Consider the following 57,671-nt stretch of genomic DNA (forward strand, 5'->3'; position numbering starts at 1 on the left):
GTTCTTCGATTTCATGATGCAGCTCTATCTGCTCACGACCAAATTTGCGCAGGAGCTTGTGCGCGAAGCCGAGGGCCTCGATCCGCAGACCCGCCGCAAGGCCGAGTTCTACGTCCAGCAGGTCACCAACGCGATATCGCCCTCCAACTTCGTGCTGACCAATCCGGAAGTGCTGCGCGCGACGGTGGCCAGCAGCGGCGAAAATCTCGCGCGCGGCCTGAAGATGCTGGCCGAGGACATCGCCGCCGGCAAGGGCACGCTGAAGATCCGTCAGTCCGATCCGGACAATCTCGTCGTCGGCGTGAACATGGCGACGACGCCGGGCAAGGTGATCTACCAGAACGAGATGATGCAGCTGATCCAGTATGCGCCGGCGACGGAGAAGGTGCTGCGCACGCCGCTCCTGATCATCCCGCCCTGGATCAACAAATTCTACATCCTCGATCTCAAGCCGGAGAAATCCTACATCAAATGGTGCGTCGATCAGGGCATCACCGTGTTCGTGATCTCATGGGTCAATCCCGACAAACGCCTCGGAGCCAAGAGCTGGGAAGACTATATGAAGGAAGGCCCGCTCACGGCGATGGACGTGATCGAGAAGGTCACCGGCGAGATGAAGGTGCACACCGCGGGCTATTGCGTCGGCGGCACCATGCTCGCGACCACGCTGGCCTGGCTCGCCGAGAAGCGCCGCCAGCGCGTGGCGTCCGCGACGTTCTTCGCGGCACAGGTCGACTTCACCCATGCCGGTGATTTGCTCGTGTTCGTCGACGAGGAGCAGATCGCATCCCTCGAGCAGGACATGAAGGCGGCGGGCGTGCTCGAAGGCTCGAAGATGGCGATGGCCTTCAACATGCTGCGCTCCAACGATTTGATCTGGTCCTATGTCGTCAGCAATTACCTCAAAGGCCAGCAGCCGAGCGCGTTCGACCTGCTGCACTGGAATTCGGACGCGACCCGCATGACCGCGTCGAACCATTCGTACTACCTGCGCAATTGCTACCTTGAGAACCGGCTCTCGACCGGCACGTTGGTGCTGGACAACACCTTGCTCGATCTCTCCAAGGTCATGGTGCCGATCTACAATCTCGCAACCCGCGAGGACCATATCGCGCCGGCTGAATCGGTGCTGTACGGCTCCCAGTTCTTCGGCGGCCCGGTGAAATACGTGCTGTCCGGCTCGGGCCACATCGCCGGCGTGGTCAATCCGCCCGCCTCGAACAAATACCAGTACTGGACCAACGACAACGTGAAGTCCGCCAACGTCGCCGAGTGGATGAAGGGCGCGGTCGAGCACAAGGGCTCGTGGTGGCCGGACTGGCGGCAATGGCTGGGCGCACTCGATCCCGAGGAAGTCCGGGCCCGCACGGTCGGCAGCGAGGCGTTTCCCCCGATCGAGGACGCGCCCGGCAGCTATGTCAGGGTTCGCGCATAGCAGAATCTTCCGCGCTTTCGTATAAGCTCCATGCCTGCAGCAGAAATTGATGAGGGGACCGGGTTATGACGCGTGAATTGTTCTGGCTGACACTGACGGTGGTCCTGACCGGAATCCTCTGGATTCCCTACACCATCAACCGCTGCCAGATTCGCGGTCTTGGTGGCGCGATGGCCAATCCCTCGCGCACCGACAAGCCGCAGTCGGAATGGGCGAACCGCCTGATGTTCGCGCATGACAACGCCGTCGAGAACCTCGTGCTGTTCGCGCCGCTGGTGCTGATCCTGAACGCGATCGACTACTCCTCGAAGTGGACGGTGCTTGCCTGCGCCGTCTATTTCTGGTCGCGCGTTGCGCATCTGATCGTCTATGCGATGGGTATTCCCGTCTTCCGCACCCTCGCCTTCACCGTCGGCTTTCTCGCCCAAGCCGTGCTGGCGCTAGCGATCTTCAAGGTACTCTGATCGGCCCCGGATGGGTTGGCGCCCGCAACGAACGGGTGAAATCTCAAAGGCCTATCGCGGCTGCCGGTGTTGCCGAATGACGACAGTGCGTAAAAAAGCAGCAATGCCCTCTTGGGCTGACGCGATGGATCGCACATCCAGAGGTATATTCGCCCATCGCAATTGATTGATTCGGGGCAGACATGAATTGGAAGATTGCATCCGCGCTCGCCGGCCTCTCGCTCGCCGCCGTCGCGACCCAGGCTAACGCCGCAGATCTCGCCGCCCGTCCTTACACCAAGGCGCCGCCGATGATCGCCGCGATCTATGATTGGAGCGGCTTCTACATCGGCGCCAACGGCGGCTATGGCTCGTCACGCAATTGCTGGGACCAGACGGTTGGTTTCGCGGCCGGCGTTGCGGAAGGCTGCCATGACGCGACGGGCGGCGTCGCCGGCGGCCAGATCGGTTATCGCTGGCAGAGCAGCGCCTTCGTATTCGGCCTCGAAGCGCAGGGCGACTGGGCGGACCTCTCCGGCCGGAACGCCAGCACCGTGCTCGGCGTCGCGAACCGCACCCGTGTCGATGCTTTCGGCCTGTTCACCGGCCAGATCGGCTACGCCTGGAACAGCGCACTGCTTTACGCAAAGGGCGGCGCCGCCGTCACCCGCAATCGCTACCGCGGCATCGGAACCGGCGGTCTGGCCGGAGCCGAGTTCGACGGTGCCGACGACACCCGCTGGGGCGGCACGGTCGGCGTCGGCATCGAATACGGCTTTGCGCCGAACTGGTCGGTCGGCCTCGAATACGACCATCTGTTCATGGGCCGGCGCGACGTTACCCTCACGGCAAACGGCGTGCTGGCACCCGTCGGCACGTTCTCACGTACCGACCGCATTGGCCAGGACGTCGACTTGATCACGGCCCGCATCAACTACAGGTTCGGCGGCCCGATCATCGCGAAGTACTGAGAAGCGCCCCTCGCGGCCGTCATGCCCGGGACAAGCCCGGTCATGACGAGCAGCGAATGTTGCTCCTACGCCTCCGGCAATCCCAGCATTAGTCGCATGTTCTGCACGGCCGCGCCGGACGCGCCCTTGCCGAGATTGTCGAGCCGCGCGACCAGCACCGCCTGATGGTACTTGTCGCTGGCGAAGACGTAGAGTTCGAGCGTGTTGGTCTCGTTGAGCCCTTCCGGCTCGAGCTTGCCACCCTTGGTCGTCTCGTTCTGCAGCGGCATCACCGAGACGTATTTCGAGCCGGCGTAACGCTTTGCCAGCGCGGCCTGGAGATCGGCGCCGCTGGGCTTGCCGGGCAGCGTGTCGAGCTGGAGCGGCACCGACACCAGCATGCCCTGCCGGTAGTTGCCGACCGACGGGATGAAGATCGGCCGCCGCGTCAGGTTCGAATAGAGCTGCATCTCCGGCAGATGCTTGTGCTCGAAGCCGAGGCCGTAGAGTTCGAAGGACGGCGCGCTGCCGTCCTCGAAACTCGCGATCATCGACTTGCCGCCGCCGGAATAGCCGCTCACCGCATTGATGGTGACGGGATAGTCGCGCGGCAGCAGGCCGGCATCGACGATCGGTCGCAGCAGCGCGATCGCGCCGGTCGGATAGCAGCCGGGATTGGACACCTTCTTCGCAGCCTTGATCTTGCCAGCCTGATCCGGCGTCAGTTCCGGAAAGCCATAGGCCCAGTCGGGCGCGACCCGGTACGCGGTCGAGGCATCCAGCACCTTCGGGCCCGACGGCCCCATGCTGTCGATGAGCGCAACCGTTTCCCTGGCAGCATCGTCGGGCAGACAGAGGATGACCAGATCAACCTTCTCCATCAGCGCCTTCTTGGCCGCGGGATCCTTGCGCTTGTCGTCGGCAATCGTCTTCACGACCACGTCGCTCTGCAGCTTCAGCCGCTCGTTGATGCCAAGCCCGGTGGTGCCGGAGCCGCCGTCGACGAAGACGGTGGCCGGCTTTGTCGCAGCGCCAGTGGTCGGTGCTTTCGTCGTTTCAGTGAGGCTCATGGCGCGCTCCTTTCGAGCATGTTGGTTTCGGATGCGAAGGCATCCGGCCTTACGTCCTGCATCAGTTGCGCGATCTCCCTGGCGTCGGCATGGGCTTGCGCGCCAAGCGCATTGGCGATCGCCGCATAATCGGCGTCGGACTTGTGCTGGTTGAGCTTGAAGCTGGCTTCGACCTCCTCAACCGTCATGACCAGACCCACGATCGCCTTCTTCATCGCCTCGAGCCGCCCGGCCGTCATCTTGCCCGACGTCCACGGCTTCTTCGGCAACAGCCAGTTCTCGAACTTGTTGCTGAGCGTATCGATTTGCACGGCCAGTTCACCATCCGACAACAACCGCACCGGCCCGGTCAGATGGACCGACTGGTACAGCCAGGTCGGCACCTGATCCGGCGAGACGTACCAGTCCGGCGACACGTAGGCATCGGGGCCGTTGACCGCGAGGAGCCAGGAGGTCGTCCCGTCCGCAAGCTTTAGCAGCGGATTGTGACGGGCGACATGAAACGCGGCCTGCGGCGTGCCGTCCGCGGCATAGGTCAAATAGAACGGCAGCGGCGAGGCGATCGGCTTGTGGCCGTCGAAGGCGCACATGGTGCCGAAGCCGCGCGTGTCGGCGAATTTCAGGCTCGCGGCGCGGTCCTGCTTGAAAAAGGGTGGCGTGTACATCGTAGTCTCCTGCTGGCCTCCTTGGTGGCCGCCGGATCAGATCGCACTGACAGGAGAGAGAATGCCGCGGATCGGATCCAGCGGCAAAGACGATGATCTCAAACGCGATCGACCGCCCAAACCGCAAAGCTGCGGCGGCGGCGACGGGCGAACAGGATGGTCGCGGCGTTGATCATGGCGCGGTGCTATAAGGCCAGTTGCGGTCGCCGTCAAGGTTCCGACGTCACACCACGCCCCAGATCCATTCCATGATCTTGGCGATCACATCTCCGAACAGCAGCAGCGCCGCCGACCAGATCAGTGCCGAGACGAAATTGGCGGCCTGGAAGCTCCAATAGGGCATCTCGAAAATGCCGGCTGCAAGCGGCACGGAGGCACGCAAGGGGCCGAAGAAGCGGCCGATGAAGATGCTCGGCACGCCCCAGCTGCGCACGAAGGCCTCGCCTCTGGGCAGGAGTTCCGGATAACGCGAGAGCGGCCACATCTGCGCGACCTGCTCCTTGTAGCGATAGCCGAACCAGTAAGAGACCCAGTCGCCCAGCGCCGCCCCGATGCCACCGGCGATCCAGACCGGATAGAAGCTGATGCCACTCGCGCCGATCAGCGCGCCGATAGCGACCAACGCGCCCCAAGCCGGGATCAGCAGCGAGATGAAGGCCAGCGACTCCCCGAAGGCGAGCACGAACACGATGGGAGCTGCCCACGTCTGGTGAGCGCGCACGAAATCGGCGAGCCCGTGCGCAAACTGCTCCATTCAAAAATAGCCTTTCCGTCCTGCCCGAAGGTGCTGCTCGATGAAAAGGACTGGTAAGCCAATGACTTGTGTGACATCAAGTCACAAAGCCAGGTCCAGCCGGACCGGACCGTCACATTGCCGGGAATTGATGGGGATGCGGCGTAAAATCGCCGGGATTGGCTCCCAACCACACCGCCCGGCCCGCCCCGCGATAACCTTTCCAGGCGAGAAGTGGCATAGTCGGCCCAACCGATTCGCCGCTCATGCGGCCCTCAAAACGCATAAAGATATATGTCCAAGCAGTTGAAGCCCAAAGCAAAAGACGATTTTTTCGGCGGCGATGAGCCCAAGCCCCGCGCCGCCAAGGCCGCCCCGCGCGCGGGCGGTGCCGAGGCCGACTACACCGCAGCCGACATCGAGGTCCTCGAAGGTCTGGAACCGGTGCGCCGCCGGCCCGGCATGTATATCGGCGGCACCGACGAGAAGGCGCTGCATCACCTCTTCGCCGAAGTCATCGACAACTCGATGGACGAGGCGCTCGCGGGGCATGCGACCTTCATCGGAGTCGAATTGAGCGCGGACGGCTTTTTGACCGTCACGGACAACGGCCGCGGCATCCCGGTCGATCCGCATCCAAAATTCCCGAAGAAGTCGGCGCTCGAAGTCATCATGTGCACGCTGCACTCGGGCGGCAAGTTCGACTCCAAGGTCTACGAGACCTCGGGCGGCCTGCACGGCGTCGGCATCTCCGTGGTGAACGCCCTCTCCTCGCTGCTCGAGGTCGAGGTCGCGCGCAGCCAGAAACTCTATCGCATGACGTTCGAGCGCGGCCACCCAAAGGGCAAGCTCGAGGATCTCGGCAAGATCAACAACCGCCGCGGAACCCGCGTGCGCTTCAAGCCGGACACCGACATCTTCGGTGCCAAGGCAGCGTTCAAGCCGCAGCGCCTGTTCAAGATGACGCGTTCGAAGGCGTATCTGTTCGGCGGCGTCGAGATCCGCTGGAATTGCGCGCCCGAACTGCTTAAGGGCGTCGACGACGTGCCGGCGGAAGCGACGTTCCACTTCCCCGGTGGCCTCAAGGACTATCTGGCCGCCGCGATCCACGCCGACACGCTGGTGCATCCCGACATCTTCTCCGGCAAGTCGGGCCGCAACGGCGCGCATGGCGCCTGCGAATGGGCGGTGGCCTGGACCGCGGATGCCGACGGCTTCCTGTCTTCCTACACCAACACTGTGCCGACGCCCGACGGCGGCACGCACGAATCCGGGCTGCGCAGCGCGCTGCTGCGCGGCCTCAAGGACCACGCCGAACGCGTCGGCCAGGGCAAGCGCGCGTCGTCCATTACGTCAGAAGACGTGATGGTGGGTGCAGCCGTGATGCTCTCGGTGTTCGTGCGCGAGCCTGAATTCCAGGGCCAGACCAAGGACCGTCTCGCCACCGCCGAAGCGCAGCGCATCGTCGAACAGGCGATGAAGGATCCGTTCGACCATTGGCTGTCGGGCAATCCGAACCAGGCCAACAGGCTGCTCGACTTCGTGGTCGACCGCGCCGAGGAGCGGCTGCGCCGCCGCCAGGAGAAGGAGACCGCGCGCAAGACCGCCGGCAAGAAGCTGCGCCTCCCCGGCAAGCTCGCCGATTGCAGCGATGCAGGGTTGGAAGGCTCAGAACTCTTCATCGTCGAGGGTGACTCGGCCGGCGGCAGCGCCAAGCAGGCGCGCGACCGCAAGACCCAGGCCGTGTTGCCGCTGCGCGGCAAGATCCTCAACGTCGCGTCCGCCGGCAAGGACAAGCTGACGGCGAACACGCAGCTCGCCGACCTCGTGCAGGCGATCGGCTGCGGCATGCTCGCGCAGTATCGCGAAGAGGATCTGCGCTACCAGCGCATCATCATCATGACCGACGCCGATGTCGACGGTGCCCACATCGCGTCGCTGCTGATCACCTTCTTCTACCGGCAGATGCCGCGGCTGATCGATGAAGGCCATCTCTTCCTCGCCGTGCCGCCGCTCTACAAGCTGACCAACGGCACGAAGTCGGTCTACGCCCGCGATGACGCGCACAAGGCAGCGCTGATCAAGAGCGAGTTCAACGCCAACGCCAAGGTCGAGGTCAATCGCTTCAAAGGCCTCGGCGAAATGATGCCGGCGCAGCTCAAGGAAACCACCATGGATCCGGCAAAGCGGACCATGTTGAAAGTGGTTCTGCTCGCCGACGACCGCGACACCACGGCGGATTCGGTGGAGCGCCTGATGGGCACCAAGGCCGAAGCGCGCTTCGCGTTCATCTCGGACAAGGCCGAATTCGCCAACGACGACCTGCTGGACGTCTGATCCGCAGGCGCTGCCCGGTCGTATCCATCCAGAGCCCCGGCATGATGCCCGGGGCTCTTTTGTTTTTGGAAGATGACAACCGCTCTTTCCCGCCAATCCCGCCAACGTCCGCCTCGATTTCGTTGATTCCCGGCCTCATCGCGCCGCGACTCGGCCAACGACTCACCGAGCCATGACTGATGCAGGACTGCCTCCATTTCGCACAAAGCCGGATTCGCTAACGAGAAGCTACCAAAACGCAAATCGCAAAATTCGACGTACTGCATTGATAATGCGTACTTATTTCACATTTCCACGACGGCACCCAGAATCCCTGCCGTGCGGCGTTTCCCGGCGACTGTGCCTGCTCTGCAACAGCATTTCGGAGAGAAGCAGGTATAGTCCGGGACATCAGATCACACGGACTTCAGTGCGCTCGCGCCTGCCAGACAGACCAAAGCTTGGGGATTTTTAAGATGAAGAAGATTTTGCTCGCACTGACCGCGGTTGCTGCCATGACCGCTTCGGCTTCGGCCGCTGACCTTGGCGCCCGTCCCTACGCGAAGGCCCCGATGGCGGCTCCCGTCGCCAACTGGACCGGCTTCTACATCTTCGGCGGCGCCGGCGGCGGCCTCTCGGCCTCTGACCAGCGCGTCCAGACCACGGTTGGCGCAGTTCCCCTGACGATCGATCAGCGCCAGGGTGGCTCGGGCTGGTTCGGCACCGTCGGTCTCGGCTACGACTGGCAGTTCAGTGGCACCTGGGTCGCCGGCGTGTTCGCTGACGGTCAGTTCGGCAGCATCCGTGCTACCATTCAAGATCCCCTGCTCGGCATCACCGGCAACCAGAAGCTGGAAGACTCCTGGGCCGCTGGTGTGCGCCTCGGCTGGCTGGTCGCTCCGAACGTTCTCTCCTACGTCAACGGCGGTTACTCCGGCGCCCACTTCGGCAGCACCAACTTCATGACCTTGGCTGGCGCTCCGGCCGGCGTTCACCTCAACGGCTACAACCGCAATGGCTGGTTCATCGGCGGCGGCGTTGAGAACAACCTGAACATCTTCGGCATCCAGTCGCCTGGCTGGTTCATGAAGACCGAGTACCGTTCGGCCTTCTACAATGCCAAGACCCAGGACATCCTGTTCGATGCCGGTAACCTCCCGGTCGGTCAGAGCATTCGCGCCAACAGCTGGAACCAGACGATCTCGACTTCGCTGGTTTACCGCTTCAACTGGACCGGTCCGGTCGTCGCGAAGTACTGATCCGAACGCAAGTTCAGACGTCAAAGCCCCGGCATCGTCCGGGGCTTTTTCGTTGTACGGTGCTTCAGCGGACCTTGCGTATGGACATGCATCCGCCCTGCGGCCTGCATCAGCGGCCATTGTATCCGAACCACGGCTACGGCTAGTCTCCTGCTAAGTTTTCGGGCCGCGGCTATCGTCATGCCGCGTCACGACAGAAGCGGACTAATGGGGAGGAATGCATGCGCAGATTTCTGCTTGTAGCAGGCCTGTTTGCCCTTGCCGTCGGGCTGCTCTGGATCGGACAGGGTACGGGCACCGTCGCGTGGCCGCGATCGAGCTTCATGGTCAACCAGCTGCAATGGGCCGGCTATGGCGCAGCCATGGCCGGCTTCGGGCTGGTGCTGATCTGGCAGAGCAACCAATAGAAGAACCAGGGAATAGCAGCATGACAACCAGTCGGTTCGATCTCCGCGGCAAAGTCGCGATCGTCACGGGAGGCAATGGCGGCATCGGGCTCGGAATGGCCCGTGGCCTCGCCGATGCCGGCGCCAACATCGCCGTGGTCGGACGCAACGAAACCAAATCCGCCGCCGCCGTCGCCGACCTCAGCCAACGCGGCGTGAAGGCGATCAGTGTTGCCACCGACGTCACTGACAAGGCGGCCATCGCCGCGATGATCGATCGCGTCGTCAGGGATTTCGGCCGCATCGACATCCTCATCAACAATGCCGGCATGAGCATCCGCAAGCCGCCGCACGAGCTCGAGCTCGACGAGTGGAACACGGTGATCAACACCAATCTCACCAGCGCCTTCCTGTGCTCGAAGCTGGCTTATCCGGCGCTGAAGGCGTCCGGCAACGGCAAGGTGATCAACATCGGCTCGATGATGTCGATCTTCGGCGCGAGCTTCGCAACGGCCTATGCGGCGAGCAAGGGCGGCATCGTTCAGTACACGCGCGCCTGCGCCAATGCGTGGGCGCCCGACAACATCCAGGTCAATGCCATCCTGCCGGGCTGGATCGACACCGACCTGACCCGCGGTGCGCGGCAGCAGGTATCGGGATTGCACGAGCGGGTGCTGGCACGCACGCCTGCGGGGCGGTGGGGCGACATCGACGACTTCGCCGGCATCACCGTGTTCCTCGCCTCATCCGCCTCCAACTTCGTCACCGGCACCGCGATCCCCGTCGATGGCGGGTTCTCGGTGATGGCGTAGGCCGCACCAATAAATCTGCACACAAAAAAGAAGCCCCGGACAATGCCGGGGCTTTTGAATTTGGGCAGTGATCGTCTTTTATGGCTGCTTGGTCGTTCGTTGACCCACTTAGTAGCGGGCGATGACCGGCGCGTCGAACTTGTAGCTGGCGCGCACGACGGCCCACTGCAGGTCGCGCGGCTTGGCATCGAAGCTGTAATTGCCGGAGGTGCCGCCGAGTTGATAGGTCTGGCTGGCGAAGGCTGCGTAGTTGTACTCGAGGCCGACGATCCAGTTGCGGGTGATGCCGTATTCCCAGCCGGCACCGACGGTCCAGCCGTTGGCCCAATGGGTCTGACCGCCGGAACCGGTGGCCGGACCGACCGTATCGGTGACCGACAGACGGTTGTTCACGCCGGCATAGCCGCCCTTGATGTAGAACAGGTTGTTCTGCACGGCGAAGCCCGCGCGACCGACGACGGTGGCAAGCACATTGGTGCGCCAGGAGAACACGTCGTCACCCGCGCCGAACGCGGTGTTCAAGAACGAGCCCTTGTTGTCGAGGCCCGAGATCGTGCCTTCCATACCGAACACGTAGTTGTTGGCCTGCCAATTGTAGCCGATCTGGGCGCCGCCCAGGATGCCGGAGTTGCGCTGACGGTAGCCCTGCCCCGGGGTCAGATCGCCGAACGGTGCGCCGGTCCCGTTGTTGATGAACTGCTCGTTGGTCCATGCACCGCCGATGTGGCCGCCGACATAGAAGCCGGTCCAGTTGAACATCGACTCCATATAGGCCGGCGCCTTTGTGTAGGGCCGAGCACCGAGATCGGCGGCGGAAGCGGCGCCGGTCGAAATCAGAGCGGTCGTGCAGGCGAAGGCGGCAATCAACTTGTTACGCATGGTACACCCCGTGTCCTTTGATGGGTGCACGCTCACACGCAGGTCTTACTCAAATTTGAATCAAGACAGTTAAGACGTCGGATTGGCAAGCAGCGCGCCTTCAATCCGTTTGCGCTGTTGCACGCAGGCAACGCGTCGAGCGCGATTTAACGCCGCGTTATCCCTACCGGGCCCTTGCGCTACCGTGCCGGCGCAGCCTTCGACTGCACGTGCTCGGGCCGGACGCCAAGCGCGAGCAGGCGCGCCGGAATGCCCTGGAGCCACGGCAGCGCGGTGATGAGGCGCAGGACCAGCGGCACTTTCAGCGGCCGGTCGCCGCCCTGCAAGGCGCCGCTGATGATGTTGTTCTGCACGATCATCTGCATCCGCTGCGTCATCTTCACCGGGAATTCGCGGCGACGGCGCACGGCATCGAGTTCGTCCTCCGACGGGCAGCCGCGCTGCAGCTCGTCCGCCAGCAGGTTTGCGGTCGCGACCGCATCCTGGACGGCGAGATTGACGCCGACACCGCCGACCGGCGACATCGCATGTGCGGCGTCGCCGATCAGAAGCAGGCCCGGCCGCGTCCAGCGCGGCAGGCGGTTGATCGCGACGGTGAGCAGCTTGACATCGTCGAAGTTCTTCACCTCGGCTATGCCGCTCTTCAGGACCGGCGCCATGCGAACGACGTCGTCGAGCAGCGCCTGCAATCCCCTCGCCTTCACCGCGTCGTATTGTCCCTTGGCGATGACATAGGCGCACTGCCAATAGTCGCCGCGGTCGAAGGTGATCATCATCTTGCCGGGCTCGACGCGCGCGAACAGGTTCTCGGTCTCGTTCGCCTTGCGTCCGACGCGGAACCACAGCACGTCCATTGGCGCGCCGATCTCCTCGACCTCGAGGCCGGAATGCTGGCGCACGGTCGAATGCCGGCCGTCACATGCGATGGTGAGATCAGCTTCGATGTCCACGATACCGTCAGGCGTATTCGCCCGCACGCCGGCGATGGTCTCGCCGCGGCGGATCAGATCGACGGCCTCCGTGTTCATCATCACCTGCAGCGAGGCGAAGCGCTGGCCGGCCTCGCGCAGGAAATTCAGGAAATCCCATTGCGGCATGAAGGCGATGAAGGGGTACTTGGTGCGGAGGCGGCTGAGATCGGCGATGCGAACGGGGGTACTGCCGAACAGGCCGTCCAGCTTTTGCAAGCGCTGATGCGGCAGCTTCAGGAATCCGTCGATCAGGCCGAGCTCGTCCATCACCTGGAGCGTCGAAGGATGCACGGTGTCGCCGCGGAAGTCGCGGAAGAAATCCGCATGCTTCTCCAGCACCACGACATCGATGCCGGCGCGCCCGAGGAGATAGCCGAGCATCATGCCCGCCGGTCCGCCGCCGACGATGCAACACCGCACCTTCAGCGGGGAGCCCTGGGGACGCTGCAACGTATCGGGTTTCACGGTCGGGTCCTCCTTCACGAGCCAAGCATTCTGTGCAGTGCAGCAAACAAGATTCATTTGCTGCGGTTGTGAATGGCCGTTAGCCTTGCCTCCAATTCCGACTCATTCGGGAAATTGCAGTGCAGACAATCCTCATACTGCTCGGCGTCTGGATCCTGATCAACGTGCTTTTCGTCTTGATCATGATCGCACCGCGCAGGCCGCCGCTTGCGCCGGTGCGCATCGAACAGAACGGTTATCCGCACGAGGAGTAGGTCAAGCTCCTGCCGCGCCAAGTCATCATCTCGATCGCGATGGGCGCTTTCTTCCCGCTGACCCCGTCCTTGATCGAGGCCCTCAAACGCTTCATCCGGAAGCGCCGCGAATAGCTAAGCGGCCTGCTCGACACCTCAGTTGTTGCTGCGGTTCGCGCTGCGGAAGCTCTTGATCTCCGACACGCTGCCGTCGCGATAGGTCAGCTCCACCGAGATGAACTGCGTTGCCGGCGCGAGCTTCATGGAGAGCGGCATGCCGGCGCTGATCGCACTGGGATCGCGCATGTCGCAGCCCGGCATCTTCAACACCTGGTTCGGAACGGCGGTATCGATGCCGATGCGCACCTCGCGGATGGCGCAGCGGTAGGACACTAGGTGCGTGTAGTAGACCAGCAGCCCGTTGAACTCGCGGAATGACAGCCAGCTCGTCGCGGTCATGTCCAGGATCTTGCGCTGGTCACGGATCAGCGCGGCTTCGGGATCGAACCTGATCGGGAACGGCCCCTGCATGTCACCGGATTGGTCGACATAGCGAACCTCGATGGTGCCGGCCTGCGCGTCCGGCGGCAATTCGATCGACGGGTTCGGCATCCTCTTGCGCGTGCGCGGGTCGAGCGTATCGATGAAGCCGGTTTCGCGGAAGTCGCCGTTGCCGGCCATGCGCCAGGAAACGCCGAGGGTCGGATCGGCAAAGGAGAACACCACGCTCCAGCCGCCATTGTGACGCGAGAAGCTCGCGATCGGCGCGTTGGTGGTCTCCTCCTTCGGCACGCGCGGCACCGACACCGGTGGCAGCGCCGCGAGCTTCTGCGCCGGCGGATCGGCCGGGCGCGCGGCGGCATCCTTGGCGATGCCGCTGAGGAAGACGTCATCGACCATCTGATCGAAATAGACCGGCACCTGCCTGTGCTTGACAGTGTCGGCCATCTCGCTCACGAGACGGCGCGTACGCTGCGCCACTTGCACCAGGTTCTCGCCGGGCTGGAGCAGTTCCTTGGCGAAGGTGCGCGTGAATACCGAATTGGGATTGGCGTCGTCATTGGAGAGGCGGTCGAGCGCGGTCTGGCGCGGGCCCGCCGAGAAGACCGAGAACACGCCTTCGGGCAGCTGCACCATCGGGGCAAGCCCGCCGCCACCGGAGACGGCGCGGGTACCCTTGCGCTCGAACGGGTTGTTGCGGCAGGCGTCGAACACCAGGATCGAGGTCCGCGCCTTCTTGTTCTGGAGGCGCTCGACGATGCGATCGGCCAGGATGGAGGCGTCACGCACCAGTTCTTCCTGCCCTTCCGTCGCCGCGGGCACGTCCGTCGGCAGCAGATAGTTCTGGCCTGCGATCTCGAAGCCGTGGCCGGCATAGAAGAAGAACGCGGTGTCGCCGGGCTCGATCGTCCGATCGAACGCGAGCAGCGTCTCCGAAAATTGCTGCCGGCTCTGGTTTTCGGCGAGCATCACGGAGAATCCGAGCTGCTTCAGCGTATCGCCCATGGTGCGGGCGTCGTTGACCGCCTTGAGCAGCTTCGGAACGTTCCTGTAGTCGTTGTTGCCGACGACGAGCGCAACGCGCTTCTCGGCACAGGCGGGAAGCGCGAAACCGCTGAGGCCGGCCGCAAGGCCAAGCGCTGCCAGTACTCTGAGAAGCCGACGCGTCATCGAAAATCCCTCAAGAACGGCCCACGCCGGTTCCCTCGAACAGCGGTTCATGGGAACCGCGCCTTTGATGTGATAGTCGGCCCAGCCACATCGCTGGTTCAACCGCCCTGAGGACTCAGGTCTGTTGTCCAGCCTATGGTAGATGCCACCGGAATTTGCTTTTTCTCGGTCAATTCTTGTGGGCAATTCCGCTGGAAGCGAGGGGCCGCCGTGTATCGCTGGTGCACCGACGAGGTCGAGCCGCACGACCGCTTCGACTTTTGGCGCGAGGTGCGCGCCAAGGGCCTGTTCGGCGTCACCGTCGAACTCGAGCCCGAACGCCGCGCGAACTTCTTCGGCGAATTCTCGCTGCGCCGGCTTGGCGGAGCCGGCCTCGTCGAGCTGAAGGCCTCCCATTACACGGTCGAGCGCAGCGTGACCGACATCGCTCACGCGCCGGGCGACAGCCTCTGCGTCTATCAGCAGCTCGGCAGCGGCGCGTGGTTCGGCGGCATGCGCGGCAGCGACTTCACGATCGCCAATGGCAGCTTCGCCACCAGCCATACCGACCAGACCTATCGCGCCACGCCGCTGGGCACGGGCGGCTTCCACCTGCGGATCCTGAAGATTCCCGTGAGCGGCCTCTCCATGCAGGACAAGCGCATGCGCGAGCTTGCGCCCCGGACGTTCGACGATCCCGGCTTGAAGCCCCTGCTCGACGCCTGCTTCGCCGATCTCGGTACGGTTGCCGCGGGTGATGACGGCGCCGCCGATGCCGCTTCGCTCGTCGAGGCTTTAGCCCATCTGGCGCTGATCGAGCGCGGCATGCTGCGGGCCGGCAGCCGCCTCGGGCAGGCCGCGCTGCGGACCGCCCGGCTCTCGCAGGCGCGGCGCCTGATCGCGCGGCACCTGCAAGACCCAAATCTGGCGCCGGCCATGGTGGCCGACCTGCTCGGTGTCTCCGTGCGTCACCTGCACATGCTGTTCGAAAGCGCGGCAAGGAGTTTTTCGCAAACCGTGACGGACGAACGCCTGAACCAGAGCCGCCGCTTGATGCGCGAAGCCCCGGACCGGTTGATTGCCGACATCGCGACCTCCTGCGGCTTCGAGAGCGTCGCGACCTATTACCGGGTCTTCAACGCCGCCTACGGGATCGCGCCCGGCGACTTCCGCGCGCAGGGGCCGGAGGGGCGCTAGCCGACGTTTGGGCGGAAAACCGCAGCCGCTCCCACTATTTGGGCGAAAACCTCAGGTTTTTTAGGGCCTTCCCGCGCCCGCTCCATTGACTTTGGCCGATTCCCCCCTATGTTCCGTGGCGACGCGGCTCAGATCGAAGAGCGATTCCTGAGTTTGGCGCTTTGTTCGCGTGAGTCAGCACCCCCAGCTTCTTTGAGAGCGCGCCGTTTTGGGGTGGAACGCGACAGCCTTATTACCCTCGATTCCGAACGGCGGTTTCGACCAGAGGCTCAATGTCTTTTACCCATCTCGGACTATCCGAAAAAGTCCTCGCTGCAGTGGCGGCCACCGGTTACACCACCCCCACCCCCATTCAGGAACAGGCGATCCCTCACGTCCTCGCTCGCAAGGACGTGCTCGGCATCGCCCAGACCGGCACCGGCAAGACCGCGGCCTTCGTGCTGCCGATGCTCACCATTCTCGAAAAGGGCCGCGCCCGGGCGCGCATGCCGCGCACCCTGATCCTTGAGCCAACCCGCGAACTCGCGGCGCAGGTGAAGGAAAACTTCGACCGCTACGGCGCGGGCCAGAAACTCAACGTCGCCCTCCTGATCGGCGGCGTTTCCTTCGGCGACCAGGATGCCAAGCTAACGCGCGGCGTCGACGTGCTGATCGCCACTCCCGGCCGCCTGCTCGACCACACGGAGCGCGGCGGCCTGCTGCTCACCGGCGTCGAGCTGCTCGTCATCGACGAAGCCGACCGCATGCTGGACATGGGCTTCATTCCCGACATCGAGCGCGTCTGCAAGCTCGTCCCGTTCACGCGGCAGACCCTGTTCTTCACCGCGACCATGCCGCCGGAGATCCGGCGCATCACCGAAACCTTCCTGCACAATCCGCAGAAGATCGAGGTATCGAAGCCCGCCACCACCGCTGTCACCGTTACGCAGTGTCAGGTCCCGGCCGGGCGCGAGGCGCACGAGAAGCGCGAGCTGCTTCGCCGATTGCTGCGCGAGGCGAAGGATCTCCAGAACGCGATCATCTTCTGCAATCGCAAGCGCGAGGTCGCCGTCGTTCACAAATCGCTGCAAAAGCACGGCTTCAGCGTCGGCGCGCTGCACGGCGACATGGACCAGTCGGCCCGCACGGCGGCACTCGAGCAGTTCCGCAAGGGCGAGCTGCCCCTCCTGGTCGCATCCGACGTCGCCGCCCGCGGCCTCGACATCCCCGAGGTCAGCCACGTCTTCAATTTCGACGTTCCCCACCATCCCGACGATTATGTCCACCGCGTCGGCCGCACCGGTCGCGCAGGGCGGTCCGGCATGGCGATCTCGCTCGTCACGCCGCTCGACCAGAAGTCGATGGTGGCGATCGAGAAGCTGATCGGCCAGAGCATTCCACGCGCGGAGGGCGATTTCGAAGTCCGCACCGATGCTTCCGACGCGAGCGAGCGTCCGCGCGAGCAGCGCGGCCGTGAACGTTCACGCGGCGGACGCGGCAAGCCGCAGCGCGGCCGCGATCGTGAGCGCAGCCACGAGCCGCGCGAACCGCGTGGCGAGGCACAGCCTTCGGCCGAAGCACGGTCCGCTCCCGAGACAAGGCCCGCTTCCGAAGCAAGGCCCGCGCGCGAGGCAAGGCCTCCGCGTGAAGCCAGACCTTCGCGTGAAGCCAGGCCGCCGCGCGAAGCCAAGCCATCATCCGAGCCGCGTGACGGTGCGCGCCAGCAGGCCAATCCGTCGCATGTGCCGTCGATCGGCCGTCCCGAGCCGCGCCGCCAACGCGAAGCCGACAGCGAGCCGGGTGACCACTCGCATCTGCCGGCCTTTCTGCTGCGTCCAGTTCGCTCCCCCGCCGGCGCCTGAAGCACGATGCGCGCCCGGCTTTGGTTGAAACCAAGCCGGCGCGCACTTTTTCGGATGCATTCGTGGACGTATATTTACGGGGCGTTCACGATCGTCCGTTAGCCTACGAACATAATTTAAGTATTGCTGCGGTCGTCGGCGCGCCGGTCGCTGTGGGGTATGTTCCGTGGTCAAGGTGCTCGACGAACACGAACGCACGATGGCGTTCGCCCAGGTAGCGCTCGGTCAGATCCGATCGCTACGGCAGACGGCAATTCCCCGCAATTACGAGATCTGGTACGTCTACGCCACCGGCTACAACGCCCCGCTCAACAAGATCATCAACGAGACGCTGGCGCGAAGCGGCAAGCTGACCGAAGCCGATCTCGATCAGATCTACGAGACCTACCTCTCCCACATCAAGACCACCGAGCGCATCGACAAGGTCGGCGCGCGCGTCATCGGCGAGATCGACGACGTCATAAAGGTTCTCGGCGACGCGCTCGCGATGACCGGCTCCTACGATGCGAGCCTGTCAGACGCGACCAAAAAGCTGTCATCGGCCGAAAGCCGCGAGCAGATCAAGTCGATCATCGAGACGCTGCTGCATTCGACCAGCGAGATGCGCGAGACCAACAAGGCGCTGGAAGACCGGCTGACGCTCTCGAGGAGCGAGATCAGCAACCTCCAGCAGAGCCTGGAGGCGATCCGCGCCGAGAGCCTGACCGATCCGCTGACGGGGCTCGGCAACCGCAAATATTTCGATCGCATGATCGACATGGCCGTGCAAGGCGCGCTCGCCTCCGGCGAGCCGCTGTCGCTGCTGCTGGTCGACATCGATCATTTCAAGTCGTTCAACGATTCCTACGGCCATCTCACCGGCGACCAGGTGCTGCGGCTGGTCGGCCTGTCGCTGAAGCAGACCATCAAGGGCCAGGACATCACCGCCCGCTATGGCGGCGAGGAATTCGCGGTCGTGCTGCCCAACACCGCGCTGCGCCAGGCCCTCACGGTGGCCGATCACATCCGCCGCGCGGTGATGGCGAAGGAACTAAAGAAGAAGTCCACCGGCGAAATCCTTGGCCGGGTCACCATCTCCGTCGGCGTCTCCATGCTCAAGCAGGGTGACGACACCGATGCGCTGATCGAACGCGCGGATGCCTGCCTCTACGCCGCCAAACGCAACGGCCGCAACCGCGTGATCTGCGAGGCCGATCCGGAATTCACGGTCGAGACCCATAACCGGGTGGCGTGACGCCGAAGCCGCGCACCGCCAGCGCTTGACATTCTGACCCGACGAACGACATCTCCCTCGCCGTCTTGAGGCGTCCGACTGCGAAGATCCGGAGGACTTGTCGTCTTGCCCAATCCGCATGATTTTCACTCACCGCAACCGTCCTACACCAGGGACGAGCTGCTGAGATCGAGCGAGGGCGGCTATTTCGGGCCGGGCAATGCGCAATTGCCAGCGCCGCCGATGCTGATGATGGATCGCATCACGGAGATCAGCCTGGATGGCGGCGAGTTCGGCAAGGGCCATATCGTCGGCGAACTCGACATCGCGCCGGGCCATTGGTTCTTCGATTGCCACTATCACGGCGATGCCACGATGCCAGCGTCTCTGGGTTTGGATGCCATGTGGCAGATGGTCGGCTACTGGCTGGGATGGTCGGGCTCGCCGGGCAAGGGCCGCGCCATCGGCGTCGGCGAAGTCGCGTGCACGGGCGAGGTCACACCGAACGCGCAACGCGTGCGCTACGAGGTCTCCATGAGGATGGTCCGGCGCGGCAAGCTGGTGCTCGGAATTGCCGACGGTCGCGTGCTGGCCGACGGCGTCTGCGTCTTCACCGCCAGGGACATGCGGGTTGGTCTGACCAAGGCCGTGGAGTGAAGTCCCATCGGGTGGGCAAAGGCGCTCAGCGCCATGCCCATCATCTCCCACACCAGCACCTCAGCGGAGGGCACGCTTCGCTTTGCCCGCCCTGCGCACTGTTTTCTTCTTGGTCGGCCGCTTCGTTGCAACGGGCTTCTTCGCAACCTTCTTCGCCGCCTTCTTCACCTTGGGCGGCTTCTTCACCTTGGCGCGCTGGGCAGCAGCAAGCGCGGCCCTCGCCCATTGCGCGAGTTCCGCGGAATCGTCGAACAGGCGGGCCGGCAGCTCCCAATAGGAGTTCACCACCACGGTCTTGGCGCGGGTCGAGTATTGGAACGGCTTCGAGCCTTCCGCCTCAAAATCCGGGATGGTCATCTCGTCAGCGCGGAAGAACAGGCCGGCGCGCAAGGCCAGCGCGAAGTTGACGCCGTCGGCGGAGATGCCGTAGCCGGAGAACATTTTCCGGATGGCGACGGGGCCGAAATCGGCGAACAGGTCGATCAGAAATTCGCGGTCCATGGCTGAACTATTTCCGCACGGTCGTCCTGGCGAAAGCCAGGACCCATTCCACGGGAGGGAGTTTAGCGAAGACTGCCAGTCGTGCCAGCGTCGGTATTGGCACCGACGATCACCGCGAGATCACGCGGTATGGATCCTGGCCTTCGCCAGGACGACAGCGGAGCGATTTGCGAGAAACGGACTACCCGTCGATCTGCGCCGGGCGCAGCTCGACGGACTCGCCGCAGCCGCAGGCGGAAATCTGGTTGGGGTTGTTGAAGACGAACTGGGCCTGCATCTTGTCGGCCTTGTAGTCCATCTCGGTGCCGAGCAGGAACAGCACGGCCTTCGGATCGACCAGGATCTTGACGCCCTTGTCCTCGACGACCTCGTCGGTCGGGCGGACATCATGGGCGTATTCGACGGTGTAGGACTGTCCGGCACAGCCGCCGTTCTTGACGCCGACGCGCAGGCCAACGATCTCGGAATCGGCCCGCTGGGTCAGCTCGCTGATGCGCTGGGCGGCAGCGTCCGTCAGCCGCATGACCTGCGGGCGGGGCCGCCTCGGCTTTGGAGTGGATGCTGGTGTCGAGCCCGACGATATCTGTGTCATGTCAATGATGTGGTCCGTTGCCGAGCGAATTCAATGCCAAGGATCTAACAAGGATCTAAAGCCGAGGTTACGCGTCACCACATGTTGAGCACGAGGCGGGCCTCGTCGCTCATGCGTTCCGGCGTCCATGCCGGCTCCCAGACCACCTTGACGTCGACCACGCCGACGCCGGGGACGCTGGCGACCGCGTTCTCGACCATGGTCGGCAGCTCGCCGGCGGCCGGGCAATTCGGTGTCGTCAGCGTCATTTGCACATCGACGGAACGATCGTCCTTGATCTCGACCTTGTAGATCAGGCCGAGCTCGTAGATATCAGCCGGGATTTCCGGGTCGAACACGGTCTTGAGCCCGGCGATGATCTCGGTGGTGAGACGCTCGGTCTCCTCAGGCGGCAGCGCCGACTGGGTTTCCATCGGATTGGCTTTGATTTCGGCCGTGTCACTCATGCGAACAAATCCCGCGCCTTCAACAGCGCCTGTGCCAGATGATCGACTTCTTCCCGCGTATTATACATGCCGAACGACGCCCGGCATGTGGCTGTGACGTTGAACCGCTCTAAAAGCGGCATCACGCAATGGGTGCCGGCGCGCACCGCGATGCCCTGGCGGTCGATCACGGTGGCGACGTCGTGGGCGTGCGCGCCCTTGAGTTCGAAGGAGATCACCGGGCCCTTGCCCCGCGCCGTGCCGATCAGCCGCAGCGAGTTGATCTCGCGCAGCTTATCCTGGGCGTAGGTGACGAGATCGTGCTCGTGCGCGGCGATGCGCTCCTTGCCGATCGAATTGACGTAGTCGATCGCCGCGCCGAGCCCGACGGCCTCGACGATCGCCGGCGTGCCGGCCTCGAATTTGTGCGGGGGATCGCCGTAGGTGACGATGTCGCGCGAGACCTCGCGGATCATTTCGCCGCCGCCGTTATAGGGGCGCATCGCGACCAGGTGGTCGTAGTTGGCCCAGAGCACGCCGATGCCGGTCGGCCCGTAGACCTTGTGGCCGGTGAAGACATAGAAGTCGCAGCCGAGGTCCTGGACGTCGACTGGGATATGCACCGCGCCCTGGCTGCCGTCGACCAGCACGGGAATGCCGCGGGCGTGGGCGATCTTCACGACGTCCTTGACCGGGACGATGGTGCCAAGCGCGTTCGACATCTGCGTGATCGCGACCAGCTTGGTCTTCGACGTCAGCAGCTTTTCGAATTCGTCGATGAGGAAATTGCCCTCGTCGTCGACCGGCGCCCATTTGATCACGGCACCATGGCGTTCCCTGAGGAAATGCCAGGGCACGATGTTGGAGTGGTGCTCCATGATCGAAATGACGATCTCGTCGCCTGCTTTGATGTTCGGCTCGCCCCAGGACGAGGCGACGAGGTTGATCGCCTCGGTCGCGTTGCGGGTGAAGATCACTTCCTCGGTCCGCGGCGCGTTGATGAACTGCGCCACCTTGGTGCGGCCGCCCTCATAGGCTTCGGTCGCGGCGTTGGCGAGATAATGCAGGCCGCGGTGCACGTTGGCATATTCGGAGGTGTAGGCCTGCGTCATGCGATCGAGCACGGCGCTCGGCTTCTGCGCAGATGCGGCGTTGTCGAGATAGACCAGCGGCTTGCCGTAGATCTGCATGGCCAGCGCCGGAAAATCCTGGCGCACGCGCGCAACGTCGTAAGAGCCGTTCTTGACTGCCGGATGCGTGCTCATTGGCGCCGCTCCAGCCAGCGCTCGGCAATGCCGATCACGTGCTCGCGCAGATCATCGTTGGCGATCTGCTCGATCGCCTCGCCGACGAAGGCCTGGATCAGCAGCGCCTGGGCCTGCTTCTCCGGCAGGCCGCGCGCCTTCAGATAGAACAGCAGACTGTCGTCCAGCGCACCGGCGGTGGCGCCGTGACCGCAGGAGACGTCGTCCGCAAAGATCTCGAGCTCGGGCTTGTTGTCGGCTTCCGCCTCATCCGAGAGCAGCAGCGCGCGGATCATCATCTTGCCGTCGGTCTTCTGCGCATCGGGACGAACGATGATGCGGCCCTGGAACACCGAATGGGCGCGATCGTCGATCACGGCGCGGAAAACTTCTCGGCTGACGCAGTTCGGCACGGCATGGTCGACCACCAGCGTGGTGTCGCCATGTTCGGTCTTCTGCAACAGGTTCACGCCGTTGACGGAGAGCTCGCTGCCCTCGCCTGCCAGCGTGATGAAGCCCTGCAGGCGGCTGACTGCCGCGCCGGTCGTCATGTTAAAGAAGTTCAGCTTTGTATTCGCGCCGACCGTGACGAACTGCGAGGTGATGTTCACAGCATCCGGCGAATCGTCCATCAGACGGATATGCGCGATGTCGGCATTATCGCCAACCGAGAGGATGACGGCATCGTTGACCTGGTAAGCCTTGGCGCCGGCCGCGACAAAGCTCTCGATGATCGTGGCACGAGCGCCCTTCCCGACCGCAACCTGCGAGCGGGTGAAAGCCGACGCGGAAGATGCAACCGCGATGTGAATGATCTGGATCGGCGCGGACAGCTGCGTGCCGTCGGCGATATGAAGCACGACACCGTCGGTCGCCATCGCGGCGTTCAGCGCGATCACCGCATCGGTGGCCGCGGTCTTTAACAGACCGGAATCCTTCTCCAGCGTCTCCCGCAATGTCTTAAAGCCCGCCTCGGAGGCCAGCGCCTTGACGTCGGAGAGATCGGGAGCGAACACGCCGTCGACCAGCACCAGCTTGCGGGCGCCCGTGATCGCATGCGCTTTCACCGCGTCCGCGGCGCGCTTCAACGCAGTCGCATCGGGCGCAGCCGCGAGCGGCAGTACCTCGCCGACCAGCGCGCGCAGATCGGTGTACTTCCACTCCTCGATCCGGCGGTGCGGCAGGCCGAGACGCTCATAGGTCTCGAACGCCTCGCGGCGTACCGCGATCACGGAAGGCGAACCCGGCAGCCGGCCTTCGGCGCTGGCGAAGAGATCGCTCACCGCGCGGCCGTTTCCGGTCTTTGCCACAGCAACGTTCATCTCAAAATTCCTTACGCGGCGTCCTCGAACTGGGCGTAGCCGGACGCTTCCAGCTCCAGCGCCAGTTCCTTGCCGCCGCTCTTCACGACACGGCCTTTTGACATCACGTGCACGACGTCAGGCACGATGTAGTTCAGCAGCCGCTGATAATGGGTGATGACGACCATCGCGCGCTTGGGCGAATGCAGCGCGTTGACGCCGTCGGCCGCAATCCGCAGCGCGTCGATGTCGAGGCCGGAATCCATCTCGTCGAGGATGCACAGGCTCGGCTCGAACAGCGCCATCTGCAGTACCTCGTTGCGCTTCTTCTCGCCGCCGGAGAAGCCGACATTGACACCGCGCTTGAGCATGTCCTGCGGGATGTTCAGCGACTTCGAGACTTCGCGGACTTTCTTCAAAAAGTCGGGCGTCGAATATTCGCCCTCGCCGCGCGCCTTGCGCTGCGCGTTCAGCGCGGTGCGCAGGAAATTCATGGTGGAGACGCCGGGGATCTCGACCGGATACTGGAACGCCAGGAACACGCCCTTGGCGGCCCGTTCGTTGGGCGCCATCGCGAGCAGGTCTTCGCCCTTGAACAGGATCTCGCCGTCGGTGACCTCGTAACCAGGCTTGCCGGCGATGACGTGGGACAGCGTCGATTTGCCGGAGCCGTTCGGCCCCATGATCGCGTGGATCTCGCCCTCGTTCACGGTCAGCGTCAACCCATGGAGGATCTCACGCTCCTCGACACGAACCTTGAGGTCTTTCACTTCAAGCAAAGCCATCTTGGTGTCCAGTTTATTCAAATGATGCATAGGGCGCGCGACGCGCGCCGCGAGGGCCGGCGCTAGCCGACCGATCCTTCAAGCGAGATCGAGATCAGCTTCTGCGCTTCCACCGCGAATTCCATCGGCAGTTGCTGCAGCACGTCCTTGACGAAGCCGTTGACGACGAGGCCGACCGCCTCCTCCTGCGTGAGGCCGCGCTGGATGCAGTAGAACAGCACGTCCTCGGAGATCTTGGACGTGGTGGCCTCGTGCTCGAACGTCGCCGACGAGTTCTTGGCTTCGATGTAGGGCACGGTGTGCGCGCCGCATTTGTCGCCGATCAACAGCGAATCGCAGGCGGTGAAGTTGCGCGCGCCGGTCGCCTTGCGATGCGCGGTAACGAGCCCGCGATAGGTGTTCTGCGACTTGCCGGCTGCGATTCCCTTGGAGATGATGCGGCTCGACGTATTCTTGCCGAGATGGATCATCTTGGTGCCGCTGTCGACCTGCTGATAGCCATTCGAGATCGCGATCGAGTAGAATTCACCACGCGAATTGTCGCCGCGCAGGATGCAGCTCGGATACTTCCAGGTGATCGCCGAACCAGTCTCGACCTGGGTCCAGGAGATCTTGGAATTGTTGCCGCGGCAGTCACCACGCTTGGTGACGAAATTGTAGATGCCGCCCTTGCCTTCCGAATTGCCGGGATACCAGTTCTGCACCGTCGAATATTTGATCTCGGCGTCGTCGTGCGTGACGAGCTCGACCACGGCCGCGTGCAGCTGGTTCTCGTCGCGCTGCGGCGCGGTGCAGCCCTCGAGATAAGAGACGTAGGAGCCCTTGTCGGCAATGATCAGCGTGCGCTCGAACTGGCCAGTGTTGCGCTCGTTGATGCGGAAGTAGGTGGACAGTTCCATCGGGCAGCGCACGCCCGGCGGCACGTAAACGAACGAGCCGTCCGAGAACACCGCCGAGTTCAGCGTTGCGTAGAAATTGTCCGACGTCGGCACCACGGATCCCAGATATTTCTGCACCAGCTCGGGATGCTCGCGGATCGCCTCCGAGATCGGCATGAAGATCACGCCGGCCTTCTTCAGCTCGGCCTTGAAGGTGGTCGCAACCGAGACCGAATCGAACACCGCGTCGACCGCGATCTTGCGCCTGTTGGGGTCTTCCTCGCCGGGCTTCGGCTCGACGCCTTCGAGCATGGCGACTTCCCGCAAGGGAATGCCGAGCTTCTCGTAGGTCTTGAGGATTTCGGGATCGATCTCGTCGAGCGAGGTGATCGTCTTTTTCGGCTTCGGCGCCGAATAGTAATAGAGGTCCTGGAAGTCGATCTTGGGATAGTCGACGCGGGCCCAGGTTGGCTCGGTCATGGTCAGCCAACGCCGATAGGCCTCGAGCCGCCACTGGAGCATCCAGGCGGGTTCGTTCTTCTTCTCGGAGATGAACTTGACGGTCTCTTCCGACAGCCCCTTGGGGGCCTTGTCGGACTCGATCAGGGTCTCAAACCCATAACGATACTGGTCGACGTCGATGCGCTTCACGCGCTCGACCGTCTCTTGCACGGCTGGCATTCTATCCTCCGCTCGCGGTTTCAAGGACCGCGGTGGATCATCAAACTCGGACGACTATTACGATGTTTCTTGGCGGGACGCACGCGCTTAGAACCGTTCAAGGCGTGTTTCATCGCTTATCCCTTAAGTAGGGTATTACCGAGCTTTCGCCAAGCCTCTAACGCCCTGTTGATGTCATCCGGCTCCGTGGACCAGCCCAGACTGAGACGCACCGCTCCTTGGGCGACGGTCGGATCATACCCCATTGCCGACAACACGTGGGACGGCTGCACCTTGCCCGAGGAACAGGCAGATCCCGAGGACACCGCGACACCTTCGAGGTCGAAACCGATCACCGCCGTCTCGGCTTTCAACCCGGGAGCCGTGAAAAGAACGGTGTTAGGTAACCGCCCAACATCACTTGAGAAGACCGTTGCACCCGCCATGGAGCAAATGCCATTTTCCAAGCGATCTCTTAGGCTTGCCATCCGCTCCGCATCCTCGGGCAAAGCCTGAAGGGCGACCCGCACCGCTGCGCCGAAGCCGGCAATACCGGCGACATTCTCGGTTCCGGCGCGCCGGTTCAGCTCCTGCCCGCCGCCTCGGAGCAACGGCTCAAGTCCGGCCACGCCCTCGGCCACGACCAGCGCGCCGACCCCCTTGGGGCCGCCGATCTTGTGTGCAGAAAAGGTCGCAAGGTCTGCGCCGATCACTTTGATATCAAATGAGATTTTTCCAAACGCCTGGATTGCGTCGACGTGCAGCAGGCCGCCAGCCCCGTGAACGATTCCCGCGGCCTCGGCGATGGGCTGCAGCGCGCCCGTCTCGTTGTTGGCCGCCATGATGGAGATCAGCGCCGGCGGGCCGTCGCCGAGCAGCGCCTTCAAATGGTCGAGGTCGATCACGCCGGAGCGCGTGACCCTGATCTGACCGATCTGATCGGTCGGGAACCGGCCGCCCGCCAGCACCGAAGCATGCTCGACAGCCGAGACCAGAAGCCGCTCGACAGGCCCGCCAGAGGGCCCTCGAAGACCCGGTGACAGCGCCAGCGCGTTGGCTTCGGTTCCCGTGGAGGTAAAAACCGCGTTCCGCGGCAGCGCGCCGACGGAGGTCGCAAGCAGGGCCCGCGCGTCCTCGACAAGGCGCCGCGCCTCGCGCCCCTCGGCATGAACCGAGGACGGATTGCCGATGAGCTCGGAGGCTGCGAGCATCGCGCTTCGGGCCTCGGCGCGAAGCGGCGTGGTCGCATTCCAGTCGAGATAGATGCGGCTCGGCATAGAGTATTATATTACCTGAGACTGATTGCTGCGCCAGCGCTGGTACCCGACATGGGCTCCCCTGGAGCACTTGGCAATCTCGATTCCGGATTCCCCCATCGCGCGACGACGCGGCCATGACGCTAACGCCTTGAGCTCATTGGGCGATGTTCAAGATGCTTGCTTTTTGACCCTCGGCTCATGTTAGAACGCGCGCGTCAGTTCGCCGCGCGCCGCTCGCGCATCATCCGAGGGCGCCGCTCCACCCTTCCATTCGCGGCTTGATCGGCCCAGCAGCCGATGAAATCCGCACAATCGGTTGATTGTTGAAGAGCGTCTTCAAGGGATCAATCAAGAGATCATCATGCCTGAAGTTATTTTCACCGGCCCCGCCGGCCGCCTCGAAGGCCGCTACCATCCGGCCAAGCAGAAGAACGCGCCAATCGCGATGGTCCTGCATCCGCATCCGCAGTTCCACGGCACGATGAATCATCAGATCATCTACCAGTGCTACTATGCGTTCGCGCATCGCGGCTTCTCGGTGCTGCGTTTCAATTTCCGTGGCGTCGGCCGCAGCCAGGGCTCGTTCGACCACGGCACCGGCGAATTGTCGGACGCGGCCGCGGCGCTCGACTGGGCGCAGACCATCAATCCCGAAGCGCGCGCCTGCTGGGTTGCCGGCTTCTCCTTCGGCGCCTGGATCGGCATGCAGCTGCTGATGCGCCGCCCCGAGGTCGAGGGCTTCATCTCGATCGCGCCGCCCGCCAACCTCTACGACTTCTCGTTCCTCGCACCCTGCCCGTCCTCGGGGCTGATCGTGCATGGCGAGAAGGACGCGGTGGTGCCGCCCAAGGACGTCAACACGCTGGTCGAGAAGCTGAAGACCCAGAAGGGCATCGTGATCGACCAGCAGGTCATCCCGGGCGCCAACCACTTCTTCGACGCCAAGCTCGAGCCGCTGATGGAAACCATCACCGCCTATCTCGACATGCGCCTCGCCAACGTGCGCTGAGCTTTCCGTGGGTGCGTTCATCGCATTGCTGCGTGCCGTGAATGTCGGCGGCACCGGCAAATTGCCGATGAGCGAACTCAAGGCCATGTGCGAGGAGCTCGGCTACGCCGCCGTGCGCACCTATATTGCAAGCGGCAACGTCGTCTTCACAAGCCGCAAGTCGCAATCTGCGATCAAGACCGCACTCGAAAAGCGGTTGCACGCCTATGCCGGCGCGCCGGTCGGCGTGCTCGTGCGCAGCGCCACCGAGATGGCGCAGGTCTTGGCCGATAATCCGTTTCCAAAGGCCGCCCCCAACCGTACCGTCGCGATCTTCCTCGACAAGGCGCCGCCGGCGGATGCGCTCGCCGGCATTCGCGGCCAGAACAAGGAGGAGATCCGCCTCGGCCGCCGCGAGATCTACGTGCATTACGGCGACGGCATGGGCACGTCGAAGCTGGTCATCCCCGCCGCCAAGACCGGCACCGCGCGCAACATGAAAACGATCGCGACGCTCGCGAAAATGGCCGCAGAGCTCTAGGCCAGCTTGAGCGCCGCGATCCCCGTCAGCACCAGCAGGATCCCCGCGATCTTCATCGCGCTCAGCGCCTCGCCGAACAGCACCACACCCATGACGACGGTGCCGGCGGCGCCGATGCCGGTCCAGACCGAATAGGCGACGCCGACCTCGAGCACCTTCAAAGCACGCCCGAGCAGGACAACGAAGGCTACGAGCAGCACGAGCGAAACGACGCTCCAGCCAGCGCGCGTGTAGCCTTCCGCATATTTCATCGAGATCGCCCAGCCAACATCGAGTGCGCCTGCGATCACCAGCATCAGCCAGGCCATGGATTGCGACATCGGCGTGGGCTCAGGCCGCAAGCTTGAGCAGATGCGCGTCGTGGCGCACGAGGAAGGCGCGCAGCAATTGCGGATAGTCCGCGCCCACCGCAGTACGGACGCTCGGACGCTTCGCCAGTTCGGCGCGCCATGCGCGGACCTTCGGCACATCGCGGAAAATGCCGTGGTCGGTCAGCTCGTCGAACAGATCGAAGTAGCGGAAGACGGGGGCGAATACGGCGTCGACGAGACTGAACGCTTCGCCAGCAAAATAAGGACCGGCACCGAGCGCCGCTTCGACCCGGGCGAACTTCACCATCAGCGCCTGGCGCTTGCTCTCGAACGTCGCCGCATCGGTCGTGGTCTCTAGGCCCCAGAGATCGGCGAGCACTGCTGAACCGAACTCCATCCACGCCCGGTGCTCGGCACGCTCCAAGGCATCCGCCGGATGCAGTCTCACGCCGCCTTGCGTCTCCTCGATGTACTCGCAGATCACGTTGCTCTCGAACAGCGCGACCTCGCCCTTCTCGCTCGTCACGACCAGCACCGGCACCTTGCCGAGCGGCGACAGTTTGAGAAACCAGTCGGGCTTATTGGCGAGATCGATGTCGACCCGCTCGAACGGCACGCCCTTCTCGTTGAGCGCGATCACCGCGCGCTGCACATAGGGGCAAAGCTTGTGGCTGATCAGTTTCAGTGAAGCGGTCATGGCGAGAATCCCGACGGTTAGATGCAACTGCATCAAAGATAGATGCATGTGCATCTACCTGTCAAGATCAATGCATCTGCATCATCCCGCCTATCATCTCAAGGCCGCGCGATCACCCCGCCCGTCATCGGCATCGGCACGCCCGTGGTCCCGGGATACGACAGCGGCAGGCCCTTCAGGCCGCGCGCGGCGAGGAAGCCGAAGGCCTGCGCCTCGATGGCGTCGGAGGCCCAGCCGACTGCCTCCGCGGCCTCGACAGTGGCGGACCCAACGCGCTCCCGCAGCATCTGGAGCATGGTCCGGTTGCGGGCGCCGCCGCCGCAGACGATCCAGCTCCGCGGCCTGCGTGGCAGCAGCGGGATGATGCGGGCGATGGCCGCCGCGGTGAAGGCGGTCAGGGTCGCGGCGCCGTCGGCCGGCAGGACATCGCCGAGCTTTAGTGCGGCAAAATCGTTGCGGTCGAGCGATTTCGGCGGCGGGCTTACGAAGAACGGCAGCTCCAGCGCCCGCGCGATCCAGGCTTCGTCCGCCTTGCCGAGGGCTGCGAGCTTTCCGTCCGCGTCGAACGCCTGGTTCATGGTGCGGTACATGAAATCGTCGAGCAGCGCGTTGCCGGGTCCGGTGTCGCAGGCAATCAGCGTGTCGTTGCCGTCGATATAGGTGATGTTGGAGACGCCGCCGATATTGACCACGATGATCGGCCCTTCGCGCTCCAGCGAATGGGCGAGCGCGCGGTGATAAACCGGCACAAATGGCGCGCCCTGCCCGCCGGCCTCGACGTCGGCGGCGCGAAAATCATGCATCACCGGGATATGGATCGCCCTGGCCAGCGCCGGCGCGTCGCCGATCTGCACCGTCAGCCGCTTCTCGGGGCGGTGCAGCACGGTCTGGCCGTGGAAGCCGACGATGTCGATGTCTTCCGGCTTCATCCGGTTCTGGGCGACGAAGGCGGCCACCGCCTCGGCATGCGCGAGCGTCACTGCGCGTTCGGCCTCGGCCAGAACTCCCGGCCTAGCATCGCGTTGCGCCAGGTGCACGGCCTCGCTCAGCGCCTGACGCAGCAGGTTGCGCTCCGCCGGGCTATACGGCCGGTAGCCGGACGGCCCGAATGCCTTCACCTGCTTTCCGTCGGTTTCGATCAGCGCAACATCCACCCCGTCCAGCGAGGTGCCGCTCATCAAACCGAGTGCCGTCAACATCATGGATCAGCGTCCTCAAGAGACCCTTCCGGCATGCCGATCTTGTGCCAGAGGGACACATCTTATAATGCCACAGGCCAAAGTAGCGGGCAGCAACCGAGTTCCCACGGATGACCCTTAAATTGCTCCCAAAACAGTAAACCAAGAATTGTCAGGCGCGCCGACAAATGACTGCATTCAAATCGGATTTCCTCAATACGCTGCAGGAACGTGGATTCATCCACCAATGCTCCGATTTCGAGGGGCTGGACGCCCTCGCCGCCAAGGGCGAGGCGACGGCTTATGTCGGTTACGATTGCACCGCCCGCTCGCTGCACATCGGCAACTACCTGACCATGATGATGCTGCACTGGCTGCAGCAGTCCGGCAACAAGCCGATCACGCTGATGGGCGGCGGCACAACCATGGTCGGCGATCCCTCCGGAAAGGACGAGACGCGCGCGATCCGCACCGTCGCCGAGATCGAGGCCAACAAGGAATCGATCCGCGGCGTGTTCGCAAAGGTGCTGCGCTATGGCGGGGGCAAGAGCGACGCCATCATGCTCGACAATGCCGAGTGGCTGACAAAGCTCAACTACATCGAGATGCTGCGCGACGTCGGGCGGCATTTCTCGGTCAACCGCATGCTGACGATGGACTCCGTGCGCCTGCGCCTCGAGCGCGAGCAGGAGATGAGCTTCATCGAGTTCAACTACATGATCTGCCAGGCCTACGACTTCGTCGAGCTCGCCAGGCGGACCGGCTGCAACTTGCAGATGGGCGGCTCCGACCAGTGGGGCAACATCATCATGGGCGTCGATCTCGGCCGCCGCATGGGCACGCATCAGCTGTTCGCCCTGACGACGCCGCTGCTGACGACGGCGTCGGGGGCCAAGATGGGCAAGACCGCTCAGGGCGCGGTCTGGCTCAACGCCGACCAGTTCTCGCCGTATGATTTCTGGCAGTACTGGCGCAACACCGAAGACGCCGACGTCGGCAAGTTCCTCAAGCTGTTCACGACGCTGCCAATGACCGAGATCAGGAAGCTCGAGGCGCTCGGAGGCTCCGAGATCAACGAGGCCAAGAAGGTGCTCGCCACCGAGGCGACCGCGCTCCTGCATGGCCGCGACGCAGCGAACGAGGCGGCCGAGACCGCGCGCCGCACCTTCGAGGAAGGCGCGCTGGCCGAGAGCCTGCCGACCGTGGAAATTCCGCGCGGCGAGTTCGACGCCGGCCTCGGCGTGCTCAACGCCTTCGTCAAGGCGGGCCTCGTTGCCTCCAACGGCGAAGCACGGCGCCAGATCAAGGGCGGCGGCCTGCGCGTCAATGACGAGCCCGTCACCGACGAGAAGATGGCGTTGTCGGCGGCCGACCTGACGCCGGAAGGCGTGGTCAAGCTGTCGTTCGGCAAGAAGAAGCACATCCTCCTGAGGCCTGCATAGGCGTATGAGCTTTTCGCTGCTTGTCAGGGCGCGCTGAAGCGCGCTCCCTGATCGGCAATGGACCAGAACACGCTAGAGGAACAGTCCAAGCAAGCGACCAGGGAACGCGTCACGGCGACGCCGCAGGGCGTCGTGCGCACCGCGCTGGTGGTGCTCGCGCTCTGCTTCACACTCGCCGTGCTCGGCCGCGGCCTCAGCGAAAGCTTCACCGTCTTCCTGAAGCCGATCTCGGAAAACTTTGGCTGGGATCGCGCCCAAGTGGTCTCGATCTATTCGCTGACGTGGCTCGTCAGCGGACTGACGGCGCCGTTGGTCGGGCGCCTGTTCGATCATTCCGGACCGCGCATCGTCTATGCACTGGGCCTTTTGCTGCTCGGCTCGGCCTTCCTGATCGCAAGCCACGCGCAGTCACTCTGGCAGTTCCAGCTCTCGATCGGACTCTGCGTCGGCATTGGCGTCGCCTTCATCGGCAATGTGCCGAACTCGATCCTGCTGGGCCGCTGGTTCGGCCCAAAACTCCCGACCGCGATGGCGGTGGTCTACTCGGCCATGGGTGGCGGCGTGCTGGCGCTGCTGCCGGCCTCGCAGCTTTTGATCGATCATCTGGGGTGGCGCGAAACCTACCAGCTGTTCGGCTTCGCCGCGCTCGGCCTGCTGGTGCCGCTCATGCTGCTGCCATGGCGGCTGTTCGCCTCGGGCTCGCCGCAGATCGCGAAGAAGACCGATCCGGATTTCGTCGATCACGGCTGGACCCTTCCGAGCGCGATGCGCCATCACGCCTTCTGGGCGCTGTTCTCGACATTCTTCTTCACCGCGGTCGGCATGTATGCGATCGCCGCCCAGATCGTGGCCTATTTGATCGATGCCGGCTTTCCACCGCTGCAGGCCGCCACGGCCTGGGGCTTCTCCGGCATCGTGCTGGTGTTTGGCATGCTAGGCGTGTCCGCGCTCGACGGCCTGATCGGTCGCCGGCCGTCGGTGCTGCTCAGCTACGCGATCTCGATCCTCGGCATCTTCCTGCTGTGGCTGTTGCAATACTCCGCCAATTTCCTCCTGCTCACCGGATTCGTGGTCTGCTTCGGCAGCATGATGGGCTCACGTGGACCGCTGATCACGGCGACCGCGATGAAGATCTTTGGGGGCAAGCGCGTCGGCACCATCTACGGCACCATCTCGATCGGCAGCGGGCTCGGCTCGGCTTTCGGCTCCTGGAGCGGCGGCCTGATCCATGACGCGACCCATGGCTACAACGCGCTGCTCGCCTTCGCACTCGCGAGCGTGGTGCTCGGGATGATCCCGTTCCTGGTCGTGCCCGCCTTGCGGCGGTAGGTCTCCTGAAGGTAACTTGAGCGCATTCGCGTCACCGGGAAATTACGGATGGGCACGACGCGAACAGCTACGAAGATGTGGATCGCACGCGGCTGAAAGTCCTTCCTGCGGTGTTTTGTCCGACATGACAAAAATGTCAGCGCAAATTGCCCTTGGGCGGCTTGCAGGGCGGAACTGAATGCGGTCCTAGTCGCAGCATTGGATGGAGGGCACAAACCAATGAACTTTCCCTATCTCGTTCGCTTTCAACCGGTTCTCTTGAGCCTGTTTCGCTTCATCACCGGCCTGCTGCTGTTCCAGTACGGTGTCGCCAAGCTGTTCAAGTTTCCGGTGCTTCCCTACTTCGCAAACATCCCGCCGATCATCTACGCAGCCGGTACGCTTGAGCTCGTGCTTGGCGCGTTGCTGATGATCGGCCTGTTCACCCGCCTCGCGGCATTCATCCTCTCGGGTGAGATGGCCTTCGCCTATTTCATGGGGCACATGTTCAAGGGCGAAACGCCGGTGTTCCTGCCGCTGCTCAATGGTGGCACCGCGGCGATCCTGTTCTGCTTCGCCTGCCTCTACCTCTCGGCAGCCGGCGGCGGCTCGGTCAGCGCCGATGCGGCGATGGGCAAGGACTAGCGGCGCGTTCGCGCGGCGCTGAGGCGTCAGCGATTGATTCGCGAATGAAGAGATGGCATCCGTATGTTCACGGGTGCCATCTCAGCGCGAGCCCAGCACGTTCCAGACCAGGACGAGGACCGCGACCAGCAGCATCGACATGATGAGGCGGTGAACGAATCGGTTCATTGCCGCTCCCAACGGATTAGGTCGCGACTAAAGACCCACACGATTTTTCTCCGAGTTGACGCGCCATGCGCCCGAGAAGCGCATGACGACCTGCATGTTTGCGCACGCCGCTTGCGCGGCAGCCGTCGCACGCGTCCATTCATGATTGGTAAGAATTTCATGCTACCGACGCGAGCAACAATAACCATTCCGTCGAGGCCGTGATGAAGCTGCTGAGTCACCTCAAGATCCGCACCAAGCTCGCCAGCATGGTCTGTCTTTCGGCACTCACGGTCACGGCCATCATCGGGGTGTCGTCCGTGCTCAGCAAGAGCCGCATGCTGGAGGATCGCGTTCAGCAGATGCGGACCGCGGTCGACATGCTCCACAACCTCGCCCAATCACTCGAAGAGGAGGTCGGCGCCGGCAAGCTGACGCAGGCCGAAGCGAAAATCCAGTTCCATCTGCGCGGCCGCCGCATGAGCTTCAATGGCGGCCAAGGCTATCCGGTGGTCTATAACGCCGATACCTCGATCCTGATCAATGGCGCGAACCAGCAGCTCGAAGGCAAGATCACGGGCGCCAAGGACTCCAACGGTGTCCTCATCGCAGATGCGATCGTAACGGCCGGCAACCAGGCTGCTCAGGGCGGCGTAACCTCATATCTCTACCCCCGCCCCGGCCAGACGGAGCCCGTCCGCAAGACCGTTTTCGCGCGCAAATTCGCGCCCTGGAACGCGACGATCAGCTACGGCCTCTATGTCGACGACATCGACGCCGACGTGCGAGCCTTGACGCTGGAGCTGGGGGCGATTGGCATCGGCTTGATGCTGCTGATGGCGACACTGTCCTGGCTGATCGCCCGCGACGTGCTCGGCGCGCTCGATCGCCAGAAGAACCGCATGCAGGCCATTTCCGAAGGCGCCATCGACACGGCGGTCGAGGAGACCGGTCGCGGCGACGAGATCGGCCGCATGGCCGAGACCCTCGAAGTGCTCAGGCAGACCGCGCTGACGGCCCGCAAGCTGGAGGCGGAGCAGGTCGCCACCAAGACCCGCAGCGAACAGGAGAAGCGCGACGCGCTGATCTCGCTTGCCGACCGGTTCGATGCCTCCGTCGGCCAGCTCGTCGGCCTGATGGCCTCGGGCTCCGGCGAGCTGGAGGTCACCGCCAAGTCGATGTCGTCGACCGCGGAAGGCACCAACCGCCGCGCCGCCGTCGTCGGCTCGGCCGCCACCGAAGCCAGCCAGCGCGTCCAGACGGTCGCGGCCGCCGCCGAGGAGCTCTCCTCCTCCATCACCGAGATCAGCCGTCAGGTCGCGCAGTCCGCCGTGGTCACCGGCCGCGCCGTGGACAGCGCACGCCGCACCGACACCATCGTGCGCGCTCTCTCGGACGGCGCCCAGCAGATCGAGCACGTCGCCGAGCTGATTTCCAGCATCGCGGCGCAGACCAATCTGCTCGCGCTCAATGCCACCATCGAGGCGGCACGCGCCGGTGAAGCCGGCCGCGGCTTTGCTGTCGTCGCTTCGGAGGTGAAATCGTTGGCGAGCCAGACTGCCGAAGCCACCCGCGAGATCGGCGACAAGATCGCCCAGATCCAGGGCGCGACCAAGGAAGCGGTGGACGCCATCGGCGGCATCACCGCCACCATCGAGGAGGTCAGCCGGATCGCCACCTCGATCGGCGCCGCGATCGAGGAGCAAGGCGCCGCCACCGCCGAGATCGCCCGCAGCGTCTCGCAGACCGCGGAGGCCACCCTGGAAGTCACCACCAATATCGGGGGCGTCAGCACGGCAGCGAACGAGACCGGCAATGCCGCAGGCATGGTGCTCGCAGCAGCCTCAAACCTCTCCAAGCAGGCCGAGCAGCTCTCTGGCGAAGTCGGGACTTTCCTGGCGGGCGTGCGCGCGGCGTAAACGGCAGGCACCAAAGCCAGCACGTCGTCATGGCCGGGCTTGTCCCGGCCATCCACGTTCTACTTGCTTATGGACATAAAGTTCGTGGATGCCCGGGACAGGCCCGGGCATGACGAAGTCGGCAGCCCCTTCGCTATCGCCGCGCGAGGGTGCACCCGCTCGATAGCTGGCGCGTCGATCCGGTCGAGCCATCGTTCGACTGCGACGGGAATTCCTCGAACGGCGAGTTCTGTTTGCCGGTGTTGAATTCGAAGATCTTGCGGAACAGACCGGGGGCCATCGCCGAAATCGGGTTGACGCGCATTACGGGCGCTGCCGGCGTGCCGACGACCTCGTAGGTCACGCCGATCAATCCTTCATTGTTGCCGCCGCCGAGGAAGATGCCGAACAACGGGATCTGGCCGAAGATGTTGTTGACGCCGTACATCGGGACGAAGGTGCCGCTCATACAAACCTGGTTGCCGGGAAAGTCGATTGAGCCCTCGATGGTGGCGCCGATCATCGGCCCCTTGACCACGCCGTCGCGGATCGTGAGCGCGCCGTTCTGCCGCGTGAACTCCGCGCGCATCGCCGTGAAGGCTACGCCGTTCTGGGCGCCGTTGGGAGCCCCCGCCGCGACGCGATCGAGTTGCTCCATTCCCTTGACCGAGAAGTCACGCACATTGATCAGTCCTTCCCGTGTCGTAGGCTCGGACGTCGGCGGCTCCATCGCCACCACCATCTGGCCGCCGAAGACCTTGTTGGTGGTGTCTGTGAAGCGCAGGAAGTTGCCGGCATCGCTGGTCTGGAGATAGATCACCTCGCGGTTGCCCTGGGCGCGGCCGCCGCGCAGGTCGGCGGCCACGGGCGTGTCTTTTCCGATCCTGCCGCTCAGCGTGAAGGCTTTGACCGCACCATTGCGCCGCGACATCTTGGCGTCGACGCTGCGCATCGCCTCGCCGTTGAAACCCATGACGGCGCCGAGCTTCACGTCGATGTCGAAATCGAGGTTCTTCGTCTTGCTCTTGGCATCGTCCTTTGAATTGCCTGAGATCGCCGACTTCAGGAAGCCGCGGCCGTCGAATACGTCGCCGCGCATCGTACCCTTGAGCACGCCGTCCTGGCTGCGCTCCACTTTCAGTGAGGCCTTGTCGCCGTCGGATGGCGCGTAGGTCGGGAAGTTCGCGTTCATGAGCTCGCCGTTGGCATCGACCTCGAGCGACCCCTTGATCGAGGCGCCGCCGCCTTCGATGACGATGTCCTCCAGACGCGTCGATTGCGCCGTCGGCACCACCTTGAAGCTGGCCTTGCCCGCTCTTCCCGGCAGCTTGACCCAGCCGGGCAGGATGTTGTCGAGCTTGACCGAGGTCAGGTCGGCCTCGATGCCGAGCTTCGTCGTCTGGTCGGGTCCCCCGGCGATCTTGCCCGACAGTTTGATCGGCACCGATCCGCTGACGGCGGGACCCAGATCGAATCCGAGGCGCGCGCGGCTCGCATCGTCCAGCGTGGTCTGCAGTTTGACGTCCGCATCGCCCTCGGCCGGCTTGCGGTAATCGAGCGAGGCCGCCTGCCCGTTGATCTTGACGTCGCCCTTGACCTGATAGCCCTGGTTGCTCGCGACGATCTTGAGGTTGTTGGCCTCCAGCTTTTGGTTCATCACCAGCTTGTCGGCACCAAAACCGTTGAGATCGGCCGTAACGCTGTAGGTGGTGTCGGCTTTGGTCAGCTCGCCCTTGACCGGCAGCCCAAGCTGGACGTTCGCCGAGAACGTCCCCTTGCTGGTATTGGGATCGATGACGGTCGACGACAGATCGCTCAAGCGATCGTTGGAAAGCATTTCGGCGGCCGCAGGCACCGGACCTTCGACACGAAACCTCGTCCGCGACGGCGACGGCTTGGGCGCCATATCGGGCACCTCGAAGACGAAGTCGGAAATCGTGACCTTGCGGCCCGCCGGCGTATCGGCAATGCCCTGCCCGATGTTCACCGTCGCGGTGCGGCCGGTCACGCGCGCCTTCAAATCGGCATCGTGCACCACCGGCAGGCCATCGACGGGGCGAACCGTGACACCGCTCGCCACGATATTGACCGACAAGCCGTCGTCGGGAATGGGTGGGCCCTTGCGCGGAAGATTCTTCGTCGGTGAATTAACGCCGATCTCGATGCGCTGGAGCGTTCCACGCTCGATCCGCTCGATCACCCATTCGCGCAACTCGGGAACGACAAGGGTCGGCCACATCCGCTTGAACGCGGAGGCCGACATCGGCGTTCCCGCGAAACCCAATGTCAGCCGCGGCTCGCCCGAATAGTCGATGGCACCGGTGCCGGCGACGCCGATCTCTCCGTTGGAGATATCGGCCTGGGTCAACAGCAGCCTCTTGTGGTCGGTATCGAAGCGGAAGCCGATCGCAATGCGGTTGAAGACCAGCGGCGGCTCGTTGTCGATGCCGGCGAGCAGGATCGAACCGCCGCTGAAACCGAGCTGCCAGTCATTGACGGTGCCGTTGGGCGGCTCGACATGAGCCAGAAGCGTCAGGCGGTTCGCGCCCGAGAGGACCTTGAACGGAGCGACCAGCACCCGCCGGTTGGCGTCCCACTCGACATTGATCTCGGCCGAGTCGATCGCCATCGGATAATCGGGCGTATCGGTGTCGATGATGTTGCCCGCACCGACCGTGATCTTGCCGCGAAAGAAAGTCGGCACGCCGTCGCGGCCGAGCTCGCCCTTGATCTCGCCGGTCAGCGGCAGGTCGGCGGTGTAGGTGAGGTCCTTCACCCGCAGCGCCAGCAGGATGTTGGCGGTCGAGACCTTGTCGGCGCGGATATCGACCGAGCGCACGCCGTTCTCGGTGGGGCCGATCGTGGCACGCAACGACCACGGACGCGCGCCCTCTTCACCGAGGCTGAGCGCGACGCCGCCACGGCTCGGTCGGCGCAGGCTGAGCGTGATGTTCTCAAACGTCCATTTGCTGCCGCGCTGCTGGTCGTCGACGATCAGATTGCCGTTCTTCAGGCCGATCTCGTTGAGATTCTGGCCGTCGAGGCCGGTCATGCTCAGACTGTCGAGCCAGTCGAGGCCCTGAAGAATGCCAGTCGGGGACGTGGCCTGGGGCGCGGCTTGCGGTGCGTCGGAGGTCGCAGGCTCGGTGGCGAATGGCGGCGGTGGCACACCGTTGCGCGGGAAAGTCGGCGGCAGTCCCGCGTCCCTTTTGGAGGCGACGCCGGTTGCGAGCGGCTTTGCGGTGTCGCCGGCCGATACCGTGACGGTGCCGTCAGGCGCGATCCGGATTGCGAGCTCGGCATCGACGAGGTTGAGGCTTTCGGCGCGCAGATGCCCCATCAGCAGGCCCGCACCCGACAGCTTCACCTCGGCCTTCGGCGCGGTGGCGACAATGACGTGATCGTGGTCGCGCACGACGATATCACGGATGCGCACGGCGATGCGGATCCGCCCGGCCCGCTCGATCTGCGTGCCGCCGACCTCCACGGTGTTGCCGTGACCGATATTGTCCTCGATCGCGGCCGCGAGCCACGGCGTCGCAATGTCGAGATTGATGGGACCGGCGCCGAGCCGCCACCACAGCGCGCCGAAACAGCCGACGAAGATGACGACCAGGACACCGACGACCACGGCCACGCGCTTCAGCCAGCGACCGCCGCCCAACCAGCGGCGCAACGGCCCAAACCCGTCAGCGAAGCGATGGAAGCCCGAATTGGAACGCGACAACAGCCGGCGCGCCCGATGGCCCGCCGCCGCTTCCTGATCCGGATCCCAGTCGGCGTCGTCCCATTGCTGCTGCTCTGGTTGGCTGCCGCGCCGATCCAAATCCCGATTGTAATCCTGGGGCGACGTATTCCTTGCCATTGCCTCTCGATACAGGCGCCCGTCGTGGGATTGAGCGCCGCCGGGGCCGCAGCCGTCGACGGGAAGCGAAGCTTCCCGCGCCGGCATTGCCGCCATACCTCGAATATTCCTTCTGTTCGTCATGTCGCCCCGGGAGCGCGTTCAACGAGCAGTGGGGTGGTGCGTGGAATTCCTTGTAACCAGACTCCGGCGTCGTCAGACTCGCCCCGCCGAGGGCACGATTCCGGCATAGCGGAAAAGGGCTGCAATACCGCTTTGGTTGACCCGCCGAAAGCGACGAAAGGAAGGCGTATGTCCAAGAAATCCCAAAAGAAATCGTCCAAAACGCCCTCCGTCACTCCGACGGCTAAAAAGACGCCCGTGAAAGCGCGGGCTGCGACTCAAACCAAGTCCGCAAAAACACAGCGGACACCGGCGAGCAAATCAACTGGGACCATAGCAAAGACAGCATCGCATAAGGCCGCATCGAAACGGTTAAATTCTTCCAAATCGGCATTCGCGCCTGAAACGGCGGCGAAGGCCGGCTTGGCTGAGGGGCAGAAGGCTCCCGCCTTCCGCCTGCCCCGCGACGGCGGCGGCGTCGTCGCGCTGTCGGATTATACCGGCCAGAAGCTGGTCCTGTTCTTCTACCTCCGCGCCGACACGCCGGGCTGCACCAGGGAGGCCATCGATTTCACCCGGCTCACCGGCGCCTTCGCCAAGGCTGGCACCGCCGTGCTCGGTATCTCCGCCGATCCGGTCAAGGCTCAGGACAAGTTCCGGGACAAGCACGGTCTCGGCGTGCCCCTCATCTCGGACGAGACGCACGAGATGCTGGAGGCCTACGGCGCCTGGGGCGAAAAGTCCATGTATGGCAAGAACTTCCTGGGAATTCTTCGCACCACGATGCTGCTTGGCGCCGACGGCAAGATCGCGTGGATCTGGCGCAATGTCCGGGTCGAAGGCCACGCCGACGAGGTGCTGGAAGCCGCAAGGAGCCTTTAACCAATCATTTAAATTCAAGGGGTTCCGTTTCCGGAAAATTAACCATGACCGGCCCAGATTGCCGCGGCAATTAGGCCGAACGGACTCATCCGATCGGCGCGGGAGTGCCGATGTCGAAAAGTTCTGCCCAACTCTCGCAGTACCCCCAACATCACCCGCACGACCATGGACGGGCCTTTCATCGCCGTGCCGCCGCAGTGGCAACCGCGCTTCCCCTTCCGGACACCGACGACGCCTACACCATCGTGCATCACGGCAAGCAGGTTCGCCTGGGACCTGTGGTGTTCTGGATCGTGGTCGGCACTGTCGTGTTGCTCGGGCTCTGGTCGGCCGCAACCGCGACCTATTTCGCCTTCCGCGACGACGTCCTCACCCGGCTGATCGCCCGGCAGGCCGAGATGCAATACGCCTATGAGGACCGCATCGCCGAGCTGCGCGCCAAGGTCGACCGCACCACTAGCCGGCAGCTGCTCGACCAGGAGCAGTTCGACCAGAAGCTCGACCAGATCATGAAGCGCCAGACGGCGCTGGAGTCCCGTGCCACGGCGCTCGGGTCCATGCCGGACGTGACCGGATCGATTCCACGTTCCACCCCGCAGCGTGGCGATGCCAGCCAGACGACGCAGGGCACGCCAAAGCCCTCGCCGATCAGCGACACCGTGATCTTCGTGGCGCCGCCGGATCGCGAAGCGCGGCTCGAATCGCGCGCGCCGACCCTCGCAGCTCCGCCCGTCAATCAATTCGCCAAGAACCAGGGGTTCGACAACGTCGTCGTTCGGCTCACGACCTCGCTGGACCAGGTCGAGCGTCGCCAGATGGCGGCGCTCAACGCCGTCGAGGAAGGCATGGATTCGCGCATGCGCCGGATGCGCGGCGTCGTCAGCGATCTCGGCCTGAACCTCGCAAATCTCGAAGCCGCCGTGCCGCGCACCGCGATGGGCGGGCCGTTCGTGCCTGTTAAAATCACCGCCAGTTCGGGGCCGTTCGAGAAGCAGCTCTATCGCATCAACAACACCCGAGCCGAGATGGACCGGCTCAATCGCACGCTCGCGCTCGTGCCCTATCGCAAGCCCGTCATCGGCGAGGTCGAGTTCACCTCCGGCTTCGGCGTGCGCAGCGATCCGTTCCTCGGCCGGCCCGCGATGCATACCGGGCTCGACTTCCGCGCCGCGAGCGGCGATCCCGTTCGCGTCACCGCCAACGGCAAGGTCGTCTCGGCCGGCTGGTCCGGCGGCTACGGCCGCATGATCGAGGTCGATCACGGCAATGGCCTTGCGACGCGCTACGGCCATCTCTCCGAGATCAATGTCCGGGTCGGCGAGATCGTTAGAATCGGCCAGGTCGTTGGTCTCGTCGGGTCGACCGGCCGTTCCACCGGGCCGCATCTGCACTATGAAACCCGGATCGACGGCGAAGCGGTCGATCCGCAGAAGTTCTTGCGCGCCGGCGTGCGACTCAGCGCGGGCTAGGCTCGTTGAGAGCGCGCTCGTCTCGTCCCAGGTTTACATGGCGGAACTTCGGAGTTCCATCCGCGTTAGGTCGCAGGTCCTCAATGGCGCGATCTTCTGATGCAACAGATCCATACGAAAGCTCGTCCGGCCAAGGGCAAAGCGGACCAGCCACGTAACAACGCGGCTCAACTCTTCAGCGATATTGCTAACCGAACATCTCAAGCGGCCGGGCGAGCGCTGACATTCATGATTGCAGCCGGCATCATCCTGGTTTGGGCGGTCACCGGTCCCATCTTCCATTACTCCGACACATGGCAGTTGGTGATCAACACCGGCACCACCATCGTGACATTCCTGATGGTCTTCCTGATTCAGAATTCCCAGAATCGCGATAGCGCGGCCATTCAGGTGAAGCTCGACGAACTGATCCGGGTGAGCGCGGTGCAAAATTCCTTCGTGGGAATTGAGCATTTGACCGACGACGAGCTCGACGAGATCCGCACCAAATGTGAGCTTCGCGCCAAGGCCGAAAAGGTCGGAGACGAGACAGTCAAGAATACCGGCAAGAAGGCGAAACGCGCCGCCGATCTCGTCACCGAATAAGCGGACGGATGCCGGGAACGACGAGGTGCGCAGCTTCGTTCGCAATCGCAACGCTTCGGCAGGCTCGCCCCGTCTTCATCACACCAGGCAACTGGCCCGCCGCGGAGCCAGCCCTGACTATTGGCCGCGCTCGTGGCCGACCTCACCGGTGATGACGTCGCCGAACAACTCCCAAGCCTGGCCGTTGAAGCGCATCAGCTGCATCTGCTCGATCGGAAAATAATCGTCGGCCGAAGTGTTGACCATGATCCCGGGCAGCATCAGGTCGGTGTGAAAATCCTTCAGGCTGGTGGCCTGCTTCATCACGTTGTCACGGGTGAGATTGTCGCCGCACTGCCTCAGCACCTGCGCCATCGCCTCCGCCTGGACGTAGCCATAAAGGTTGTTGGCGTTGGTCTTGTCCCCTTCGGGATAGTACTTATCCATGAAGGTGCGCCACGCGACGACCGCCGGATCCTTGTCCCAGGTCGGGTCGGTCGGATCCTTCAAATATGCTGTCGAGATGATATCCTTGGCATAGTCGAGCCCGGCGGGCTTGAGCACCGAGGCGATCGAGGTAGCCGTATTGGCGAGGAAGAATTTTGGCTTCCAGCCGAGCTCGCCGACCTTCCGGATCGCCTGTGCCGAGCCTTTCGGCGCGGCCCATGAGAAGAAGATGTCGGCGCCGGAATCGTGAAGCGCAACGATCTGCGAGTCGATCGAGGGATCGCTGACCTCATAGGATTTGTCGGCGATGATCATATCGGCCTTGTCACCGAGTCCGTCCTTCAGGCCCTTGAACTGGTCCTTGCCAGCATCGTCGTTTTGCCAAAGAACGGCGATCTTGCTGTTGGGGAAGTTGTCGCGGATATACTTCGCGTAGATCCGCCCCTCGCTCTGGTAGTTCGGCTGGAAGCCCATGGTCCAAGGGAAATTCTTGGGGTCGCCGAATTTGGTGCCGCCGGAGGCGACGAAGAGCTGCGGCACCTTCTTGGCGTTCATGTATTTCATGATGGCGGAGTTCGAAGGCGTGCCGAGCGGCTGGAAGATCAGCAACACCTCGTCGCTCTCCACCAGCTTGCGCGCCTGCTCGATCGCCTTTGGCGGCGAATAGGCGTCGTCATAGCTGATGAAATTGATCTTGCGACCGTTGATGCCGCCCTGGTCGTTGATCATCTTGAAGAACGCGGCCTCGGTCTTGCCGATCACGCCATAGGACGACGCCGGCCCGCTATAGGGCATGATGTTGCCGAGCTTGATTTCGGTGTCGGTGGCGCCGGGATCGTATTTCTTCTGCGCCAGGGCCGGCGTCGTGACGAGCACGCCGGCAGCAAGAATGGCGAGGGCAGCAAGGTTATTGCGACGACCCAGCATCGTTCTCTCCCCTGTTTTGTAGTCTTGTTTTGCCGAGAGTGTCGCAAGCTCGCTTACGGCTGGCAAGCGCCGCGATTTTCCGTGAGATGAAACGAGCGCTCCAGAACTATGTGCCGCGCCGCAGCAGCTCCAGAACGCGCCCGTCGATCACCAGCAATGCGCTGCCGATCACGATCGCGCCCGCGATCTCTCGCATCCAGATCGGCTCGCCCAGCACAAGCCATCCCAGAAGAATGGCGGTGACGGGAATGAGCAGTGTCACCAGCATCACATTGGTCGCGCCCGACCGCCGCAGGATCTGGAAGAAGACGATATAGGCGAGCGCCGTCGACAACCCGGCAAGGCCGAGCACCGCGAGCCAAATCGTCACGCCCGGCAGCGGGAGACGCCACGGCTGCTCCGCTGCGCCGGCCACGATCGCCATCATCACCGTGGAAGCCATCAGTTGAAACGCGGCCGTCCCCAGCGGCGGGGAGTCCTTCAACAACCGGCGCGCCGCCGGCGCGGCGAAGCCATAGCTGAAGGCGCCGCCGAGGCAGAGCAGGATGCCCAGCCCCTGCCCCGCCCGTGTCTCGACACCCCATCCGTGCAGGATGATCACGCCGGCGAGGCCCAGTGCCACGCCGGCGACGCGGCGGAGCCGCAAGGCCTCTTCGCCCGCCGCGGCCATCACGATGACCGTGAACAGCGGCGTGGTGGCATTCAGGACCGACGCCAGCCCGCTCGGAATGAAGGTCTGGCCGACCACGATCAGCGAGAACGGAATGACGTTGTTGAGGAGCCCAATCGCGACGAACGGCTTCCAGCCGGCGATGCCCTTGGGAAAGCCAATACCCTGGATACGGAGCAGCGGTAGCAGAATGGCGGCGCCAAGTGCAACGCGCAAAAGCACCAGCGTGAGCGGCGGCAATTCCCGCAGCGCCGCGCCGTCGAAAAAGAACGAGCCGCCCCAGAGCGCCGAGAGCACCGTGAGCAGCGACCAGTCGCGCGCGTCGATACGGTTGTCGTTCGGGGACATGGGCGTCTCACAGCGATGGTCCGATCTGCTAGGACTGCGCGACCAGAATTGCCACCCGATTTCCGGGTAAAGGGCGAGATTCAGGATCGATCGCGACTTCGCGCGTCAACCGCGATATCCGCAACCACCGCCCCAATGACCAGGGCACCGCCAACAAGGGCGTGGACAGCAGGTATCTCGCGAAAGGCAATCCAGATCCAGAACGGCATCAGCGGCGTTTCCAGCGTCGCAATCAGGGAAGCCTGGCTCGACGGCAGGAGGCGCGAGCCGAGCATGTAGAATGTCAGCCCCAGCGCCACCTGAAAGCAGCCGAACATCGCGAGGATCGCGAGGTTGGCGCTGTCGATATGGACGAGGTCGTGCGCAAACGGAAGGCTGACGAGGCTTCCCAGGAAATTCGACAACGCCGCCGCTGCCACCATCGATGTCTCCTGGTAGCGTCGGATCACAACCGTCATCGCCGAGATGGCGAGTACCATGAGGCAGCTCAGCGCCACGCCTCCAACATCAGCCCCGGCTTCGATGCCTCCGACCGTGATGGCGACGCCGCCAAAGGCAACGAGGCTCGCGATCAGGGTACGCCATGTTACGGCTTCGCCAAGCCACAGCCACGCCAGCGCCGCGGCCACGAAAGGCTGCGTGGAGATCAGCACAGCCACATTCATCACCTTGGTCATCTGGAGCGCGGGGATGAAGGAAACCATGCCGAGCGTGGACAATGAGGCGACGAGCAAGCCGCCGCGTCCCGGCGCCACCAATTGCCGCAGCGCGCCGCGTCCCTGCATCACGACGAGAAACACCGAGATCAGACTGCCGCCGAACACGCCGCGCCAGAACAGAATGGTCCAGGGATCGAACGGCAACAGACGTGTGAAGAACGGCGCCGTGCTCCAGGCAATCGCAGCTGATATGACGAGGGCAATGCCGAGACCGCGTTCCGAACGAGGCTGCCCCATGTCGATGCGGCCGCTAGGACGGTTTCTTCGGCCGCGACACCAGTTCGATCATCTTGCCTTCGTCGTCGTCAGGCATCGCGGCCTTCGCTTGCGCGTAGGCTTCCACCGCGGCGCGCGCGACCAGCGGCTTGTCGGCCAGCAGGCTCTCGGCGAGCTTCACCGCGTAGGCGGCATCCTTGTGCCGCAGCGCTGCCGTGAATGTCGCGCCGGAGAAATCGCGGGAGACCATGCGCTTGGAATGACGCTGCACCTGCGGGCTCGCGGCCACGCCCGCCTGAATCGACTCCAGCACGAGGTTCATGTCGAGCCCGGCCTGCTCGGCAATGGCAAGCCCCTCGGCGAGGCCGGCGATCTGGATCGCGCCCATCAGATTGTTGATCAGCTTGTAGACCGTGCCGGAGCCGACCGCGCCGAAATGGCGGATGGTCGAGCCGATCGGCGTCAGATAAGGCCGCGCGCGTTCGAGATCGGCGGCATCGGCACCAACGAGCAACGTCAGCTTTCCGCTCGCGGCCGCATCCGGCAATCCCGTCACGGGGCAATCGATATAGATCAGCCCGCGAGCGTTCATCTCGCGGCCCATCTCGCGCGCATGGTCATAGGAGACGGTGGAGCATTCGATCGCAATGGTGCCGGCCTTCGCGGTCTTGGCTGCGCCCTCGGGCCCGAGCCAGACCGCACGCGAGGCCTCATCATCGGCGACCATGGTCACGACGGCGTCGGCGTCGATCGCCGCGTCCTCAGGCGAGGTCGCCCAGAGCGCGCCGCGCGCGATCAGGTCTTCCGCTTTTGTTTTACTGCGATTCCACAGCGTCACCGTGAAGCCAGCATCGAGATAGCGGCCGGCCATGCCATGGCCCATCCGCCCAAGCCCGATGAAGGCGATCCGGGGCATCAGTCGACGTCCTCGATGTCGGCGCCGGGAGTGCCGAAGGCGCGCTGCGCCAGGGTCGCGGCCATGAAGTCGTCGAGATCGCCACCGAGCACGCCTGATGTGTCGGAGGTCTGCACACCCGTGCGCAGGTCCTTCACCATCTGGTAGGGCTGGAGCACGTAAGAGCGGATCTGGTGGCCCCAGCCGATGTCGGTTTTGGCGGCCTGGTCGGCGGCGGCCTTCTCTTCGCGCCGCTTCAGCTCGATCTGGTAAAGCCGCGCGCGCAGCATGTCCCAGGCCTGCGCCTTGTTCTTGTGCTGCGAGCGGCCGGCCTGGCAGACCACGGCGACACCGGTCGGGATATGCGTCAGCCGCACCGCGGACTCGGTCTTGTTGACGTGCTGGCCGCCGGCACCACCGGAGCGCATGGTGTCGACGCGGACGTCGGATTCCTTGATGTCGATCTTGATGGTGTCGTCGATCACCGGAAACACAGCAACGGACGAGAACGAGGTGTGCCGCCGCGCGTTGGAATCGAACGGCGAGATCCGCACCAGGCGGTGCACGCCCGCCTCGGTCTTCAGCCAGCCATAGGCATTGTGGCCGGAGACCTGGATGGTCGCGGACTTGATGCCGGCCTCTTCGCCCTCGGACTCTTCCAGCACCTCGACCTTGAAGCCGTGGGTTTCGGCCCAGCGCGAGTACATGCGAAGCAGCATCTGGGCCCAGTCCTGGCTTTCGGTGCCACCGGCGCCGGCATGCACTTCGAGATAGGAATCGAAACTATCCGCCTCGCCCGACAGCAACGCCTCGAGCTCGCGCCGGGCGACTTCCTTCTTGAGGGTCTTGAGCGCGGCTTCGGCTTCCTTGACAACGCCCTCATCGCCCTCGGCTTCGCCGAGCTCGATCATGCCGATGTCGTCTTCGAGCTCCTGCTCGACCTTGCCGATGCCGGAGAGCGCATCCTCAAGCGAGGTGCGCTCCTGCATCAATTTCTGGGCTTTCTGGGGATCGTTCCAGAGATTGGGATCTTCTGCGAGCTTGTTCAGCTCAGCGAGGCGCGCCGTCGATTTCTCGACGTCAAAGATGCCTCCTCAGCAGCCCGACAGACTGCTTGATCTCTTCTACCAACCGTTCGATTTCGGCGCGCATGTGGTTCTCTGGTCTCGCGGAATTTTTCCGCGTCTAATGACAACGGGATGTAGCGGCGGCGGCTGCAAAGCGCAACCGCCGCGGCGACGAACGTCTGTCTTGTCCTAAGCCTTAGTACAGCCCGCCGGTGCCCGGCCGCATGAAGAAACCGGAATCCGGCTGCTGCTGCTGCGACGCCGGCACGCCGCCTCGCCCATCGGCATCGGCAACGCCGATGACGGAGTAGTTATCCGGCGGCGCCGTGCCCGGCTTGAAGGCTTCGAGAATGGTTCCGCCGGTCTCGCCCGGACCGGCGCGCATGCCGGACTTGGCGACGACCCGCACCAGCTTGATGCCGGCCGGCACCTTGAACGGGACCGCGGGCTTGTCGGCGAGCGCGAGCTGGAGGAAGTCGCGTGCGATGGGAGCTGCGAGATGGCCGCCGGTCGCGGCGTTGCCCTTGCCGAGCGGACGCGGTTTGTCATAGCCCATATAGATGGCAACGGCGACGTCGGGCGAGAAGCCGACGAACCAGGCGTCCTTGGCCTCGTTGGTGGTGCCGGTCTTGCCGGCGATCGGCTTGCCGACCTGCTTGACCACGGTCGCGGTACCGGCCTGGACCACGCCTTCCATCAGCTCGGTGATCTGATAGGCGGTCATGGAATCCAGCACCTGCTCGCGGCGGTCGATCAGCTGCGGCTCGTTCTGGTTCTTCCAGCCGCCGGGCGCGTCACAGCCACGGCATTCGCGCTGGTCGTGCTTGAAGATGGTGTGGCCGTAGCGATCCTGGATGCGGTCGATCAGGGTCGGCTTCACCCGGCGGCCGCCATTGGCGAGCATCGAATAGGCCGTGACCATGCGCATCGCCGTGGTCTCGCCGGCGCCGAGCGCGTAGGACAGATAGTTCGGCAGTTCGTCATAGACACCGAAGCGGCGGGCATATTCGCCGATCAAGGGCATGCCGATGTCCTGGGCGAGGCGCACCGTCACCGTGTTGAGCGACTGCCGCAATGCGTTGCGCAGCGTCACCGGCCCCTGGAATTTGCCCGAGGAGAAGTTTTCAGGCCGCCACACGCCCGCGCCCTGGCCTTGATCGATTTCGATCGGGGCGTCGAGCACGACAGTCGAAGGCGTATAGCCGTTGTCGAGCGCAGCCGAATAGACGATCGGCTTGAACGACGAACCGGGCTGCCGATAGGCCTGCGTGGCGCGGTTGAACTGGCTCTGGTCGAACGAGAAGCCGCCGACCATCGCCAGCACGCGACCGGTCCAGGGGTCCATCACCACCATCGCGCCGGACACTTCCGGGATCTGGCGCAGCCGGTACTGCCCTTCGACAGGCTGGGCGTCCTTGTACAGCGGATCGGCGTAGATCACGTCGCCGGGCTGGAGCACCTGCGACACCGCACTCGCCGCCCTGCCCTTCGCAGCCCCCGAGGCCGCTCTTGCCCATTTGATACCGTCGAGCGTGATGAGGCCGGTCTCGCGCTGCTTGCTCACGGCGCCGCCGAGTTCGCGGCTCGGCTGGAAGCCGATGCGCGCCGACTGGTCGCTGGTCTCCAGCACCACCGCCATGCGCCACGGCGAGATATCGGACAGAGACTTGATTTCGGCGAGCTTCACGCCCCAGTCGCCCGAAATGTCGAGCTTGCTGATTGCGCCGCGATAGCCCTGCTGCTCGTCATAGTTGACGAGACCGGCGACCATGGTCTTGCGCGCCATGACCTGAATCTTGGGATCGAGCGTGGTGCGGACCGAAAGGCCGCCCTCATACAGCTTCTTCTCGCCATAGCGCTCGAAGATGTCGCGGCGCACTTCCTCGGCGAAATATTCGCCGGCGAAGGTGTGGGCGCCGTTGGAACGGCTGGTAACGGCCAGCGGCTCCTTGCGCGCCTTGTCGGCGTCGGCCTGCTTGACCCAGCCGTTCTCAACCAGACGATCGATCACGTAGTTGCGGCGCTCGATGGCGCGGTCGCGGTTGCGGACAGGATGCAGCGTCGCGGGCATTTTCGGCAGCGCCGCGAGATAGGACGCTTCCGCGACGGTCAGCTCATTCACCGACTTGTCGAAATAAACCAGCGACGCAGCCGCGATTCCGTAGGCACCTAAGCCCAGATAGATTTCATTCAGATACAGCTCGAGGATCTTGTCCTTCGAGTAGGTCTTCTCGATCCGCATCGCCAGCAAGGCTTCCTTGATCTTGCGCGCGAAGGAGACCTCGTTGGTCAGAAGGAAGTTCTTGGCGACCTGCTGGGTGATCGTGGAAGCGCCCTGCGGACGGCGGTTGGAGCCGTAGTTCTGGATGTAGACCACGCCGGCGCGCGCCATGCCGGTGTAGTCGATGCCACCATGCTCATAGAAATTCTTGTCCTCGGCCGCGAGGAAGGCGTTGATCACGAGTTTCGGCACCGCCTGGATCGGCAGGTACAGCCGCCGCTCCTTGGCGTATTCGCCGAGCAGCGAGCCGTCGGTCGCGTGCACGCGGGTCATTACCGGCGGCTCGTAATCCTGAAGCTGAGAGTAGTCAGGCAAGTCCTTGGAGAAATGCCAGATCAGGCCTGCGACGGCACCCACCCCGACAAGGAACAACACCGTTCCCGCGGCGAACAGGAAGCCCATGAACCGCACCAGCAAGCGCATTATCTGTTTATCCGTTCAAACTCTGGATCAGCCCAAGATCAGCCCTGGCACCAGAAACAGGCACCAAACCATCGCGAATTCACCGGCTTTACTCAATACTATTAGTGCCGGACTCAAGGCGCTTGCCGAGCGGGATTCTCGCCGATTCCGGAACCCCCTGCGGCGTTTTTATAAAGCGCCCGCTGTGGCCAAACTAGGGCTTTTGCGGCGGGACGGAAAATCACTCTCAATTCAACGATCCCCGGGTCGTCAACTGGACGATCGCCCGGTCGTCAATTCGACGATCCGGCCGTGGCCATCCGTTTGGCCAAAAACCCGTCGATCGCCTGCGCCATCGAGCCCACGGCACGCGACCGCCATCCCTCGGAGACCAGATGCTCGAGGTCGCCCTTGTTGGAGACATAGCCGATCTCGACCAGGACCGACGGCACGTCGGGCGCCTTCAGCACCCGGAAGCCGGCTGACTTCAGGGGATGCTTGTGCATCCGCACCGTCGACTTCATTTCGCCCATCAACAGGCGAGCAAAACGGCTTGAAAAGGTACGGGTTTCCCGCTGGGTGAGATCGATCAGGATGTCGGCGACATCGGTCGGCTCCTCCGCGAGGTTGAAGCCGGCGATGGCGTCCGCCCGGTTTTCCGCATCCGCCAGCCGCTGCGCCTCGGCGTCGGAGGCCTTGTCGGACAACGTGTAGATGGTCGCGCCCTGCGCATCGCCCTCGGCGCGCGGCAGCGCGTCGGCATGGATCGAGACGAACAACGCCGCCTTGAGGCTGCGGGCGACTTTGACCCGGTCGTTGAGCGGGATGAAGGTGTCGTCGTCTCGGGTCATCACCACGCGATATTTGCCGGTCTTTTCCAGCCGTTCGCGCAGCGCCAGGCCAAAGGCCAGCACCAGATTCTTCTCGCTCTCGCCGCTCGACTGCGTGCCGTTGTCGATGCCGCCATGGCCGGGATCGATGACGACGACCGCGCGGCCATCGGCCTTCTGCCCGGCTTCAGGGTGGGCAGATGCGGGAACCGTCGCGGGCGGCGGATCGGCAATAGCCGGCCGCAGCTCAGGACGGTTTTCCGGAGCCAGCGACGGCACGAAGGCGGTGCGCTCGACCTCCTCCATTTCGAGCACCAGCCGCGCCGGCTGGCCGTTGGCAGCCTCCACCACGTAGGAATTGGCGATCTTGGCCGGGCCCGTCAGGTCGAACACGATTCGGGAGCCGCCGGGCATCACAAGCCCATAGCGGAAGGCCTTGACCAGTCCGCGTCCGCCGGACCCGGTCCCGGCGGGAAGTTGAAAATTGACCTGGGGAACGTCAACCACCACCCGATACGGGTCGGCCAGAGTGACTGCGCGGAAGCTAACGGTCTGATCGATGTCGAGGACAAAGCGAGTCTGCCTGCCGTCCCCGGCCAGTCGGGCGGCCCAGGCCGTTGGGAAATTCGCTGATGCAACAGGGAGTTGAGGCTGACTTTCCGCGGCCTTCAGGCGCGAGGAATCAGCACACGGCAATGCCGCCGCGCAGAGCAGCACGCATCCCAGCAGGATCCTTTGATTTGCGCGGCTCGCCACCGATTCCGTGCCTCCGAGCAGCCTCTTTAACGCAATAGAACCACAGGGTTAAACGATCCTTAATGACGGACACGCGAAACTCGCTGACTGTGACCGCCGTGCGACGCTCCTTGCACGGATGGCCCAATCCACGTATGTACGGAATGCTGACGGCCGATATTTCCGGTTGTGTCGCATTCAGCCTCCCGGTGCAGCGCCGGAACTCTCAAGGTTTGGGAATTCCAGCGTTTTTCCGTTCCCCTCTAAGTCCAGCGCGGTGCGCGGCAGCAAGGTGGAGCGGGGCAAGCCCCGGCGGCGGAACGGTCCTCGGTTACCAACACGTTTCCGGGACGGTTCTGACAGCGGCGCAACCCGTTACCCGGTCCCTTAATCCCAAGGGAGCGGTTTGTAATACCCCAAGGCGAGCGCGCTCGCGCCATGCCTGGCCAACAGCAACTGATTGAGGGGCGGCCCCGCCGCCCAATGTTTCATACGGGCCGACGCTTGATGCGCCAGACTGTGCCGACCAATTCTGAAGGACCATTCGCGACGCTGCGGAGTGACAATTCCGCGCGCCGCTTCGGTCCTCCGGCTTTCGGTTCGGCAAGGCGCGAGAGACGGTGTTTCGGCCTTCCCCTCACCCCCGAATCAGGTGGACCGTCGCGTCACCCGGCAGCGCTGATGGCGCCCACGGTGAATCGCGCCCGCCGCCGCCAAGAGTTAAGACATGCCCAACAAGATGTTGATCGATGCCACCCACCCGGAAGAGACCCGGGTCGTCGTGGTCCGCGGCAATCGCGTCGAAGAGTTTGATTTCGAGACCGCGCAACGCAAGCAACTGCGCGGGAATATCTACCTCGCCAAGGTCACAAGGGTCGAACCCTCGCTCCAGGCCGCTTTCGTCGAATATGGCGGCAACCGCCACGGCTTCCTCGCCTTCAGCGAAATCCATCCCGACTACTACCAGATCCCGGTTGCCGACCGGCAGGCGCTGATCGAAGCCGAGGAGCAGGCCCATCGCGAGGCCGAGGAAGAGAGCGAGAACCGCTCCCAGGGCCGCCGCCGCTCCCGCCACCGCAATTCCCGCCGCCGTAGCCATGGCGAGCGCGTCCGCAGCGAGGTCGTCGAAGGCGATCCCGCGGCCCGGCAGGTCCAGGGCGAGGCCCTGCCTGAGGGCGCTTCGCACGAGGGCGAGCACCTGCACGCCGACGCAGAGCATCACGGCGAGCACGAAGGCCACGATCATCACGGCCGCGAAGCACATGACCACGAGGGGCATGACCACGACGACCATCATCATGCCCATGGTGACGATCATCACGTGCACGAACATCACGACCACGATCATGATGGCGAGCACGATCATCACGACCATGATCATGCCGACGAGACACCGGCGCCTGTCGCAGCGATCGGCGCCGAGCCCGCGGTCGCCACCGAGGCCGTTGCCGAGCCGCAGGAGTTTGCCTCCGACGCACACGCCGACGATCTTGCCGAGGCCGTGACATCGGCTGCTGAGCCTGCCGACGCCGTGTACGCCGCGGGCGAGAGTGCGCAGGCTCCGCATCACGACTCCGAAGCGACGGCCGAGGATGACGACGAAGACGAGGACGACGAGGAAGCCGAAGAGGACGTCGTTGAATCCGTCGGCGGCGACGATGTGCTGGAGGAAGTGCCGGAGCGCACCTTCCGTCCTCGCCGCCAGTACAAGATCCAGGAAGTCATCAAGCGTCGCCAGGTGATGCTGGTGCAGGTCGTCAAGGAAGAGCGCGGCAACAAGGGCGCGGCGCTGACGACCTACCTCTCACTCGCCGGCCGTTATGCCGTCTTGATGCCGAACACCGCGCGCGGCGGCGGCATCAGCCGCAAGATCACGAGCGCGCAGGACCGTTCGCGCCTGAAGGAAGTGGTGCAGGATCTCGACGTGCCCGAGGGCATGGGGATCATTCTGCGCACGGCGGGTGCCGCCCGCACCAAGCCCGAGATCAAGCGCGATTTCGAGTACCTGATCCGCATGTGGGAGACGGTGCGCGACATGACGCTGAAGTCGCAGGCCCCGACCCTCGTCTACGAGGAAGGCTCGCTGATCAAGCGCTCGCTGCGCGACCTCTACAATAAGGAGATCGACGAGATCCAGGTGGCGGGCGATGCCGGCTATCGCGAAGCGCGCGACTTCATGAAGATGTTGATGCCCGCCAATGTGAGCGCGGTGAGGCAGTATCGCGACGGCCAGCCGCTGTTCTCGCGGATGGGCGTCGAAAGCCAGCTGGATGCGATGTTCTCGCCGACCGTACAGTTGCGCTCCGGCGGCTACATCGTGATCAACCAGACCGAAGCGCTGGTCTCGATCGACGTCAACTCCGGCCGTTCGACGCGCGAGCATCATATCGAAGATACCGCGCTCAAGACCAATCTCGAGGCCTCCGAGGAGGTTGCGCGTCAGCTTCGGTTGCGCGACCTCGCCGGCCTGATCGTCATCGACTTCATCGACATGGACGAGAAGCGCAACAACCGCGCGGTCGAACGCAAGCTGTCCGATTGCCTCCGGCAGGACCGCGCGCGGATCCAGGTCGGACGCATCTCGCATTTCGGCCTGCTCGAGATGTCACGCCAGCGCATCCGCGCTAGCGTGCTGGAATCCTCAACCGATCCCTGCACGCATTGCGGCGGCACCGGCCATGTCCGCTCGGTGTCCTCGGTTGCGCTCCAATTGCTGCGCGGCCTCGAAGAGATCCTGATGAAGGGCGCAACCCACAACCTCGTGGTCCGCACCCGCACCGACGTCGCGCTCTATGTGCTGAACCACAAGCGCGGCCATCTGCGCGACCTTGAGAACGGCTTCAAGGTCACGTTGTCGGTCATCGCCGACCCGAGCGTCAGCGGACCGCAGGCCTATGTCATCGACCGCGGCGAGCAGGTGCATACGCTGGAAGCCGCCAAGGCTCTGCTGGCGGCCCAGGCGGCCGCAAGCCCGCCGCCCCTGGTCGAAGAGGCCTATGACGACGAGGAGTTCGATCCGGAGAGCGAATCCGAGGTCGAGACCGAGGAGACCGAAGGTCTCATCGAGGAGCAGACCGCAGGCGACGCCGCTACCGAGCAGGACAGCCAGCGCCGCAAGCGTCGCCGTCGCCGCCGCGGTCGCGGTGGTCCGCGGGACGAGGAGACGCGCGAGGATGGCGCGCCCGCTATTGCCGAGACGGCCATGGCGGCCGGCGAAGGCGAAGAGGATGCCGAGGCCGAACCGGAAGGCGAGGAAGGCGAGGAACAGGCAGCCCGTGGCGAGCAGCAGGGCAGCGCCGATCGCCGTCGCCGGCGTGGTCGCCGTGGTGGCCGCCGCCGTCGCGGTCCTGGCGAGGAAGGTCTCGCCGGCTCCATCAGCGACGAGCTTAGTGCCAATGCGCCGTCGGAAGCCACCAACGCAGTCGCCGATTTCGACGGTTTTGGCGGCGAGGCAGCGCCCTCGATCGCGCAGGCCGAGCACACGTCAGAACCTCAGGTCACCCAGCCTGAGCCGCGGGCCGAAGCACGGATTGAAGCAACGGCCCAGCCTGAGCCGGCTCCTTCGGCCGCGGACGAGGAGCACGCGGACGACAAGGCTGCACGACGCCGTTCGACGGTTCGGGAAAAGGTGAGCTTCCTGTCGAGCAGCCAGAGTGAACCGGCACCGGTTGCACAGGCGGCCGAGCCGGTTGCCCCGCCCACACCCGCTCCGGAGCCCGCGCCCGCAGCGGCAAGCGAAACCTCGCCCGCACCGCGTCGTGCCGGCTGGTGGTCCCGCCGCTTCGGCGGCGGCGAATAGAGCAACAAGATAGTTGAAACCGCCCGGCCAAACCGGGCGGTTTTGATTTGGCGAGGTCAGTTCAATGCAAAGCGCGATCGTCCTCGGCGGCGGCATGATCGGCGTCAGCGCGGCGCTGCACCTGCAGCAGCGTGGCTGGTCCGTCACGCTGATCGACCGCAGAGAGCCGGGCCGAGAGACCAGCTACGGCAATGCCGGCATGATCCAGGCGGAAGCGGTGCGCCCCTACCCGATGCCGCGCGACCTCGCCACGCTCCTGAAGATCGCGACCGGCCGCACCAACGACGTGCGTTACAGCCTGTCTTCGCTTCATCTCCATATCGAGCCCCTGCTTCGCTATTGGTGGCATTCGGCGCCGAAGCGGCATCGTGAGGCGATCGACGCCTGGGCGCGGCTGATCGCCTACGCGACGGCGGAGCACGACATCCTCATTCGCGAAGCCCACGCCGACAATCTGATCCGCCGCGCGGGATACCGGCACCTGCATCGCGACGCAGCTTCGTTCGATCTCGCCGTCAAGGCGGCGGAAGAAGACCAGCGCGAATTCGGCGTGAGGTTTCGTGCGCTCTCGGGCGCCGAGCTCGCCAAGGCCGAACCTGTCCTGCGCGACGACCTGCCCGGCGCGATCCATTGGCTCGACACCTGGACCGTGTCCGATCCCGGCGCGCTGGTCACGGCCTATGCCGATCTGTTCGAGCGCCTCGGCGGCACCATCGTGCTCGGTGATGCCCAAAGCCTTCATCAGACCGCCACCGGCTGGTCGGTCAAGACAGACCATGGGCGCGTCGACGCCGCCCACGCCGTCGTGACGCTCGGGCCGTGGTCGCCCGATCTCCTGCTCAAATTCGGCTATCGCATCCCGCTGGTGCGCAAGCGCGGCTACCACATGCATTACAGCGGCGGCGCCTCGCTCGATCTGCCGCTGGTCGACAAGGCCGGTGGCTACGCCATGGGTCCGATGGCGAAGGGTATCCGCATCACCACCGGCGCGGAGCTGACCGGCCTGGACGCGCTCGCAACGCCCGTGCAGCTCGCCAGCGCGGAAGCTTCCGCGCGCGAGCTGATCGACCTCGGCAAGCGGGTCGAGCCCGACCCATGGTTCGGCACCCGCCCCTGCACGCCCGACATGCTGCCGGTGCTCGGCCCTGCCCCACGCCATGCCGGCCTCTGGATGAACTTCGGCCACGGCCACCAGGGCTTTACGCTTGGACCCGCGACCGGCCGCCTGCTCGCGGAGATGATGAGCGGCAAAACGCCCGCGATCGATCCCACGCCGTACCGGCCGGAGCGGTTCTAAGCCCTCGCAGCGAAAGAAAAAGGGCTGATCGAGGATCTCGACCAGCCCTATTATTTCAACATCTGACGGCGCTCGGCACCGTCACATGCAGATCAATCCGTCGTGACCGCCGTTTCCATGTCGGTCGGATCGATCTGCCGGGCGAGGTTGGCGTTGAGCTTGTCGCGATCGAGCTCGCCCT

50 protein-coding genes (2 of these 50 only partly in view) are annotated in these 57,671 nt (G+C 64.1%); 23 read left to right on the top strand and 27 right to left on the bottom strand.

The features are described from left to right. The 3 genes from phaC to IVB50_RS22875 form a co-directional block, all read left to right on the top strand. A protein-coding gene (gene phaC / locus IVB50_RS22865; RefSeq protein WP_247297667.1) for a class I poly(R)-hydroxyalkanoic acid synthase crosses the window boundary here: on the top strand, window positions 1–1,435 show its 3' portion. Its footprint begins 368 nt before the window's first position; 1,435 of the gene's 1,803 nt are visible here — the last part of the coding sequence; the start codon falls outside the window, past its left edge; it ends in the stop codon at window positions 1,433–1,435. Window positions 1,436–1,500: 65 nt separating this feature from the next. Further along, on the top strand, window positions 1,501–1,899 hold the full coding sequence (locus IVB50_RS22870; RefSeq protein ID WP_018454432.1) for an MAPEG family protein: 399 nt from the start codon (window positions 1,501–1,503) through the stop codon (window positions 1,897–1,899). Window positions 1,900–2,081: 182 nt separating this feature from the next. Then, entirely contained in the window at window positions 2,082–2,849 is a 768-nt protein-coding gene (locus tag IVB50_RS22875; protein WP_247297400.1) for an outer membrane beta-barrel protein, read from the top strand. Between the two features lie 65 nt (window positions 2,850–2,914). Here the strand turns inward: IVB50_RS22875 and argC are convergent, their stop codons facing one another. The 3 genes from argC to IVB50_RS22890 all read right to left on the bottom strand — a co-directional run bounded on the left by argC (window position 2,915) and on the right by IVB50_RS22890 (window position 5,317). After that, window positions 2,915–3,898 (bottom strand): N-acetyl-gamma-glutamyl-phosphate reductase, encoded by a 984-nt coding sequence (gene argC, locus IVB50_RS22880; RefSeq protein WP_018454434.1) that lies wholly within the window; start codon window positions 3,896–3,898, stop codon window positions 2,915–2,917. After that, window positions 3,895–4,563 (bottom strand): FMN-binding negative transcriptional regulator, encoded by a 669-nt coding sequence (locus tag IVB50_RS22885; protein ID WP_247297402.1) that lies wholly within the window; start codon window positions 4,561–4,563, stop codon window positions 3,895–3,897. The genes argC and IVB50_RS22885 overlap by 4 nt, the downstream gene beginning before the upstream one ends. Window positions 4,564–4,786: 223 nt before the next feature. Further along, a complete protein-coding gene (locus IVB50_RS22890; RefSeq protein ID WP_018454436.1) occupies window positions 4,787–5,317 on the bottom strand; it encodes a DedA family protein in 531 nt (176 codons plus the stop codon). Window positions 5,318–5,590: 273 nt separating this feature from the next. Here IVB50_RS22890 and parE point away from each other — a divergent pair, with 273 nt between their 5' ends. From parE to IVB50_RS22910, 4 genes are all read left to right on the top strand, one after another. Continuing rightward, a complete protein-coding gene (gene parE / locus IVB50_RS22895) occupies window positions 5,591–7,633 on the top strand; it encodes a DNA topoisomerase IV subunit B (RefSeq protein WP_018454437.1) in 2,043 nt (680 codons plus the stop codon). Window positions 7,634–8,088: 455 nt separating this feature from the next. Next, entirely contained in the window at window positions 8,089–8,871 is a 783-nt protein-coding gene (locus IVB50_RS22900; protein WP_018454438.1) for an outer membrane beta-barrel protein, read from the top strand. A gap of 221 nt (window positions 8,872–9,092) precedes the next feature. Further along, window positions 9,093–9,278, top strand: coding sequence for a hypothetical protein (locus IVB50_RS22905; RefSeq protein WP_007591540.1), 186 nt, complete (start codon window positions 9,093–9,095; stop codon window positions 9,276–9,278). Between the two features lie 20 nt (window positions 9,279–9,298). Next, window positions 9,299–10,069 (top strand): glucose 1-dehydrogenase, encoded by a 771-nt coding sequence (locus IVB50_RS22910; protein WP_018454440.1) that lies wholly within the window; start codon window positions 9,299–9,301, stop codon window positions 10,067–10,069. 108 nt (window positions 10,070–10,177) lie between these two features. Here IVB50_RS22910 and IVB50_RS22915 read toward each other — a convergent pair whose 3' ends face one another. Both IVB50_RS22915 and IVB50_RS22920 read right to left on the bottom strand, forming a co-directional pair. Beyond that, window positions 10,178–10,948 (bottom strand): outer membrane beta-barrel protein, encoded by a 771-nt coding sequence (locus tag IVB50_RS22915; protein ID WP_204511099.1) that lies wholly within the window; start codon window positions 10,946–10,948, stop codon window positions 10,178–10,180. Window positions 10,949–11,127: 179 nt separating this feature from the next. Next, window positions 11,128–12,384: an FAD-dependent oxidoreductase gene (locus tag IVB50_RS22920; protein WP_247297404.1), complete on the bottom strand. Its 1,257-nt coding sequence runs from the start codon at window positions 12,382–12,384 to the stop codon at window positions 11,128–11,130. 119 nt (window positions 12,385–12,503) lie between these two features. Here IVB50_RS22920 and IVB50_RS42465 point away from each other — a divergent pair, with 119 nt between their 5' ends. After that, window positions 12,504–12,638, top strand: a complete 135-nt coding sequence (locus IVB50_RS42465) for a hypothetical protein (protein WP_256465053.1) — start codon at window positions 12,504–12,506, stop codon at window positions 12,636–12,638. Between the two features lie 135 nt (window positions 12,639–12,773). On the opposite strand, the gene IVB50_RS22925 is transcribed toward IVB50_RS42465, so the two are convergent. Beyond that, on the bottom strand, window positions 12,774–14,288 hold the full coding sequence (locus tag IVB50_RS22925; RefSeq protein ID WP_018454444.1) for a caspase family protein: 1,515 nt from the start codon (window positions 14,286–14,288) through the stop codon (window positions 12,774–12,776). A gap of 210 nt (window positions 14,289–14,498) precedes the next feature. Between IVB50_RS22925 and IVB50_RS22930 the strand changes: the two genes are divergently transcribed. The 4 genes from IVB50_RS22930 to fabA all read left to right on the top strand — a co-directional run bounded on the left by IVB50_RS22930 (window position 14,499) and on the right by fabA (window position 19,175). Next, window positions 14,499–15,464 (top strand): helix-turn-helix transcriptional regulator, encoded by a 966-nt coding sequence (locus IVB50_RS22930; RefSeq protein ID WP_085353493.1) that lies wholly within the window; start codon window positions 14,499–14,501, stop codon window positions 15,462–15,464. A gap of 272 nt (window positions 15,465–15,736) precedes the next feature. Continuing rightward, window positions 15,737–17,305 (top strand): DEAD/DEAH box helicase, encoded by a 1,569-nt coding sequence (locus tag IVB50_RS22935; protein ID WP_026232735.1) that lies wholly within the window; start codon window positions 15,737–15,739, stop codon window positions 17,303–17,305. Between the two features lie 166 nt (window positions 17,306–17,471). Continuing rightward, entirely contained in the window at window positions 17,472–18,539 is a 1,068-nt protein-coding gene (locus IVB50_RS22940; RefSeq protein WP_085353495.1) for a GGDEF domain-containing protein, read from the top strand. Window positions 18,540–18,644: 105 nt separating this feature from the next. Next, a complete protein-coding gene (fabA, locus tag IVB50_RS22945) occupies window positions 18,645–19,175 on the top strand; it encodes a bifunctional 3-hydroxydecanoyl-ACP dehydratase/trans-2-decenoyl-ACP isomerase (protein WP_085353496.1) in 531 nt (176 codons plus the stop codon). 60 nt (window positions 19,176–19,235) lie between these two features. Here fabA and IVB50_RS22950 read toward each other — a convergent pair whose 3' ends face one another. The 8 genes from IVB50_RS22950 to IVB50_RS22985 form a co-directional block, all read right to left on the bottom strand. After that, window positions 19,236–19,676 carry a TfoX/Sxy family protein gene (locus tag IVB50_RS22950; protein ID WP_018454449.1) on the bottom strand — a complete coding sequence of 147 codons (441 nt, stop codon included), beginning with the start codon at window positions 19,674–19,676 and terminating at the stop codon, window positions 19,236–19,238. Between the two features lie 181 nt (window positions 19,677–19,857). After that, window positions 19,858–20,268, bottom strand: coding sequence for an iron-sulfur cluster assembly accessory protein (locus IVB50_RS22955; protein ID WP_007609828.1), 411 nt, complete (start codon window positions 20,266–20,268; stop codon window positions 19,858–19,860). 74 nt (window positions 20,269–20,342) lie between these two features. Next, window positions 20,343–20,714, bottom strand: a complete 372-nt coding sequence (locus IVB50_RS22960; protein ID WP_007591551.1) for an SUF system Fe-S cluster assembly protein — start codon at window positions 20,712–20,714, stop codon at window positions 20,343–20,345. Further along, window positions 20,711–21,958: a cysteine desulfurase gene (locus tag IVB50_RS22965; RefSeq protein WP_204511094.1), complete on the bottom strand. Its 1,248-nt coding sequence runs from the start codon at window positions 21,956–21,958 to the stop codon at window positions 20,711–20,713. Before IVB50_RS22965 ends, IVB50_RS22960 begins: the two co-directional genes overlap by 4 nt. Next, window positions 21,955–23,259, bottom strand: coding sequence for a Fe-S cluster assembly protein SufD (gene sufD, locus IVB50_RS22970; protein ID WP_247297406.1), 1,305 nt, complete (start codon window positions 23,257–23,259; stop codon window positions 21,955–21,957). The genes IVB50_RS22965 and sufD overlap by 4 nt, the downstream gene beginning before the upstream one ends. Window positions 23,260–23,270: 11 nt before the next feature. Beyond that, window positions 23,271–24,023: a Fe-S cluster assembly ATPase SufC gene (gene sufC / locus IVB50_RS22975; RefSeq protein ID WP_007609807.1), complete on the bottom strand. Its 753-nt coding sequence runs from the start codon at window positions 24,021–24,023 to the stop codon at window positions 23,271–23,273. Window positions 24,024–24,085: 62 nt separating this feature from the next. Then, window positions 24,086–25,582, bottom strand: a complete 1,497-nt coding sequence (gene sufB, locus IVB50_RS22980; protein WP_027569858.1) for a Fe-S cluster assembly protein SufB — start codon at window positions 25,580–25,582, stop codon at window positions 24,086–24,088. A gap of 116 nt (window positions 25,583–25,698) precedes the next feature. Beyond that, entirely contained in the window at window positions 25,699–26,838 is a 1,140-nt protein-coding gene (locus tag IVB50_RS22985) for a cysteine desulfurase family protein (protein ID WP_247297408.1), read from the bottom strand. A 343-nt stretch (window positions 26,839–27,181) separates the two neighbouring features. Here IVB50_RS22985 and IVB50_RS22990 point away from each other — a divergent pair, with 343 nt between their 5' ends. Then, a complete protein-coding gene (locus tag IVB50_RS22990; RefSeq protein WP_007591562.1) occupies window positions 27,182–27,829 on the top strand; it encodes an alpha/beta hydrolase in 648 nt (215 codons plus the stop codon). 7 nt (window positions 27,830–27,836) lie between these two features. After that, window positions 27,837–28,349 (top strand): DUF1697 domain-containing protein, encoded by a 513-nt coding sequence (locus tag IVB50_RS22995; protein WP_085358775.1) that lies wholly within the window; start codon window positions 27,837–27,839, stop codon window positions 28,347–28,349. Here IVB50_RS22995 and IVB50_RS23000 read toward each other — a convergent pair. From IVB50_RS23000 to IVB50_RS23010, 3 genes are all read right to left on the bottom strand, one after another. Next, window positions 28,346–28,669 (bottom strand): multidrug efflux SMR transporter, encoded by a 324-nt coding sequence (locus tag IVB50_RS23000; protein WP_039799056.1) that lies wholly within the window; start codon window positions 28,667–28,669, stop codon window positions 28,346–28,348. The genes IVB50_RS22995 and IVB50_RS23000 overlap by 4 nt on opposite strands. 10 nt (window positions 28,670–28,679) lie before the next feature. Beyond that, the gene (locus IVB50_RS23005; protein ID WP_018454457.1) at window positions 28,680–29,357 is read right to left on the bottom strand and encodes a glutathione S-transferase family protein; all 678 of its coding nucleotides are present in this window, start codon (window positions 29,355–29,357) and stop codon (window positions 28,680–28,682) included. 98 nt (window positions 29,358–29,455) lie between these two features. Further along, the gene (locus IVB50_RS23010) at window positions 29,456–30,559 is read right to left on the bottom strand and encodes an anhydro-N-acetylmuramic acid kinase (protein WP_018454458.1); all 1,104 of its coding nucleotides are present in this window, start codon (window positions 30,557–30,559) and stop codon (window positions 29,456–29,458) included. A gap of 164 nt (window positions 30,560–30,723) precedes the next feature. Here IVB50_RS23010 and tyrS point away from each other — a divergent pair, with 164 nt between their 5' ends. From tyrS to IVB50_RS23030, 4 genes are all read left to right on the top strand, one after another. Beyond that, a complete protein-coding gene (gene tyrS / locus IVB50_RS23015; RefSeq protein WP_018454459.1) occupies window positions 30,724–31,977 on the top strand; it encodes a tyrosine--tRNA ligase in 1,254 nt (417 codons plus the stop codon). A 57-nt stretch (window positions 31,978–32,034) separates the two neighbouring features. Then, the gene (locus tag IVB50_RS23020; RefSeq protein WP_085353503.1) at window positions 32,035–33,306 is read left to right on the top strand and encodes an MFS transporter; all 1,272 of its coding nucleotides are present in this window, start codon (window positions 32,035–32,037) and stop codon (window positions 33,304–33,306) included. Between the two features lie 219 nt (window positions 33,307–33,525). After that, window positions 33,526–33,930 carry a DoxX family protein gene (locus IVB50_RS23025; protein ID WP_018454461.1) on the top strand — a complete coding sequence of 135 codons (405 nt, stop codon included), beginning with the start codon at window positions 33,526–33,528 and terminating at the stop codon, window positions 33,928–33,930. Window positions 33,931–34,301: 371 nt separating this feature from the next. Then, complete coding sequence (locus IVB50_RS23030; protein WP_204511088.1) at window positions 34,302–35,996, top strand: methyl-accepting chemotaxis protein; 1,695 nt, start codon at window positions 34,302–34,304, stop codon at window positions 35,994–35,996. Between the two features lie 133 nt (window positions 35,997–36,129). On the opposite strand, the gene IVB50_RS23035 is transcribed toward IVB50_RS23030, so the two are convergent. Further along, a complete protein-coding gene (locus IVB50_RS23035; RefSeq protein ID WP_247297669.1) occupies window positions 36,130–39,927 on the bottom strand; it encodes a DUF3971 domain-containing protein in 3,798 nt (1,265 codons plus the stop codon). 204 nt (window positions 39,928–40,131) lie between these two features. Between IVB50_RS23035 and IVB50_RS23040 the strand changes: the two genes are divergently transcribed. The 3 genes from IVB50_RS23040 to IVB50_RS23050 all read left to right on the top strand — a co-directional run bounded on the left by IVB50_RS23040 (window position 40,132) and on the right by IVB50_RS23050 (window position 42,878). Then, on the top strand, window positions 40,132–40,824 hold the full coding sequence (locus tag IVB50_RS23040; protein WP_247297672.1) for a peroxiredoxin: 693 nt from the start codon (window positions 40,132–40,134) through the stop codon (window positions 40,822–40,824). Window positions 40,825–40,934: 110 nt separating this feature from the next. Next, window positions 40,935–42,293 carry a M23 family metallopeptidase gene (locus IVB50_RS23045; protein WP_198957644.1) on the top strand — a complete coding sequence of 453 codons (1,359 nt, stop codon included), beginning with the start codon at window positions 40,935–40,937 and terminating at the stop codon, window positions 42,291–42,293. Between the two features lie 99 nt (window positions 42,294–42,392). Further along, on the top strand, window positions 42,393–42,878 hold the full coding sequence (locus IVB50_RS23050) for a low affinity iron permease family protein (protein ID WP_026232740.1): 486 nt from the start codon (window positions 42,393–42,395) through the stop codon (window positions 42,876–42,878). Between the two features lie 117 nt (window positions 42,879–42,995). On the opposite strand, the gene IVB50_RS23055 is transcribed toward IVB50_RS23050, so the two are convergent. From IVB50_RS23055 to IVB50_RS42770, 8 genes are all read right to left on the bottom strand, one after another. Then, window positions 42,996–44,231, bottom strand: coding sequence for an ABC transporter substrate-binding protein (locus IVB50_RS23055; RefSeq protein WP_018454467.1), 1,236 nt, complete (start codon window positions 44,229–44,231; stop codon window positions 42,996–42,998). Between the two features lie 106 nt (window positions 44,232–44,337). Beyond that, window positions 44,338–45,249 carry a DMT family transporter gene (locus IVB50_RS23060; RefSeq protein ID WP_247297410.1) on the bottom strand — a complete coding sequence of 304 codons (912 nt, stop codon included), beginning with the start codon at window positions 45,247–45,249 and terminating at the stop codon, window positions 44,338–44,340. Between the two features lie 80 nt (window positions 45,250–45,329). Further along, the gene (locus IVB50_RS23065) at window positions 45,330–46,205 is read right to left on the bottom strand and encodes a DMT family transporter (RefSeq protein ID WP_204511085.1); all 876 of its coding nucleotides are present in this window, start codon (window positions 46,203–46,205) and stop codon (window positions 45,330–45,332) included. Window positions 46,206–46,218: 13 nt separating this feature from the next. Next, the gene (locus tag IVB50_RS23070; RefSeq protein ID WP_085353511.1) at window positions 46,219–47,100 is read right to left on the bottom strand and encodes an NAD(P)-dependent oxidoreductase; all 882 of its coding nucleotides are present in this window, start codon (window positions 47,098–47,100) and stop codon (window positions 46,219–46,221) included. After that, window positions 47,100–48,231 (bottom strand): peptide chain release factor 2 gene (prfB, locus tag IVB50_RS23075; RefSeq protein ID WP_143273426.1). Its coding sequence is split into 2 segments (ribosomal slippage): window positions 47,100–48,161 and window positions 48,163–48,231, totalling 1,131 coding nucleotides; the frame shifts between segments, so codons are not numbered across the junction. Before prfB ends, IVB50_RS23070 begins: the two co-directional genes overlap by 1 nt. A 111-nt stretch (window positions 48,232–48,342) precedes the next feature. Beyond that, complete coding sequence (locus tag IVB50_RS23080; protein WP_085353514.1) at window positions 48,343–50,850, bottom strand: penicillin-binding protein 1A; 2,508 nt, start codon at window positions 50,848–50,850, stop codon at window positions 48,343–48,345. Window positions 50,851–51,122: 272 nt separating this feature from the next. After that, entirely contained in the window at window positions 51,123–52,415 is a 1,293-nt protein-coding gene (locus tag IVB50_RS23085) for an N-acetylmuramoyl-L-alanine amidase (RefSeq protein WP_247297412.1), read from the bottom strand. 616 nt (window positions 52,416–53,031) lie between these two features. Continuing rightward, window positions 53,032–53,775: a hypothetical protein gene (locus IVB50_RS42770; protein ID WP_346771308.1), complete on the bottom strand. Its 744-nt coding sequence runs from the start codon at window positions 53,773–53,775 to the stop codon at window positions 53,032–53,034. Here IVB50_RS42770 and IVB50_RS23090 point away from each other — a divergent pair. Together IVB50_RS23090 and IVB50_RS23095 are read left to right on the top strand one after the other, a co-directional pair. Beyond that, window positions 53,716–56,193: an Rne/Rng family ribonuclease gene (locus IVB50_RS23090; protein WP_346283657.1), complete on the top strand. Its 2,478-nt coding sequence runs from the start codon at window positions 53,716–53,718 to the stop codon at window positions 56,191–56,193. The two genes, IVB50_RS42770 and IVB50_RS23090, sit on opposite strands and share 60 nt — an antisense overlap. 64 nt (window positions 56,194–56,257) lie before the next feature. Further along, window positions 56,258–57,490 carry an FAD-binding oxidoreductase gene (locus IVB50_RS23095; RefSeq protein WP_247297415.1) on the top strand — a complete coding sequence of 411 codons (1,233 nt, stop codon included), beginning with the start codon at window positions 56,258–56,260 and terminating at the stop codon, window positions 57,488–57,490. 92 nt (window positions 57,491–57,582) lie between these two features. On the opposite strand, the gene IVB50_RS23100 is transcribed toward IVB50_RS23095, so the two are convergent. Then, window positions 57,583–57,671: the 3' end of a dicarboxylate/amino acid:cation symporter gene (locus IVB50_RS23100; RefSeq protein WP_018454476.1), read on the bottom strand. The gene runs 1,246 nt beyond the window's last position; the window shows 89 of its 1,335 coding nt (coding positions 1,247–1,335); the start codon falls outside the window, past its right edge; the stop codon is at window positions 57,583–57,585.

It is taken from the genome of Bradyrhizobium sp. 87 (genome assembly GCF_023073015.1).
GTDB lineage: Bacteria > Pseudomonadota > Alphaproteobacteria > Rhizobiales > Xanthobacteraceae > Bradyrhizobium > Bradyrhizobium canariense_D.

Bases quoted from the DNA above. Each gene is read 5' to 3' on its own strand.
- sufD (WP_247297406.1), bottom strand. From the start codon at position 23,259: ATGAACGTTGCTGTGGCAAAGACCGGAAACGGCCGCGCGGTGAGCGAT.
- IVB50_RS23030 (WP_204511088.1), top strand. From the start codon at position 34,302: ATGAAGCTGCTGAGTCACCTCAAGATCCGCACCAAGCTCGCCAGCATG.
- IVB50_RS23070 (WP_085353511.1), bottom strand. From the start codon at position 47,100: ATGCCCCGGATCGCCTTCATCGGGCTTGGGCGGATGGGCCATGGCATG.
- IVB50_RS23005 (WP_018454457.1), bottom strand. From the start codon at position 29,357: ATGACCGCTTCACTGAAACTGATCAGCCACAAGCTTTGCCCCTATGTG.
- IVB50_RS22875 (WP_247297400.1), top strand. From the start codon at position 2,082: ATGAATTGGAAGATTGCATCCGCGCTCGCCGGCCTCTCGCTCGCCGCC.
- IVB50_RS22900 (WP_018454438.1), top strand. From the start codon at position 8,089: ATGAAGAAGATTTTGCTCGCACTGACCGCGGTTGCTGCCATGACCGCT.
- IVB50_RS42770 (WP_346771308.1), bottom strand. From the start codon at position 53,775: ATGATCATGGTCGTGATGATCGTGCTCGCCATCATGATCGTGGTCGTG.
- IVB50_RS23025 (WP_018454461.1), top strand. From the start codon at position 33,526: ATGAACTTTCCCTATCTCGTTCGCTTTCAACCGGTTCTCTTGAGCCTG.
- IVB50_RS22915 (WP_204511099.1), bottom strand. From the start codon at position 10,948: ATGCGTAACAAGTTGATTGCCGCCTTCGCCTGCACGACCGCTCTGATT.
- IVB50_RS23010 (WP_018454458.1), bottom strand. From the start codon at position 30,559: ATGATGTTGACGGCACTCGGTTTGATGAGCGGCACCTCGCTGGACGGG.
- IVB50_RS22870 (WP_018454432.1), top strand. From the start codon at position 1,501: ATGACGCGTGAATTGTTCTGGCTGACACTGACGGTGGTCCTGACCGGA.
- IVB50_RS22965 (WP_204511094.1), bottom strand. From the start codon at position 21,958: ATGAGCACGCATCCGGCAGTCAAGAACGGCTCTTACGACGTTGCGCGC.
- IVB50_RS23045 (WP_198957644.1), top strand. From the start codon at position 40,935: ATGTCGAAAAGTTCTGCCCAACTCTCGCAGTACCCCCAACATCACCCG.
- IVB50_RS23050 (WP_026232740.1), top strand. From the start codon at position 42,393: ATGCAACAGATCCATACGAAAGCTCGTCCGGCCAAGGGCAAAGCGGAC.
- IVB50_RS22890 (WP_018454436.1), bottom strand. From the start codon at position 5,317: ATGGAGCAGTTTGCGCACGGGCTCGCCGATTTCGTGCGCGCTCACCAG.
- sufB (WP_027569858.1), bottom strand. From the start codon at position 25,582: ATGCCAGCCGTGCAAGAGACGGTCGAGCGCGTGAAGCGCATCGACGTC.
- IVB50_RS23055 (WP_018454467.1), bottom strand. From the start codon at position 44,231: ATGCTGGGTCGTCGCAATAACCTTGCTGCCCTCGCCATTCTTGCTGCC.
- IVB50_RS22950 (WP_018454449.1), bottom strand. From the start codon at position 19,676: ATGGACCGCGAATTTCTGATCGACCTGTTCGCCGATTTCGGCCCCGTC.
- tyrS (WP_018454459.1), top strand. From the start codon at position 30,724: ATGACTGCATTCAAATCGGATTTCCTCAATACGCTGCAGGAACGTGGA.
- sufC (WP_007609807.1), bottom strand. From the start codon at position 24,023: ATGGCTTTGCTTGAAGTGAAAGACCTCAAGGTTCGTGTCGAGGAGCGT.
- IVB50_RS23060 (WP_247297410.1), bottom strand. From the start codon at position 45,249: ATGTCCCCGAACGACAACCGTATCGACGCGCGCGACTGGTCGCTGCTC.
- IVB50_RS22885 (WP_247297402.1), bottom strand. From the start codon at position 4,563: ATGTACACGCCACCCTTTTTCAAGCAGGACCGCGCCGCGAGCCTGAAA.
- IVB50_RS23040 (WP_247297672.1), top strand. From the start codon at position 40,132: ATGTCCAAGAAATCCCAAAAGAAATCGTCCAAAACGCCCTCCGTCACT.
- IVB50_RS23020 (WP_085353503.1), top strand. From the start codon at position 32,035: ATGGACCAGAACACGCTAGAGGAACAGTCCAAGCAAGCGACCAGGGAA.
- IVB50_RS22960 (WP_007591551.1), bottom strand. From the start codon at position 20,714: ATGAGTGACACGGCCGAAATCAAAGCCAATCCGATGGAAACCCAGTCG.
- IVB50_RS23000 (WP_039799056.1), bottom strand. From the start codon at position 28,669: ATGTCGCAATCCATGGCCTGGCTGATGCTGGTGATCGCAGGCGCACTC.
- IVB50_RS22985 (WP_247297408.1), bottom strand. From the start codon at position 26,838: ATGCCGAGCCGCATCTATCTCGACTGGAATGCGACCACGCCGCTTCGC.
- IVB50_RS22935 (WP_026232735.1), top strand. From the start codon at position 15,737: ATGTCTTTTACCCATCTCGGACTATCCGAAAAAGTCCTCGCTGCAGTG.
- IVB50_RS23080 (WP_085353514.1), bottom strand. From the start codon at position 50,850: ATGCGCTTGCTGGTGCGGTTCATGGGCTTCCTGTTCGCCGCGGGAACG.
- IVB50_RS22925 (WP_018454444.1), bottom strand. From the start codon at position 14,288: ATGACGCGTCGGCTTCTCAGAGTACTGGCAGCGCTTGGCCTTGCGGCC.
- IVB50_RS23035 (WP_247297669.1), bottom strand. From the start codon at position 39,927: ATGCCGGCGCGGGAAGCTTCGCTTCCCGTCGACGGCTGCGGCCCCGGC.
- IVB50_RS22905 (WP_007591540.1), top strand. From the start codon at position 9,093: ATGCGCAGATTTCTGCTTGTAGCAGGCCTGTTTGCCCTTGCCGTCGGG.
- IVB50_RS22955 (WP_007609828.1), bottom strand. From the start codon at position 20,268: ATGACACAGATATCGTCGGGCTCGACACCAGCATCCACTCCAAAGCCG.
- IVB50_RS23095 (WP_247297415.1), top strand. From the start codon at position 56,258: ATGCAAAGCGCGATCGTCCTCGGCGGCGGCATGATCGGCGTCAGCGCG.
- IVB50_RS22990 (WP_007591562.1), top strand. From the start codon at position 27,182: ATGCCTGAAGTTATTTTCACCGGCCCCGCCGGCCGCCTCGAAGGCCGC.
- IVB50_RS22910 (WP_018454440.1), top strand. From the start codon at position 9,299: ATGACAACCAGTCGGTTCGATCTCCGCGGCAAAGTCGCGATCGTCACG.
- parE (WP_018454437.1), top strand. From the start codon at position 5,591: ATGTCCAAGCAGTTGAAGCCCAAAGCAAAAGACGATTTTTTCGGCGGC.
- argC (WP_018454434.1), bottom strand. From the start codon at position 3,898: ATGAGCCTCACTGAAACGACGAAAGCACCGACCACTGGCGCTGCGACA.
- IVB50_RS23065 (WP_204511085.1), bottom strand. From the start codon at position 46,205: ATGGGGCAGCCTCGTTCGGAACGCGGTCTCGGCATTGCCCTCGTCATA.